The sequence below is a fragment of the Christiangramia sabulilitoris genome (genome assembly GCF_007050985.1).
Lineage (GTDB): Bacteria > Bacteroidota > Bacteroidia > Flavobacteriales > Flavobacteriaceae > Christiangramia > Christiangramia sabulilitoris.
Window position 1 is genome coordinate 1 of the sequence record NZ_VHSF01000001.1, and the last position, 57,671, is coordinate 57,671.

Consider the following 57,671-nt stretch of genomic DNA (forward strand, 5'->3'; position numbering starts at 1 on the left):
ATTATTGTCATTATTGATCAGTTTAGGAGCCGATCCCCCGATGTACCAGTTCTGGGAGGAGAGATAGAATCCAAGCCCGAAGTTAGGAGTCCAGCGGTTGATCTGATCCTGAAAGAAAGGATCGCTTAATACCTGGGGATCTGTAAAGAGTTCATCCTCGAGGTTGTAATAACTCATCCCGGCCTTTAATCCCAGGCGAAGGGTGACATCATCACTCAAATCCAGACGGTAGGAGAAATCCCCATAGGCATAGGTGTAATTCTCATACCCGGCGTTATCGTTGATGATAGACAATCCCAGTCCCACCTTATCATTGGTAAGGGGAGAGTGCAGGGATAGGGTCTGGGTGGTGGGAGCCCCTTCCAGGTCAGCCCACTGGCTGCGGTGCAGCCCCACCGTGGTAAAGCCGTCTCTACTCCCGGCATAGGCCGGATTGATCGAGATCGTATTATACATATACTGCGTAAACTGGGGGAGCTGTTGTGAAAAGCCATCAGTTGCAATAAATAAGATCAATATGATTAGATATACTTTTTTCATGATGTCTCTTTTTTATTTTGTTCCTAAGTAGATATATCCCTGGATCGGTTCAAATTCACTATTTCTGATCTCCAGAATGTAGTAATAGGTACCGGAAGGCAATTGGTTTGAACTGGTAAAGGAACTTTTAGAAAATCCATCCCAGTTATTCTGATAATTTCTGGCCGTATAAACCTCAGCACCCCATCTGTTAAATATCATGAGATCGTATGTGAAACCACAACCTGAGTCAAGGCCTATCGTAAAGAAATCATTTTGATTATCTCCATTAGGTGTTACCGCTTTAGAAATACTATCCCTTAGATCTTCAATACTACAATCCAACACCACGCAATCATCGTTGATCGAAATACTTACCGTGGTAGTTGAACTACAAACTCCGCTGATTTCATATTCGAAGGAATAGGTAGCTCCAACAACCAGCACTGAAGGATCCACAAAGTTACCATCCAGGGCTCCCGAATTATCCGTGTCTATCCAGGTACCGGTATCATCATATTCTCCAGTAAATAATTCAAATAGATTCAACGGTGAATCTTCAATACATAGCGAGTCAAAACCTCCATTCACAAGGGTTATATCCTGTGCTGCCGGTGGATCTATAGTTATTATAGTTGCAGCTGAAACCTGATCGAATTCATCTTTAGCCGTTACTTCATAGGTACCCGGTTCCAGATCTGTAAATACGCCACTCTCCTGGTAATTCTCACCGTCTATACTATAGGTAAGACCTTCCTGGGTTTCAACTGTAATGATTCCGAAGGGATCTTCACAAATAGCTTCTGCCGAAATTGTCGCTGCCGGAGGAGACGGTGGTTCGGGATTATCTTCTGTGATGGTAACCGTAAATTCACACTCCACATTGTTACCACTGGAATCTGTTATAGAATAACGTACCGTTGTGGTTTCTCCAACCGGGAACTCCTCACCAGAAGCAAATCCTTCAGTTATCACAATCGTTGTTCCTTCACAATTATCAGATACCGTGATCTCATCATAAGTCACTACTAAGAATTCAGAATTAAATTCTGCGGTTAAGGTGATGTTCTCAGGACATTCAATTGCCGGTGATTCATTATCTGTAACAGTTACGGTAAAAGTTGTCGTCGTAGTATTTCCAGCCGTATCTGTAGCTGTATATTCTACAGTGGTGGTACCCACAGGAAATTCTGAACCTGGTGCAATACCATCGGTTTGGACCACGCTTTCTATTCCACAATTATCTGTTGCACCTGGTGTATCGAAATTCACGATGGCGCCACAAGCTCCGGGATCATTATTGACATTAATATCAACCATGTCTTCCATAACTGGAGCTTCGTCATCACTTACCGTAACCGTAAAGCTGCATTCAACAGAGTTACCGGCATCATCGGTAGCGGTAAAGGTAACCGTGGTAGTTCCAACCGGGAATTGTTCTCCCGAGGCCGGACCTGACGTTTGCTCTACAGTCACATTTCCGGAATTATCAAATGCTTCGGGAGTTGTAAATGTTACTACCGCTCCACATTCCCCGGCGTCTACATTCTGACTTATGTCTGAAGGACATTCCAGGGTTGGGTCTGAATCATCCTCAACGGTTACGGTAAAGCTACATTCTGTAGTATTACCTGCATCGTCTGTAGCAGTGAAGGTCACCGTAGTTGTACCCAGGCTGAATTGAGAACCTGAAACCGGCCCGGCAGTCTGCTCTATTGTGGCACCGCAATTATCGGTCACGGTTGCTTCCATAAAGGTTACGATGGCGAATGATTCACCGGTAGTTGTACTTACCGTGATATTTCCAGGACAGTTAAGTTCCGGAGTTTCGGTATCATTAACAGTTACGGTAAAACTTTCGGTTGTACTGTTACCATTAATATCTGTCACCGTATAAGTTACCGTTGTAGTTCCCACTTCGAATTCGGTTCCTGAAGCAGGTCCCTCGGTTACAGTTATTGTTGAAATTTCACAATTGTCTGTAGCAGTCACAATATCATAGGTTACTATGGCGCCACATTCACCCGGATCATTACTTACAACGATATCCTGCATTTCCTCTATTTCAGGATCCTGATCGTCTGTAACGGTCACGATTTGAGAACAGGTAGTAAAATTACCATCATCATCTGTCACCGTCCATGTAACCACAGTTTCTCCTACCGGAAATACGTCCGGGGCATCATTCGTAATGTCAAGATTCGAATCACAGTTATCTTCGGCCGACAGCGTACCAAGATTTACCTCAGAGGCGGTACATAGACCGGCATCTGAAGATACAGATATATCTGCGACACATGCTATGATCACCGGCGCTTCAGCATCAAGTACAGTTACCGTATAACTGCAAATGGTAAAGTTGCCTGCTTCGTCTGTTGCCTTGAATACGAGCACGGTATCGCCCACCGGGAACAAATCACCCGAGGATGGGCCACCAATTTGTTCCATTGTGGCATTTCCAGAATTATCTGAGAATACAGGCATTTCAAATTCATATACCGCTCCGCAGATTCCATTATCATTATTGATGGGTTCGATCACTGGACATACTATTTCCGGTCCGCTTTCATCGCTTACAAATACTGTTACGGTACCTGTATCTTCTCCGCCATTCCCATCTGAAACAGTATAGGTGAAAGTATCTTCACCTGTAAAACCGGGGTCTGGGGTATAAGTTATTACTCCGTCAGGTCCTGTCGTTGTGGTCCCGTTAGGTGGGTCTGAAACGAATATAACTTCCAGGGTATCCCCATCTATGTCCTCATCATTATCTAATACCGGAATATCCACCGATGAATTTTCTTCTGTAACTGCGATATCATCTGTCGCTTCAGGAGCATCGTTCACCGGGTTAACAGTTACAGTAACTGTACCTGTGCTTGAGGTACCATCAGTGTCTGTAATAGTATAGGTGAAAGAATCTGGTCCGTTATAATTTGGATCTGGGATGTATTCAAACAGACCATCAGTGATTTCGGAAACTGTACCATGAGCCGGAGGGGAAGCCAGGTCAAAATTATCTGTATCGCCGCCATCGCCACCAATTTCGTCATTTAGTGAAACATTTACCTGGTTGCCCGCGCCGGTTGTTGAATCTTCATCAACAATTAAAGTATCATCATTAGCCGTTGGTGCATCATCTAAAGAATTCACGGTAATCTGAACTGTTGCAGTAGCAACGTCACCGTCAACATCTGTTAGGTTATAAGTAAAAGAGTCTGCTCCATTATAGTCAGCATTTGGAATATACTCAAATATCCCATCGCTAATTTCTGTAACAGATCCATTTGCGGGTTGGTCTTTTATAGAATAATTATCATCATCACCGCCATCACCACCAATATTATCATTGGCAGAAACATCAATTTGATTTTCAACCCCGGTGGTAGAATCTTCTTCTACAGTTAGAGTATCATCATTTGCTTCTGGCAGATCGTCTACAGAATTAACAGTAATAGAAACGGTAGCCGAATCTGTATCACCATCTACATCTGTAATTAAGTAACTAAATGAATCTGTTCCATTAAAATCTGGATTGGGAACATATTCAAACACTCCATCAGATATTTCGGTTAGTGTACCATTTGATGGCAATTCGTCTATGCTGAAGTTATCTCCATCTCCGCCATCACCACCGATATTGTCATTTACAGAAACATCTATTTGATTATCGCTCCCCGCAGTTGAATCTTCATCTACTATAAGTGAATCATCATTGGCTACAGGAAGATCGTTAACAGAATTTACTGTTATAGTTACTGTTGCCGAATCTGTATCTCCATCGATATCTGTGATTGTATAGGTAAATGAGTCTGATCCGTTAAATTCAGGATCAGGAATATATTCAAAAATACCATCACTTAATTCTGTTACGGTACCATTAGTTGGCAAAGTAGACACAGAGAAATCATCCCCGTCGCCACCGTCACCACCAATATTGTCATTTGCTGAAACATCTATCTGGTTTGAAACCCCTGCGGTTGAATCTTCATCAACATTCAGAGTGTCTGCCACCGCTACAGGTACATCATCGACGTCTGCTACGGTAATTGATACAGTTGCCGAATCGGTATCACCATCTACATCTGTGATGGTATAAGTGAATGAATCTTCACCATTAAAATCTGCATCTGGGATATATTGAAATACTCCATCGGTAATCTCTGAAACTGTTCCATTTTCTGGCTGAGTTTTAATGGAGAAATTATCGTCATCACCACCGTCACCACCAATATCGTCATTAGTTGACACGTCAATTTGGTTGGCTACCCCTGCAGTTGAATCTTCATCTACTTCCAGGGTGTCATCATTTGCAGTGGGAGCATCATCAACAGGTGTTACAGTTACTGTAACTATAGCTGTGGCAGTTCCACCATTACCGTCTGATATGGTATAGGTGAAGGTGTCTTCTCCAAAATAGTCTGGATCTGGGATGTATATCACTGTACCATCAGTATCTATAGAGGTTGTTCCGTTATCTGGATCACTAACCTGGATCACCTCCAGAGTATCGCCATCTACATCTGTATCATTAGCCAGGACATTAATGTTAACCGGAGTATCTTCAGGAGTACTTGCCGGATCATTTACAGCTACAGGATCATCATTTACCGGTGTAACCGTTACGGTTACCGTCGCAGAAGACGTCCCGCCGTTACCATCAGAAATAGTATAAGTAAAGGTGTCTTCCCCATAAAAATTAAGGTCTGGAGTATATTTTATAGTGTTATCGTCATTAATCTCGGTAGAACCATTATCGGGATCACTTACTGTGAAAACGGTAAGGTCATCTCCATCGGTATCCTGGTCGTTTGAAACTACATTGATATCTACAGGCGTATCCTCCGGGGTGGTTGCTTCGTCATTTACTGCTACCGGTGGATCATTGACGATGCCAATAAATACCTGGACAGTGGCAGAATCTGTGCCCCCATTTCCATCTGAAATAGTATAGGTAAAACTGTCCTGGCCATTGAAATTGGCATCGGGGATATATTTGATAGTACCATCGGTATTGACAGTTGCGGTTCCGTTCGAAGGATCACTTTCAATAGAAACATCAAGGTCATTACCATCTATATCTGAATCATTAGCCAATACGTCTATATCTACTTCCTGGTCTTCATCTGTGGAAGCGATATCATCCAAAGCTACCGGAGGATCATTTACCGGAACTACGGTAACTGAAACCGTAGCAGTTTCTGAATCACCATCGGCATCTGTAATCGAATAAGTAAATGAATCTGAACCGTTAAAGTTGGGATCTGGAATATATTCGAATACTCCATCGCTTATTTCAGAAACTGTCCCATTAGTTGGTTGAGTAGTTATAGCAAAATCATCACCATCACCACCGTCACCTCCAACGTCATCATTACCTGTAACGTCTACCCGGTTGGAAGGTCCAGCAGTGGAATCCTCCTGTACGGTCAAACTATCGTCTTGAGCAGTTGGGGTATCATTTACAGAATTTACCGTAACTGAAACCGTTGCCGTATCTGTATCTCCGTCTATATCTGTAATGGTATAGGTAAAAGAATCTGACCCATTAAAATCTGTATCTGGGACATATTGGAATACACCATCAGATACCTCGGTTACCGTTCCATTTGAAGCAGAAGTTGTAAGGCTGTAATTATCTGCATCGCCTCCATCACCTCCAATATTATCATTAGCAGATACATCTACCTGATTGGAAACTCCGGCTGCTGAATCTTCATCTACGGTAAGATTATCGTTATTTGCTACCGGAACATCATTAACTGAATTTACGGTAATAAATACCGTTGCGGTAGCTGTATCTCCATCTACATCTGTTATTGTGTAAGTAAATGAATCTGGTCCATTATAATCTGCATTTGGAATATACTGAAATACGCCATCGCTAATTTCGGTAACAGTACCATTGGAAGCAGCAGTACTTAAACTAAAATTATCCGAATCACCTCCATCACCGCCAATGTCATCATTGGAAGCAACATTTACCTGATTTGCTGTTCCGGCAGTAGAATCCTCTTCAACAGTTAGTGCATCATTTTCAGCACTAGGAGTATCGTTTACAGAATTTACGGTAATATTTACAGTCGCAGAATCTGTGTCTCCATCTTTATCTGTAATAGTATATGTAAAAGAATCCTGGCCAAAAAAGTCTGGCGCCGGAATATACTGGAATACGCCATCGGTAATTTCAGTAACTGTCCCGTTGGAAGCCTGGGATGCTAGGGCAAAATTATTCGCATCACCGCCGTCACCACCTATATCATCGTTAGCAGAAACATCTACCTGGTTAGCTGGACCTGCTGAAGAATCTTCTTCGACAGTAAGTACATCATCATTAGCTGTGGGAGTATCGTTCACCGGATTTACAGTAATAAATACCGTTGCAGTATCTGTATCTCCATCTTTATCTGTTATAGTATAAGTAAAGGAATCTGGTCCGTTGTAATCCGGATCTGGAACGTACTGGAATAAACCATCACTTACCTCGGTAACTGTACCATTGGAAGCTGATGTTAGTAAACTAAAGTCCTCTCCATCTCCGCTATCGCCTCCTATATTGTCATTTGAAGCCACATTCACCTGGTTGGCTGGGCCGGCAGGAGAATCTTCATTTACCACCAGATTATCATTATTAGCAACAGGAACGTCATTAACCGAATTAACCGTAACAGTTACCGTGGCAGTATCTGTATCACCATTTACATCTGTAATGGTGTAGGTGAAAGAATCGCTTCCATTAAAGTTTGCATCCGGGATATATTGAAAAACTCCATCGGTAATTTCAGATACTGTCCCATTAGATGGTTGCGAGGTGATAGAAAAATTATCAGCATCACCACCGTCACCACCTATATTGTCATTCAGAGATACATCTACCTGATTATCTGTACCGGCTTTTGAATCTTCCTCAACCGTGAGGGTATCGTCTTCAGCATTTGGAAGGTCATTAACAGAATTTACGGTAACTGTAACCAGGGCAGTATCTGTTCCGCAGTCACTATCTGTAATGGTATATTCAAAGGTATCTGTACCAAAATAATTGGCATTAGGGGTATATTTTACCTGGTTATTTATAACTTCTGTAGTTCCGTTTGCAGGTTGCCCAGCATTGGTTACAGTTAAATTGTCGTTTTCAGGATCTGTATCATTGTTCAGAACATCTATGATTACGGCTGTGTCTTCATCAGTGGTTTTTTGATCATCTACCGCATCTGGTTTATCTCTTAGCTGTAAAAAAACTTCTGTTCTTTCTTCATTTGTACAATCTCCTGAATCTGCTATTGCCACGGCATAATAACTCACTGTACCCGGCTGACTGAGCGTAGGGGAGTTAGTGGTGTTATTTCCGGTAGCAGAAGTATACCAAAGTAAAGAAGTGCCGCTGGCAGGAATAATTGCGTCGTTAGCATCCAGTATCTGTCCTGAAAAACATTGGTTGAAATTACCATTCTGATAGTCAGAGGTCGTTACAGGAGTTCCTGGTACTGGGGAGATGGTGATATCATAGGTAGAGGTAAGACCAATACAACCGTAACTATCAAAGGTATAGGTGACAGTATAAGTTCCGGGCGCACTTGCCGCGATGTCTATTATTCCGTTAGAAGTATTAATAGCTAAACCACCCGGCGAAGCAGAAAAGGTACCATTTTGCACACCTTCAATAGTTGGCTCATAGGTGATTTCATAATCTTCACAAACTGGATTAGGATCATAACTTATCCTGGCAGCGCCGAAGAAAATATCCACAGGTACCGGTCCAATAAAATCAATAAGGGTAGCACTATCTGATGCCGAAGTCTTTGTTTTCACGAGCAGTGATTCTAATTCTATATCATCGCAGAATTGCCCGGCAATACCTCCAAATATCCTGGTCATATTCAGGCCGGCCTCTACGAACAAATATGTATCATAAACCGCCGCATTGTCTGGAGTAAATGGTTTTTTTACTTCTATGGTATTACCGGCTGCAAATGCATCATTAGCTCCAATGATGGAGGTGTAATCTACATAAGCATTATTTTCCCAAATAAAGAATTGTACAGAAGCGGTTGATCCTCCATTTTCATATTTTACAGAGATAAGGAAGTCTCCTTCTGTCCTCGCTTTACCCGTAGTATTGGTGGTGGTAAACTTTTCTGTAGAAGTATTATAGAATACATTTCCCTGGAAGAACTCAAAATCGAGATAGCTGGTTCCGTTATTGCTTATCCGGTCACTACCCACAAATAACCATTGATCGCCATCGGCGTTCCTGGTGATATGATAGAAGGCTGTACTCATATCTCCTTTAGCCGGACTCGCCTGGGTTCTATCAGTCTTCCAGACTAATGGGTCATCGGTATATTTATTACCGCCTTTAAAAACATAGTCATTATTTGATTCAAACGGATCTCTTACAAATACCGAAGTATTACTATCTACCGGATTACCACTGGCATCAAAAATATAATTGTTTCCAGCATCATAACCAGTTCCATTCCAGAACGGCGCCCAGTCAACACCATCTTGTACATCTTTAGCCGTTAAATTGCCATCAATTTCAAATCGACCAGGGGGATCCAGAATTGGAATGTATTTCTGAGCGAATAATGGATTAAATTGAACTAAACAAAAGAATAGCATCACCAGAATTGGCGCCATTCCTTTACGAAATTCTCTTTTCTGAAAGCCTGTATTAGTTAATTGGGCAATCAAATCACGGTGTGTAGTTTTCCAAATCATATCAATGATGTTTTAGCCTTGTCAAATAAAATATACCATCGCCAATAGCGACTGAAGTGATTTGGGATTGCCTTAGGACATAAGATTCATAACCAGATATACTGTAGGAAGTATATTATCTCCGGTTCCAGGTAAATGTTAGATTCGGGGGAATCGTAAAATTGTAGGTAATAAACACCGGTAATTAGAAAAATTACCATTAGAAGTGGGGGTGACTTATAATTGGTGTTCTTTGGGGTAAAATTATTATAAATAACTCATCCGTAAGATTAACTGGCTGATTATTAGATGAATGATGATATATAATCGATAAGTAACGTAAAATTTTAAACGTAACTGCTTGAAATTGAAAGAAATGGACTCTTAAAATATGTTAAGTTTGTAGGAATTAAGAGAAAATTATAGGGGAAAACCCGTAGAATTTATTTACAATCTTACTTTTTCGTACAGGAATCTCCGTCTTAAAATTTAGGTAGTTAAAGGATTACTTTCTACAATTCAGAAATTACCCCATAATTTCAGAAAAATCGGCTTAAGAATTAAGCAGATTTTTTCTCCCTTGAAGTTTAAACTTGTAAATTGCATCAAACTAACCCAATAATATGCAAAAGGACCTGAAATCTTACCGAAAATCGTACGAAAAAGGGGAATTGCTTGAATCTGATATTCCGGGTGATCCCTACGAATTGTTTCAATCATGGTTTCAACTGGCAGATGAAGCTGAGACTGTGGAAGAAGCAAATGCAATGAATATTGCTACTGTTGGAAAGGATATGGCCCCGGTTTCCCGTATAGTACTGTTGAAGGGTTATAGTAAAGATGGTTTTATATTTTACACGAATTATAAGTCCCAAAAAGGAAAAGCGTTAAGCGAGAATCCTAAATGTTGTTTATCGTTTTTCTGGCCCTCTCTGGAAAAACAGGTGATCATACATGGAGAGGCTACCAAATTATCACCAGAAGAATCGGAAGATTATTTTCATTCCCGACCCCGGGGCAGCCAGTTGGGTGCGAAAGCTTCCGATCAAAGTAGCAAGATTCCTTCCAGAGAATTCCTGGAAGGAAAAATAAAATCCCTGGAGGAAAAATATAAAGGGGAAGAAATACCAAAGCCCGGTGACTGGGGAGGTTATAAAGTAAAACCTTTAAAGATTGAATTCTGGCAGGGCAGGAAAAGCAGGTTGCACGATCGCATACTTTTTACCTCGACAAGCCAAAATAACTGGATTATAGAAAGACTAGCACCATAAGATATGAAGAGATTAGTTTTAGTAAGACATGGAAAATCTTCCTGGGATAATGATCTGCCAGATCATAGACGCCCATTGAAAAATCGGGCATATAAAGACGCAGAAGTTGTGCTGAATTCTTTTCAGAATTTCTATGAGCCAGGAGGCCTGTTCTGGAGCAGTCATGCAGTCAGAGCTCATGAAACAGCTAAAATATTCAAGGAACGTCTAAAGGTTCCTGACGATCATTTCGAGGTAAAAGAAGAATTATATACCTTCAACCAGAACGATCTCCTCTCTGTTATTCAATCATGTGGAGATGAAACAGATAAGCTAATAGTGTTTGGCCATAATCCTGCGATGACCATCCTCGTGAACTCCCTGGGGGATAAAAGAATTGATAATTTACCTACAACCGGTCTGTGTGTAATAGATTTTGAGGTAGATTCGTGGGAGGATATTCGAAAAGGCAAAACGATTTTAACTTTAATGCCAAAAAATCTCCGATAGTATTTTATGGCAGAGAAACGTTATATAAACAGAGAATTAAGCTGGCTGTCTTTTAATGCCAGAGTTCTACAGGAAGCCGCAGATGAAACCGTTCCCTTAATTGAAAGACTTAGGTTTCTGGGAATATTTTCAAATAACCTGGATGAATTTTTTAAGGTGAGATATGCTACCGTAAAGCGTATTGACCTTGCCGGTAAAGCAGGAAAAAAAGTTCTTGGGGGAATTAAGGCTAATAAATTACTGGAAGCGATCACGAAAATTGTGATAGATCAGCAATCTGAAAGTTTGAAGATACTTGATGACATTCAAACCAAGCTGAAATCTCATAATATTCATGTTATTAATGAAGACCAGGTGACGCCTAACCAGAAGGAATTTATTAAAAATTTCTTTCTCAGCAAGGTGAGCCCGGCACTGGTTACCATCATTCTTAATGATCTGCCGGAAATGCCCTCGCTTAAGGATAGTGCGGCATATTTAGCGGTAAAAATGGTAATGTCTGATGATACCGAACCTTCCCAGGGAATTTCAAAAATCATAAACCGAAAGGTCAATGAAAAGCGCTATGTTCTTATCGAGATCCCACGTAACATCGAAAGATTTGTAGTTCTGCCGGAAGAGAATGGTAAGCAATATGTTATTCTGCTGGATGACCTTATAAGATTCAATCTCAATACCATATTTAATATTTTCAGCTACGAAAGCCTTTCGGCGCACATGATCAAGATCACCAGGGATGCTGAACTCGATCTGGATAGTGACCTGAGTAAAAGTTTTATTGAAAAAATATCTGATAGTGTAAGAGATAGAATAAAAGGAGATCCCGTAAGATTCGTTTATGATAAGAACATCGACAGTGATACACTTACTTACCTGATGAATAAGATGGGTATCGATTCCACCGATAGTATAATTCCCGGTGGGCGTTACCATAACAGGCGGGATTATATGGGATTCCCCAGCCTTGGTGGTCCGGAACTACAATATGAAGTCAGAGAACCATTACCAATTCCCGGCCTTATCTTACAGACCAGTGTACTAAAGGGGATCGCCGAAAAAGATTATCTGTTATACACGCCTTATCAAAGTTTTGCTTACGTGGTGAAATTCCTAAGGGAGGCGGCGCTGGATCCCAGGGTGAAAACCATTAAGATCACCATTTACAGACTGGCTAAAATATCTCATATCGCCAGCTCATTGATCAATGCTGTTAAAAATGGCAAAAAGGTGACCGTCCAGATTGAACTCAGGGCGCGATTCGATGAAGTAGCGAACATTCGTTATGCTGAACAAATGCAGGAGGAAGGGGTTAACCTGATCTTTGGCGTGCCCGGCCTGAAAGTACACTGCAAAACCTGTGTTATCGAGAGGGAAGAAGACGGGAAATTGAAAAGATATGGATTTATAAGCACCGGGAACTTCAACGAAAGTACTTCAAAGGTATATACAGATTACACGCTTTTCACAGCCGATCCGGCAATTTTGAGGGAAGTAGATATGGTGTTCGATTTCTTTGAAACAAATTATAAAGTTAACAAGTATAAGCATCTTATTGTTTCGCCGCATTATACCAGGAATGTGATTTATAACCTGATTCAGAACGAGATTGATAATGCGAGAAACGGCAAACCTGCAGGAATAAGATTAAAACTGAACAGCCTTTCAGATAACGGTGTTATTGAAAAACTATATACAGCCAGTAAGGCCGGAGTAAAAATAAAGCTAATTGTAAGAGGAATTTGCTGCCTGGTACCGGGGATAAAGGGCCTTAGTGAAAATATTGAAGCTATTAGTATAGTAGATAAATTCCTAGAGCATCCGCGTGTTTTCATATTTGAGAATAATGAAAACCCAAGGATCTATATTTCTTCAGCAGATTTTATGACCAGAAATCTGGATCAAAGAGTTGAGATTTCCTGTCCTATTTATGATGAAGATATTAAGCAGGAACTTATTGAAACTTTCGAGATTAGCTGGAATGATAATGTGAAAGCCAGAAACCATTGTCCCGGAATAGAAAATCCTTATCGGGAAAATGACAAACCTGCCTTGAGGTCACAATTTGCATTATATGATTACTATTTAAGAAAGACAGACATTCAGGAGTAAAATGATCAAACAAAAAACCTACGCCGCTATAGATATTGGTTCTAATGCCATCAGGCTCCTTATATCCACCATTACTGAAAAGGAAGGGATGGAAACAAATTTCAGGAAAACCTCGCTGGTTCGTGTACCTATAAGATTGGGAGCAGATGTGTTTTTAAAGCAAAAAGTTTCTGAAAAAAACAGGTTGAGAGTAATTGATACTATGCAGGCTTTTAGTTTATTAATGAAATCTCATGGCGTTGAGAAATATAAAGCCTATGCAACTTCTGCCATGCGTGAAGCCGGGAATGCTCTTGAAATTGCGCGGACCGTCAAAGAAAAGACTGAGATAGAAATAGAAGTTATAGATGGGTCCCACGAAGCGGCAATTATCGCAGCCACAGATCTGCATGCCCTCATACAGAACGATTGTAATTATCTGTATGTGGATGTGGGAGGTGGAAGTACCGAATATACTATGTACAGCAATGGAAAGACAATTGCCTCCAGAAGTTTTAAAGTGGGAACCGTGAGGATGATGGAGGACCTGGTGGAGCATAAGACCTGGGAGGAGATGCAACAGTGGGTAAAAGAGACCACAAAAGATTATAAGGATATAGACCTTATTGGATCTGGTGGAAATATAAATAACATTTTTAAGACCAGCGGGAAAAAGGAAGGTAAGCCTTTAAGTCTGAAATATCTTAAGGACTATGACGAAAAACTAAATTCCTATACCTACGAGGAAAGGATCACCGAGCTGGACCTTAAAAATGACCGGGCAGATGTGATTATTCCTGCCTCGAAGATCTATGTAAATTCCATGAAGTGGGCTAAGGCAAACTGGATCTATGTCCCTAAAATTGGACTGGCAGACGGTATAATTAAATCATTATACAATGAGTCCAGAAGAAGGAAAAGCTCTTAACCGTGTATGCTTTCTTTGGTGCCTAGATCTTTCATGACCTGGGCTTCGAACTCTAATAGTTCCTGCCATTTCTGGTCCACGATCTTTCTGTCTCCATATTTCCTGGCGAATTTAAGGAACATGGTATAGTGATTTGCTTCACTTACCATGAGATCTCTGTAGAATTTTGCCAGCTCCTGGTCTTCTAATTCTTCTGATAGTAACCTGAATCTTTCACAACTTCTGGCTTCTATAAGGCCTGCGATCAAAAGCCTGTGCACCATCTGGGTTACCCGGCTTCCTCCTTTTGGGAAAAATTCCCGAAGTTTAAGGACATATTCATCCTTACGATCCCAACCCATCTTAAAGCCCATTCTAAGGATGCGATCATGCACCATCTTGAAATGTCCCATTTCCTCTCTGGCCAGAGCCGTCATAGCGGTAACTAATTCTGAATATTCCGGGTAGGTCACGATAAACGAAATCGCCGTAGAAGCAGCCTTTTGTTCACAATATGCATGGTCTACGAGAATATCTTCAATATTCTTTTCCGCAATATCTGCCCACCTGGGATCTGTTGGTAATTTTAGTCCTAACATAATTATACGTCTAGATCAAAAGTTGCTCTTAATTTATCTAATAAAGGATTGCTTTCCTTTAATTTCTCATATTTTTCCTGTGGCGTGAAGGCATACTTTTTGGAAATCACTTCATCTACATGAATATTCAGGCTAATATGTGTGTTTCTCAGCTTAGCCTTGAGAAAGGTCATCAGCCTGTTTTCTTCTCTTTCCAGGTCAATCTTCATCGTTTCATTTGGAAAGGTGAGATGAATTTCAGTATTATTTTGCAGGGTAGGGCTCTGGGATTCAAAAATCGAAGCAAGGATTTTTTCACCCTTTCTTTTTAATTTTTCAGTATAATTCTTCCATTCCTGCACCAGGGTTTCCTCAGTGAACTTATCGTCCATTACCTTTTCTACCGGCATCATAGCTTTTTGCTGTTCAGCCATTTCCCGTTTTTTACCAATGCTCTTCAGGGAAAGTCCAGAGACTTTTTCTCTTGTGATCTCCGGCATTCTTTTTTGACCGGATTCAGTTTTAGGTGCTACCAGCTCAGTTGAATCTTCCCGTGACTTCTGCTGATCCTGCTGAAAAGATGGATTAGGATCAGGCTCTTTTGAAGCTTCTTCCTTCTGTTGCTGAATTTCCTCTTTCTGGTTTAGTTCTTCTGTTTGCTGAGTCTGCTGAGGCTTGACCGTACTTTCGGCCGGACTTTCTTCGGAATAATATTTTTTTTCCTCTTCGTTCGCACAATATTCTGGTGCTGCCTTTTCCTGTGGAAGCCTTACCTCTTCAGCCGGAGAGGAAGTATTATGTTCATTATCCCTAACCAGTTCTTTATTTTCCCTGGAAATACGAACGGCATCCACCTCAAAATTAGAGGCAGGGATTATTTTATGGTTAGTCTTTTTTTTTTCGGCGTCAAAACCTATAGATGCCAATTGCATCAGGCAGAGTTCCACTAAAAGTCTTTGGTTATGACTGGTTTTATATTTAAGGTCACAGGAATTGGCCAGTTCTATAGCTTCCAGTAAAAAAGTATGAGAGGTTATCTGGGATTGCTCAAAATATTTAGCCTTTGTTTGATCACCTACTTCCAGGAGTGTAATGGTTCTCTGATCCTTACAAACCATCAAATTCCTGAAATGCGATGCAAGGCCGGCAATGAAATGGTGTCCATCGAAACCGCTGGATAAGATATCATTATACTTTACCAGTAGGTTTGGGATGTCATTATCCAGTATTAGATCTGTTACCTGCATATAGGTATCATAATCCAGAACATTTAGGTTTTCAGTCACGGCCTGCCTGGTGAGATCATTACCGCTAAAGCTTACCACACGGTCATAAATTGAAAGGGCATCCCTCATCGCCCCGTCTGCTTTTTGAGCAATTATATGCAAAGCATCATCTTCGGCATCTACACCTTCCTGTTTTGCGATATGACCCAGGTAGTTCTTGGCATCTGTTACCGTAATTCTTTTAAAATCGAAGATCTGGCATCTCGAAAGAATCGTAGGTATGATCTTATGTTTTTCAGTAGTTGCGAGTATAAAGATCGCATGTTTAGGTGGTTCTTCAAGTGTCTTTAGAAAGGCATTAAACGCCGACTGGGACAACATGTGCACCTCATCTATGATATAAACTTTGTAATTACCAACTTGCGGAGGGATCCTTACCTGGTCAATAAGATTCCTGATATCATCTACGGAATTATTAGAAGCAGCATCTAATTCAAAAATATTGAAAGCAAAATCCTCATCTGGATCCTGTGTTTCTTTTTGATTGATCATTTTAGCAAGAATACGCGCACAAGTGGTCTTACCTACACCACGGGGTCCAGTAAACAATAAAGCCTGAGCCAGGTGATTATTATTAATGGCATTTGCCAGGGTATTGGTGATGGCCTGCTGGCCCACCACATCTTTAAAGGTTTGCGGCCTGTACTTTCTTGCCGATACTACAAAATGCTCCATCAAAAAATATTGAACTACAAATATAAAAATCACAGCTCTAAAGTCCGTTAGGAACAGGCTTATTTATGAACAAATACGGCAAGAAATCAACATAATTTAACTTACATTTGCCTCAAAGCAGGCCGCCTTATCGCTCCGACATTTTTCGGAGAGGAAAGTCCGGACACCGCAGGGCAGTATAGTGGGTAACGCCCACCGGTCGTGAGATCAGGACAAGTGCAACAGAAAGAATGTACAGGTTAAGCTGTAGTGAAATCAGGTAAACTCTATACGGTGCAATGCCATGTAAACCGGCATTTAAGGATCGCCCGTTCGTTGCCGGAGGGTAGGCAGCTAAAAATTGGTGGTAACGCTAATTTCAGATAAATGATAAGGAACCCGATCAATTATCGGGTTACAGAATCCGGCTTACAGGCCTGCTTTTTTATTCTTCCTTGGTTTTATAAACCCTGACATAATCAATAAGGAATTTTTGAGGTAAGATATCCGGATTTACCGGTCCGGGCCAGTTACCGCCCAGGGCCAGATTCAGGATAAGATAAAATGGTTTCCTGAAAGGATTATTTTCAGTACCGGCCTGTTCCAGGTTGAAACTATGATATATAAAATTATCTACCGAAAATTCTATTTTTTCCCGGTCCCAGTTTACCGCATAGACATGATAATCTTTGGAAACATTTTCTACGGAAATTTTACCACCATCAGATTGAATACCACTGCTGTTATCTGACGGAAAATGAACGGTTGCATGAATTTCTTCAGGAGAAATCCCAACATGTTCCATGATATCAATTTCACCGGCCAGGGGATATTCAACATCATCAAAATTCGCACCCAGCATCCAGATAGCCGGCCAGACTCCATTGCCCGAAGGTAATTTTGCACGAACTTCCACGCGACCGTATTTAAATTCGAATTTATCTTTGGTATGTATGCTTCCTGAAGTATAGGAAGAAGCAGGCGTATTATAGCGGTAATTCTTTATCGCCGGATTATATTTTTTGTTCCGGTAATTTTCTTTTCTGGCTACGATCTCAAGTTTTCCATCTCTAACCTTTACATTTTTCCTGCGAACGGTATAGATTTGCTCTTCCTGATTCCTGATATAACCAATTTCAAAATTCCACTTTTCTGGATCTGGTTTCCCTGAATTTTCAAATTCATCGCTCCATATTAGTACATCATTCTGTGCGGCCATATCCAGATTAGAAAATAAGAGAAATATCAGGGTAATATTAAAGAATGAGAAATTCATTCTATTTCACTTCTTCCAGAATATTTTTAGCCCAGGATAAAGCTTTCTCCTTAGTATCGAATAATTCATAAGGAACAGGAGAGAAGTTTTTTTCAAAATTTGCAGTCTTTAGCCTTTCCGGTTTATCACTGACCACAGCAATTCCTTTTAAGGTATTGGTTTGAATAAGATTAATGTAAACTACAGGGTTTACATTATAATTATATTTTCTGTTTGTAATATATACAAATGGCTTACCGTCAAAATTATCCCGGCAGATTTTTCTCAGCTCGGCTATATGATGCTGGTCGAATATGATATCTTCTTTTACGGTAGAAATAACAACCGATTCGAAGAATTCAAGATATGTAAAACTTAATTCTAATTTTCTGATCGTGGTCATAACTCAATATAACAATTTATTCGAAGAAACTGAAAACAGAACTTCCGTACTTCCGGCTTTCGCGAAAGTTTTCGAGATCAGAAAGATCAGTGTGTTTAGAATGTTCAAGAACCAGTTGTCCCTGTTCCAGTAACATTTCTTTTTCAAACACCAATGAAACAATTTTTGAAAAATCCGCTTTATCCAGATTGTACGGAGGATCACCAAAAATAATATCGGCTTTTATGGGAGCCTTTTCCAGGTATTTGAAGACGTCACTTTTAATAGTGGTAATGGTAAAATTTAATTCTGAAGATGTTTTCTTTATAAACTTCACGCAATCGTAGTTCGCATCTACTGCAGTAATATCTACTGCACCTCTGGCGGCGAATTCATAAGCTATATTTCCGGTTCCCGAGAACAGGTCTAATACCTTAACTGTAGAGATATGATAGTCATTATTCAAAATATTGAACAATGCTTCCTTGGCCATATCTGTAGTTGGTCTAACCGGAAGTTTAGAGGGAGCAGTAATCCTTCTTCCTTTGTGGGTCCCTGAAATAATTCGCATTATAAAGATTTAATAAGAAGGTAATCTGATAATTCTTCTTTTGGTTGGGCTTGCGCTTCAAAGATAAATGGATGAAATGGGCCCAAAAAGGAAATATTCTTAATATAATCCCAGCACATGTTATATTCTTCTGAATCTTTCTTAATATCTCCTAAAAGTATTAACTCAAATTTTCTAGGATCAAGATTGAGTTGTTCAGCTGTAAAAAGAAGATAGTATAGAAAGTCTTCTCTGGTTTCATATTCAAAACTATTGGCGAAAGTCAGCTTCCCGTTTTCAATAATAAGCAGTTCATAACTGTTCTTTTGAACATGAACATACAGCCTGGGACTTTCTTCGTTTTCTACTTTATGATTTAGTAATGAATCAATTAATACACTTAAGCCATGCCGATATTCAAATTCACCGTACTTATCAAAAAAGTAATTGATGATATTGGTATAGGGTATATAAACGTTTACAATGCCCTGGTCTAACTTGTCTGAAGCTATGAAATCTGTTTTGAGTATTCTCGTATTGAATTTTAAATAGCCCGCGGCATTTTCCTCATCGAAAAGTTCTTCGGGAACAAGCGTAAAAAGCGAGTTACTAAATAAAAGAATGACTTCATCTACAGGTTGCCTTAGTTCTTCCTCCTGTTCATAAATAGACTCGATGCGGGATAGCACCTTGATAGGATCAAGTTGCTTTTCGAATTCAAACTTTTTAAGATAACAGATCTTTTTTGAATCCTGGTTTAGGATGCAAAAAGAAAGTCCATCCAGGCTAACCTGAATGGACAGTTTCTTATTAGAATCGTTTTGATTATTCGTTGTCACCGTAAACTTTTGGCCAGTTACCACTGGTATTGACCTCGCTCATAGAACCTACGCTGATATATCTTCCGTTAACGTCATCTACAGACTGGATTTCATTTTCCTGAAGTACCAGTGTTCTGTCCTGATCGTTAAGAATTCTGGCTTTCGCTACTTTAACTTCGAAAACAGGGATTTTATTTTCACCTTTTAGAATAGTACCAGCCTCAAGGTCGAATGTTCCATCTACACCCTCGATTGGTATATTCATCATTGTGCGGTATCTCTCTTCGTTTCCTTTAAATAAAGAATCTTTCACAGGTACAAAACCTAGAGTATCGATTACCACACTTTCTATATATTGATCTACCCCATATGTCTTTTTGTATTCTTCATCAAGGAAGGTAGTATCACGACGCTGGGTAATTGCGAATTCTGCAGTATCCAGGAATTTAACCAGGCTATCCCAGTTTCCCTGAAATTTGCCAGTTACCTCTTTATGCGCTAATTCAGCAGATCTGATATCCTTAAGGTTTTTGATAACCTTAGCGTATCTTTTCTCTTTTATTTTATTGAACTGTATCGGTTCGTAAACCGCGTTGAAAGTAAGATATGCCAGGAAGATAATCACCAACCAAAGAAGTATCTGAATTACAAATCTCATGCTTTAAAAGTTTATGTTTTAATTTGAAGGTTATTGGTTACACGCAAATCTACAACTTTTTTTTATTCGCAAAAGTTTCTGTCATAAAAATCCATTCTTATCTTTGATCTCTTACTCCCGTTATATGGAAAAACCCACTCCGGATTCCTTTTTTAAACTGTTATTAGATGACCTTGGATTTGCAGCAACGCACAAACAGGATGTAGCATTGCAAATGCTTTCGGAATTTGTCGTAAATGGTGGAAAGGACCGGCTCTTTTTATTAAGGGGTTTTGCAGGTACCGGGAAAACTACCATAATCAGTACTCTGGTAAAAAATCTTTGGAAGATCAGAAAGTCAGGAGTTTTGCTGGCACCAACCGGAAGAGCGGCAAAAGTGATCTCCAATTACTCCAAAAAAGAAGCTTTTACCATTCATAAAAAAATATATTTCCCGAAGAAATCAAGTGGAGGAGGGGTTCAGTTCACTTTACAGCCTAATAAACATAAGAACACTTTATTTATCGTAGATGAAGCCTCAATGATCTCTGATGATGGAGGAAATTCCAAATTATTTGAAAATGGTTCCCTCTTGGATGATCTAATTCAGTACGTATACCAGGGACATAACTGCCAGTTGATACTTATTGGAGATACCGCACAGCTTCCACCCGTGAAAATGGAATTGAGCCCTGCCCTGGAAGAAGATAAGCTTAGAATGAATTATGATAAGGAAGTTTCATTTATCGAGCTGGATGAAGTGGTACGACAGAGTGAAGGCAGTGATATCCTGCATAATGCCACTCTTATTAGGGAAAGTTTGCAGGAAGAATTTTATGAAAGTTTTAAATTCGAACTAACACAAAATGCCGATGTGGTTCGTCTGAATGATGGGTACGAGATCATGGATGCTATCCAGGATTCCTATGGCATTAATGGATATGAAGATACCAGTATTATAGTCAGGTCCAATAAAAGAGCGAACCTGTACAATCAGCAGATAAGATCGCGCATACTTTTCCAGGAAGAGGAATTGTCTGCGGGCGATTATTTGATGGTGGTTAAGAATAATTACTTTTGGGTAAAACCTACCAGTGAAGCTGGTTTCATTGCAAATGGTGATATAGTGAAAGTCCTGGAGATCTTCGGGTTCAAAGAACTATATGGTTTCAGGTTTGCCGAAGTACAGGTGCAAATGGTAGATTATCCTAAAATGAGACCATTTGAAACTGTTATTATGCTGGATACTCTTACCAGCAATACACCTTCTCTCACCTATGAAGAATCCAACAGGTTATACGAGGAGGTCAAAAAAGATTATGCCGATGAACGCTCAAAATATAAGCAGTTCATGAATATTAAGAACAATAAGTATTTCAATGCCCTGCAGATAAAATTTTCATATGCCATTACCTGTCATAAATCTCAGGGTGGACAATGGAAAAATGTTTTTATTGAACAACCTTACCTGCCAAATGGTGTAGGTAAGGAATATTTAAGATGGCTTTATACTGCCGTTACCAGAGCCCAGGACAAATTATACCTCATTGGATTTGGAGATGATTTTTTCACCTCCAGCTAATTATTATTTTTATTAAAAAATCATGAAAGGACCACAAAATTATAAGATTGTCGCAATGATACCTGCCCGTTATGAAGCATCGAGGTTTCCGGGAAAGTTAATGCAAGACCTTAATGGAAAGACCGTAATTGCCCGTACCTATAATGCTGCTGTGGAAACCGGTCTCTTTGATGAAGTGTATGTCGTGACCGATAGCAATAAAATTTTTGATGAGATTGTGAACGAGGGAGGTCAGGTAATTAGAAGTAATAGAGAGCATGAATGTGGTAGCGACAGGATCGCGGAGGCCGTGGAGCATATGGATGTGGATATTGTGGTAAATGTTCAGGGCGATGAGCCATTTATAGACAAAAATAGTCTGGCGAAATTACTCGAAGTATTCAATCAGGAAGGGGCAGAAGAAATTGATCTTGCTTCATTGAAAACAGCCTTGAAAGACAGTGATGAGATCACTAATCCCAATAATGTGAAAGTGATCACAGCGAAGGATGATTTTGCATTGTATTTCTCGAGATTTCCTATTCCTTACCCCAGGGATACTTCAGTAAATGTCACTTATTTCAAACATATAGGAATCTATGCATTTAGAAAATCTGCTTTAATGGATTTTTATAAATTACCTATGTTGCCGCTGGAGGCAGCTGAAAAAATAGAGTGTATACGGTATCTCGAATATGGTAAAAAAATAAAGATGGTAGAAACCAGTGTGAAAAGTATAGGAATAGACACTCCCGAAGATCTGGAAAAGGCAAGAAAGCTGCTTAGTTAGAACTAACAGCTTCCTTATAAGTCTTCAGGGCTCTTTCCCGGGCTTCTTTGTGATCTACCATTTTTTCAGGGTATTCATCGGTATCATATTCATCCACCCATTCTTTTATATACTCCTTATTCTTGTCGAATTTATCGATCTGGGTGGTAGGATTAAAGATCCTGAAATAGGGTGCAGCATCCACACCACTTCCGGCAATCCATTGCCAGTTACCTACATTTGAAGACATTTCATAGTCCAGCAATTTTTCGGCGAAGTAGGCTTCTCCCCATCGCCAGTCTATTAGGAGGTGTTTACATAGAAAGGAGCCCACCAGCATCCTGATTCTGTTATGCATAAAACCAGATTCATTTAACTGTCGCATTCCGGCATCAACTAAAGGATATCCGGTCTTTCCTTTTTTCCATAATTCAAACTCATCTTCATTGTTCCTCCACTCAATGCGATCGTATTTTTTCTTGAATGAATCGGTAACTGTTTCAGGAAAATGATCAAGGATTTGCATATAGAATTCTCGCCATACCAATTCATCAAGAAATGTCTTATTCCTTTCTTTATCGGCATCCCGTACCATCTGTCTTACACTAACAGTTCCAAATCTTAGGTGGGGACCTAATCTTGAGGTTCCTTCCTTGGCTGGATAATCTCGTTTATCTTTATAATCCTTTATAAGTCCTGGGGTAACCTTATAAGATGGAACCTTCAGGGAAGACTTTTTAAAGCCCATATCACTTAAACTAAGGTTCGGTAGCCTGCTATTCTGCATCAGGTTATCCATATACCTGGTGGTATAATGAAAATCCAGATCTGTATTTTTAAATTTGTCCCGCCATGTATTTTTATAGGGGGTATAAACTACGTAAGGATCTCCATCCTGCTTAACAACTTCATTTCTTTCAAAAATTACCTGATCCTTAAAATCTAAGAATTCAATATCATTATCTTCTAAAAGTGTAGTTATTTCCTCATCCCGTTCCTTGGCATAGGGTTCATAATCCCGATTCGTAAAAACTTTGGAAATATTATAATTCTTAATCAGGTCCTGGAATACTTCTTTCGGCTTACCGTGAAACATGGCAATAGAACTGCCGTTAGTTTCCTGCAGTTCATTCCGCATTTCCTGTAGAGTTTCAAAAATGAAGGTTACTCTTGCATCATCTTCCGGAAGTTTATCCAAAATTTCCTTATCGAAAATAAAAACCGGTAATACCGGCAAATCATCTCTCAAAGCTGCCCTGAACCCGGCGTTATCGTCCAGTCTCAGATCTCTTCTAAACCAGAATATATTTACTTCTTTACTCATTAATTGTTGTTTATCGTTGACAGGCCACCATCTACTCCTAATACCTGGCCGGTGATCCAGCTGCTGTTCTCACTTAAAAGGAAAGCAGCAAGATTAGCAATATCCCTGGCTTCACCCACTCTTTTCAAAGGATGTCTTTTATCCATTTTTTCTCTTTTATCATCGTTTGATAAAAGTTTTTGTGCCAGCGGAGTATCGGTTAAAGATGGAGCAATTACATTTACCCGGAAATTTGGAGCATATTCTGCTGCAAGCGATTTGGCAAAACCTTCAATAGCTCCTTTGGCTGCAGCTACGTTAGTATGAAAAGGCATACCCACTTTTACGGCTACAGTACTAAAAAACACAAGACTGGCCTGCTGTGAATTTTTTAACTTATCTAAAACACCCTGAACAGATCTTACTAATCCGAAAAAATTCAATTGCATTTCCTTTTCAAAATTTTCGGGTTTGATCATCTTAAAAGGCTTCAGGTCAATACTCCCAGGACAGTAGACAAGACCGTCGATTTGCTCGGGAAGGTTCAGTTCTGAGATATCATCTTTCAAAACATCAAATTCCAGATGAGTAACTTTATCTGTATCAAGATTACCAGCATTTCTTGAGGCTACGATAATCTTATTGTTTTCACTCATCAGCTCAGCAATCTGATAACCTATTCCGGTAGATCCTCCTATTAATAATATATTTTTCATGATTCTTAGTTTAGAATATCCTGTTTCAGGGTATTATTTTGCAACGGGGTATTTTGATACTCCCCAAATAACTCTGTTAATTTTTGTTTACGGTAATCAAAGATCTCCTGTAATTTAGGTTTTACTAATATGGGATGTGCTAATTGTCCCAAAATGCCCATTGGTAATTTGTAATCAATTATATCTTCCATTTCCACTCCCCCAGGGATGGGTTTGATAAAATGTTTGTGATGCCATAAAGAGTAAGGTCCATAACGCTGCTCATCAACGAAATATTCACCTTCTTTCACATGGGTTATTTCGGTAACCCATTTAGTTTTGATACCGGCAATGGGAGTCACCAGGTATTGTATAATCTGGCCTGCGAACATGGGCCGGTCTGCCCCAGAGATTATTTCAAATCCCATATAATCAGGTGTTATAGTTTTTAGGTTTGCAGGATCTGATAAAAAGTTCCAGGCTTCTTCCTGGGTTATGGGCAATTTCTGAACGCTATGCAGGGTGTAGATCTTCATTATTTCAATTTAAAGTAAAAATATAACAGGTTTTGTTTAAAATAAAATTTATATAGTTAAACAAAAATTAAAAACAAGGAAGGAAAGCCTGATCTGATACTATATTTAAAAGACCTAATTCCTATATTTACTCTAAACTAAACTCTTATAACAATGAAAAAACTATTATCTATTGCGGTAATTCTATGTTTTACCATTTCGGTAAGCGCACAAATTGAAACCCCGCAAGCCAGTCCGTTTGGGAAGATCGAACAAAAGGTTGGTCTTACAGATGTAAGTATTGAATATTCCAGGCCGGGTATGCGTGGAAGAACCATTTTCGGGGACCTGGTTCCATACGGAGAAGTATGGAGAACCGGTGCCAACGCCAATACCATGATTACCTTTAGTGATGATGTTATGATTAACGGGAAGGAACTTAAAAAAGGTTCTTATTCTATTTATACCATTCCTCGAAAGGATTCCTGGGAAGTTATGTTCTACTCTTCTACCGATAATTGGGGTGTACCTCAAAACTGGGAGGAAAGCAAGGTGGCCTTGAAAGCAACTGCTGAAACTATGGAGATGCCAATGAAAATGGAAACTTTTACCATCCTTATAGATGATCTTAAAAATGATTCTGCCACTTTAAATTTTATCTGGGAGAATACGATTGCCATGCTGGATATCAAAGTGCCTACAGATCAAAAGGCCAGCGCCAGTATCGAAAAAGTTATGAATGGACCAACTGCAAACGATTATTTTGCTGCAGCTACTTTTTACCATGAAGCGGGAAAAGACATGGACAAAGCTTTGGAATGGGTTAGCAAGGCGTCTGAAATGGCTGGTGACCAGGCATTCTGGATCTTGAGAAGGAAGTCATTGATCGAGGCAGACATGGGTAAAAAAGACCAGGCTATTGCAACTGCGAAAAAATCATTGGCTTCAGCAGAAAAAGCTAATAATGCAGATTATGTAAAAATGAATAAAGAATCTATCAAAGAATGGGAGGGAAGTAAATAATATCTCTCTTTAAAATCGAGACTAAAGGTTTTCTGAAGTTATTTTTTCATTCTGAAATATGTCAGCATGAAATTTGATCTTTAGAAGACCTTTTTCATTCGCGGTACTCTAAACCAATTTCCCGTTTTATTTTATCCAGAAGCTCTGCTACATCGAGAGTGTTATCCAGGGTCCATAAATCGCTTTCGGCTTTTCCTTCCTTCAGCATTTCATTTACGTGTTCCGTCTCAAAGTTGTAGCCATTGGAGTTTACATCAAAAGTAATTGTTTCTTTTTTCCCGTTTGATACTACTGTAACTGAGGTAGGTTCGTGAAATCTGCTGTTTAGGATGATATTTCCTTTTTCTAATTCTATTTCGGCGGTGGTTCCGGTCTTTTCCAGCAGGGTGGAAAATAAATTAGCTATAACTCCATTTTCGTATATAAAATTCATTGTACAGGAAGAGTCAACTCCGGTCTCGCTGAATTCTGCAGTCGCTGAAATTTCTTCTGGTTTACCTAAAATTGCATAGGCCAGGAATACAGGATAAATTCCTATATCAAGCAAACTGCCACCACCCAGGGATTTATTGAATAATCTTTTATTTCTGTCAAATTCTGCTTTAAATCCAAAGTCTGCGTTCAGTGAAAGAACGCTGCCAAGTTCACCTGACTGGATCTTATTCCTAACAAATTTGAAATGTGGAAGAAACCTGGTCCAGAGAGCTTCCATCAAAAAAATATGCTTTTCTCTGGACAGGTCAACCATCTGTATTGCTTCTTCTAAATTCATGGCAAACGGTTTCTCGCATAGAACAGCTTTACCATTTTTTAAACAATCCAGGGTTAATTTATGGTGAAAAACATGTGGTGTGGCAATATAGATTACATCTACTAATTCATCCTGCATTAGCTGTTCGTAAGTACCGTAAGCGGTCTGTACATCAAACTTTTTAGCAAAGTCCAGAGCTTTTTTCCGTTCCCGACTTGCAACGGCATATAATTGGGCATCTGGCACTTTGGCAAGGTCTGTAGCAAACTTGTTCGCGATCTTTCCTAAACCGATAATTCCCCAGTTTATGGTCTTTTTCATACTACCTCGGGTTTAGACTTATCTATTGTGAAGATCTGAATAAGGAAAGCTATAGAAATAACGAGTAGGCATCCAAGTACATTCAACCACAAATAAGGCATTATTTCCAGTTCAAATACAAGAAATACGATTGCCTGGGTAATGATCGCAGCGATAAAAACTGAGTTGCTTTTAATGTACCTAATGAAAAACGCCAGCAGGAAAATTCCCAGGACATTCCCGTAAAATAAGCTTCCTATGATATTTACCAGCTGAATTAAATTGTCAAAAAGATCTGCCAGGCTCGCGAAAGCAATGGCAATTAATCCCCACATGAGGGTAAACCATTTGGAAGCCAGAACATAATGCTCTTCACTTTTTTCCTGTTTGTGGTTTCTTTTGTAAAGGTCTATAACTGTTGTAGAAGCAAGGGCGTTAAGCTCAGAGGCTGTAGATGACATGGCTGCTGAAAGGATAACCGCCAGTAAAAGACCTATAAAACCCCTTGGAAGATTAGTAAGGATAAAGTGTATGAAAACATAGTCCTTATCATTGCTTTCGGCATCTACATCTGAAGCGTCTATAAAAAGCCTGGCTTCGTCCCGAACCTCGTTCTGTTGTCTTTCAAGTTCAAGATATCGTTGTTGATATTCTGATTGTTGTAATTGATCGTGACCAGATTTATTTTCTGCATAGGTCAGGCTAAGGGTTTGTTTCTTTTCCTGGATCTCCTCGTGTTCCATCATTAGGTCACGATACTGTTCAGCATAATTAGAATTTAAAACAGTTTCGGTAGCGGCAGGATTAAAATTTAGCGGTGCAGTGTTGAACTGGTAAAATACAAAAACCATCACCCCAACCAGTAGGATAAAGAATTGCAGAGGTACTTTCAGTAAACCGTTAAAGATCATTCCCATCTGGCTTTCCCTTACCGATCCTCCGGAGAGATATCTTTGAACCTGGCTTTGATCTGTACCAAAATAAGAAAGCGCCAGAAAACTCCCCCCAATTAATCCACTCCAAAGGGTGTACCTGTTCTCGAGATCAAACGAATAGTCAAGAATATTCATTTTCCCGCTGGTGCCGGCAATTTCCAGGGCATTAGTGAAACTTACCGACTCTGGTAAATAACTTAAAATAATAAAAAAGGCTACCACCATTCCCGTAAAAATGACTGCCATTTGCTGTTTGTGAGTAACGCTTACCGCTTTTGTTCCGCCCGAAACAGTATAAATAATTACCAGAACACCAATAATAACCGTGAGGTAGGTAAGATTCCATCCTAAAACCGCAGAAAGCACTATGGCTGGTGCAAATATGGTTATTCCCGCCGCCAGACCGCGTTGCACCAAAAACAGGATGGCGGTTAAGGTTCTGGTCTTCCGGTCAAACCTGGATTCCAGGTATTCGTAAGCAGTATAAACTTTTAATTTGTGGTAAATTGGAATAAAAACCATACAGATGATGACCATTGCTATTGGTAGTCCAAAGTAGAACTGGACAAAACCCATCCCATCATGAAAGGCCTGTCCGGGAGTGGATAAAAACGTAATCGCGCTGGCCTGGGTGGCCATCACAGACAACCCGATGGTCCACCATCTGGCATTTTTCCCTCCGCCAATATAATCATCAACGTTCTTGCTTCCGCGGGATTTATAGACTCCATACCATACAATAAAGGCTATGGTTCCCGTTAGGATAATCCAATCTATTAGTTGCATATCAGGCGAAATAATTCATTACTAAATAAAACGCCAGGATATAAATTGCGTTTGCGATAAGTACAAGGGTATAACTCTTTTTCCAATGATAGGTTTCTGGTTTTTCCATTATTTACCTATTGAGATTAGATTTGCAAAAAGTCTGAATGCTCCGGGAACGGCTTCGGGGAATTGTCTGAAAAAACTTAGCCCGGTGTAAATGTAATGCCCGTCTCCATATTTGGCTACAAGTAAACTTCCATGTTTAGGGGTTTCGCCGGAATCATGCATACTTAATATCGCTGTAAAATTCTCATCCCAGCTACCGGGAAAATACAGCCCCCTTTCCTGAACCCAGCCTTCAAAATCTGCCCTGGATATTTTATTAGGAGAATTGAGAACCGGATGGTCTGGAGCTAAAAACTGGATCTCAGATTTTTCGTTGGTTACTCTGTCTCTGGAAAGATTCAATTTATACGGGGATAGATCGTTCACCACCAGACCGCGATTGGTATTGTATTGCACGATCATCGTTCCTCCTTTTTTTACATAATCGTGTAGGATATCCTGTTTATATTTTAATGCATCTAATACGTTATAAGCCCTGATTCCCAGAACTACCGCATCAAAATCCATTAGGTTCGACATCGAAATATCTGAAATGGCAATTTTAGTAACATTATACCCTATTTGCTCAAGGCTTTCAGGAACTATATCCCCGGCACCTTCAATATAGGCGATATGATTTCCTTTTTTCTTAATATCGAGTTTAACCAATTTCAGGGAAGCAGTTTTGATGAGATTCAAATCGGGGATATGATCATAATTGATCTCGATCAGGTTTTGATTATAGACTTTTCCCTTTACAGTCGCCTCTGGTAGCAACCTGGTTTCATTTTGTGTTTCCGGAGGTGTTATTCTAAATTTCAATTTCTCAGAACCACCAGCCTGACTTATAGAGAAATTTGTTTTAACCGGTTCTATTTTCCAACCCGGTCCTGCTTTCAGGTCAAGTACTCCGGTAATATTTTCAGTTTTTGCGGTGACCTGGATAATTATTTCTTTTGGATCCTGGTTATTAAAAATAAGCACATCTTCCTGAAATTTAATATCAACCGGCGGGACCACTTCAAAATTTTTATAGGTTTCACCATAGACATTATCATTGAACTTATATACTACCGGCTTCTCAAAACTAATCTCTGTACCATTAATGTTTAAGTGAAAAGTAGCCCGCGTGGTTAAAGGCGTTTCGGGAAGTCCTTTTAAATTTTGATCTTTTACCGCATACATTCCCATGCTGCCTTCTTGCTCCAGCCAGTAAGGATTTGTATAATTTGCTGTTTCAGGTATTTTAAAGGTCAAATTACTTTCCCAGCCTGCATTATTCAGCAGGTTAACCTGAGGTTTTAAAACTGAATTATTTGGAGTAAGTTCTACAGAGGTAAGTAAAATGTTTGCATCACTTCGGTTGATCGCCTCCAGGGAAACCCCTAGTTCTTCTGACGGCGTCGCGCTGGGTTTATCTGCAACTGCCTCCAAAAACATTCCGGAAGCTGCATATATGATCTTTTTAATTTGGCTTGTCTTTATCTCTCTCCAGTGTGCATCTTCGAGTTTTTGGATGAGTTCATATGCTTCTAAAAGTTGAGGTAAACTTTTGGAAGGGTTGGTAAATTCAAAGTTATTTTCAACTTCTGCCAGTATGTTTCCAATTTCCTTACCGCCTTTGAGCCTGTTCCAACTGGTGTCTATCCCTTCAAATACGTCAGAATTTTCAGCAGGGAGATCTCCCTCTAATAGTTCAAGGTATTCTATTTGCGTTCCGCGGCTACCGGTGCTTCCAAAGCCCTGGGACCGATGCTGACTTCTGCTTATCGAAGCGATTTCGGTATTAGAAAGACCTTTTAATGGAAAATAGTTTCCGGTATCAAAACTTATAAAGTTAGATTTGTCTGCAGCCTTAAAGGCCTCGCTTCCGCCATAAAACCAGGGAGAAGTATTAAAGAAAAGGCGTTTTGGTTCGAAAGTATTCACATATTCCAGCTGTTCATCGAATGCAGTAATGGAACCAGCGAGATCAAAAGCTTCCACACTTAGAATAGCAGAAGAAGTGTGGTGCCCGTGGGTGCTTCCCGGGGTGCGATGGTCAAAACGGTTAATAATCACATCTGGTCTGAATTTTCGAATTATCCATACCACATCACTTAAAACTTCCTTTTTATTCCATATCTCCAGGGTTTCTGAAGGTGTTTTGGAATAACCAAAATCATTAGCCCGGGTAAAGAATTGTTCTCCTCCGTCAATTTTTCTGGCTGCAAGCAGTTCCTGGGTTCTTATAAGACCTAATTGTTCTCTTAATTCGGGACCAATGAGATTCTGACCGCCATCACCTCTTGTTAGTGATAAATAAGCCGTACGGGCATGTTTTTCATTCGAGAAATAAGAGATCAACCTGGTATTTTCATCATCTGGATGAGCTGCGATATATAATACTGAACCCAGAAAGTTCAGTTTTTTGATCTGATTATAGATTTCGGCAGAGCTCCATTTTTCAGGGGCCTGGGCATGGCTTAAAGAAAAGCAAAGTATAAAAAGAGCAAGAAATAATTTCCGCATTAGATCAAGGGTTTTACCAAATATAAAAACTTTCAATCCTCTATGGAGATAATTTTGATCTTCTTTTAAATTTTAAAGAGCATCCTTGCCTTCGTCATTTCTTCTTTGGGTTTCAATGAGGGAAACGGCTTTCTGTAAAATAAGATTATTAGGGTAAGTAATAAGTTCACCATCCCGGGTGCGCAAATGAAGATGGAAAGCCTTGATATCCTCGATCTCTGCTTCTATAGGAAGATCCTTGTCGTGTATTCTTATAGTATCACCTATCTTATAAGGAAAAGAAAAGAACATGATAATTCCCGAGGTGATATTGCTTAGAATAGACCAGATTGCAAACAATGCAACTCCAATCACAGCAAAAACAGATGAGAAGATTAGTGAAAGGTCTGTAAGCCCTACGCCCCAGGCGAAAGCCAGCAAGAATGCTGCTATCAATAGAATAAGAATGTTTATGTATTTAAACATCAGTCTCGTTCTTGTGATATTGATCTCACTTCTTTTGCCAACTTTATTAGCGGCTTTTTTCAGAACAAATTGAATAACCAGTAATAGAATTAGAACTCCCAGGGAATACAATAATTCATAGCGATATGCGGTGAGGACTTCGTACATTAATTTAAATCCAGTTTTTGGCGTAAAGGTAGATTATTATTCGAATTCTTATTCCAGTAGTCACTTTTTATACGTTTTTTTTTGACCGCTTTGGTAGTAAGAATTGCTTTATTCGTACCCGTTCCAGACGGATAGGATTCTTCCCATTTTTCAATATGATGCGGAAAACCCTTGCTAAAGTATATTTTGATCTCTCTTTGTAAATCTGGATAATTCAAGGTATAGATGTTGAAATTATTTGCGGTAAAGAATTCACCGAAAGCCTTATACGGTTTAGTTTCCTCGTGGCTTAATCTAAGATATTCGAAAGATGGTATCATTTCAAAATCTCCGGTAGGTACGAGGTCAGGATCAATCCTGAGTTGATTCCAGATTTCATTTTCCAGTGCCACTTTTTTCAATTTGAATTCCTGGTCTGCCTCACCCTGAAAATAGGAATGACTTTCAATATTGTATTTTTCCCTGTTATTAAGCTGCATATAAACCTGACCGCACCATTCCTGGATAGATGCGGCAATCTTTAAAGCGTGTTTCTGGCCGTCTAAAGGGTAGAAAGTACTTTGCATGATGCTATAAGGATAGATACCGGTGAGAAAATTTTTAGTGGCATTTAATTTAAGAACTGGTATATTTTTACTGTCCTGCAAATTGGCCTTCACCTGCTCCCCGGGTAGTAGATCTTCGGTTACGAAAATAAGAACTGCCTCACCTTCTCTAATTTCACCGTACCTGGCCTGCTCAAGGTCGTAAGAGGTGATTTCTGCTTCGCCGGCAAACCAGTAATCTTTAAAATCTTCTTTCAGCTCGATAGGGCTATTCGGCTTCTTAGAATCTGAGCAGGATAGACAAACAAGAACTGTAGCTATGTATGAAAAGAAGCGAGACATAATTTTTTACTAAAGTTACAAATTTCAATTCTGTACCAGTTCTCTGATGGTTTTATAAACAAGGTGCGTAGGTAAGCCTACTACATTAAAATAACTGCCTTCGATCTTTTCGATCCCTATTAATCCTATCCATTCCTGTATAGCATAACCACCGGCTTTATCAAATGGCTTAAAATTAGTTACATAATACTCGATTTCCTCGACTGTAAGCTCTTTAAAAAATACCCGGGTATTATGGTTTAATATTTTCTGGGTTTTAGCAGTGGTAAAACAAACCGAAGTGATCACTTCATGATCCTTGCCAGATAAGGCCTTGATCATATTCACAGCTTCCTGGTGGTCTGCAGGTTTCCCAAGGGCCACACCGTCATTATAAACTATGGTATCACTGGTAATAAGAATTTGATTCTCTTTCAGGTCATCAAAAGCTTCGGCTTTTAATACAGAAAGATAATTCGTGATCTCTTCTCTTTTGAGATGTTCTGGGAAAATTTCATGTACAGGTCGTACATCCCTGGTTACAGGTATATTTAAATCCTCAAAAAATCGTTGCCTTCTGGGAGATCCGGATGCAAGAATTATTTCATAATCTTTTAAAATGTCTTTCAGCATGATTTAAAGTAAAATGAATTGTAAGAGACCTATGGAGATAAACCCGAAAAATAAAATAGCTTTTAATACCGCACTTAGCCGGGCATATTCATTTTTTTTCTCTGCGCTTAAAATATTGATCAGGAAAAATAACAGAGGGGCGACCAGGAATAACAGGGTATATATTACCGCACTGATATTTTCAAACAGGTATTGATAAATATAATAAATCAAGAATGCAAGCGGGATCAAACCAGCCACAAAAAGGATCTTATTAACCCTTTTTTTTCCAAATTCTATAGGCAGAGTCCGGTAACCGGCATTATAATCACCATCGATATCCTGCTGGTCTTTTACGATCTCGCGTAGTAAATTTATGAGAAAAGCGAATATGGAATAATCGAGTAAAATTGAAAATATGGTAGACTGGGTTTGTTGATTTTCAGGGGTAATGGCCGGAAGTAAATCATATAGTCCTACGCCAACCGGAATTAACCCTACGATAAGACTCACCAGAATATTTCCTACTAAAATAGTTTGTTGAAACTGGGAGTTATAAAGATACAGGATGGCAGATCCAAAAATAAAAAAGGCCGAAAAACCTGGCCTGCCTATCATATTTGAAAGATAGAATCCCAGACCAACCCCAATAATATTCAGAATAAAGAAAAGACGGTAGGCAGATTTTTCTGAAATATTCTTATTAATATAAGTACGCTCCGGTTTGTTGGCAAGGTCAGCCGGCACATCATATATATCATTTATAACGTAACCGCCTGCGGCCACCATAACTACTGCCAGAACAAGCAACGAAAATCCAAAAAGATTTAGGGTAATTGCAACCCCGAAAGGTTCGAACAGGCCATATTTAATAAGAAACATCGTAAGAGCGATAAAAAGGAGGTTACCAGCTCTTATCAATTTTAGATAGCTAATCATCGATCAGGATTTTTTCTCCATCCATTTGCCCTGAACTTTCATTACCTGCTCTATTACATCCCGCACGCAGCCCTCACCGCCTTTTTTATGCGACACATAAAGAGAAACTTCTTTTACTTCTGGAACAGCATCCTGAGGGCAGCATGGTAATCCCACGAGTTTCATAGGATAATAATCGGGGATGTCATCTCCCATATAAAGAACCTGTTCTGCTTTGATATTATAGATATCAAAAAATTCATCCATTTGCTCCACCTTGTCGTGCACTCCCAGGTAAATATCTGTAATCCCCAGATCACGCAGGCGTGCCCTTACGCCTTCATTTTTACCTCCGCTTATAATGCAAACCGTATAGCCGGCATTGTGCGCCATTTTCATGGCATACCCGTCTTTGGTGTTCATTGTTCTTAAAAGTTCTCCTTTAGTAGAGATCTGAATATCTCCATTGGTTAGAACTCCATCTACGTCAAAAACGAAAGTATTGATCTGGTTGAGGTGTTCTTTATAGCTTTTTTCCATATAGCTTCTGTATAGATTCGGTTAAAATTTTATAGATCTTTTGTTTGTCTTCATCCAGCATCGCCAGGTGCGCGTTTATAGTTTCCTGGTCATTTCTCATTGCCGGACCGGTTTGTGCGGAATAGGGTTCTAAAATTTCAATTTTAGAAACAGTTTCCTTGATTAGAGGTCTTAGAATCCCGAATGGTAATTCATTTTGCTGGCAATATTCCTGAGCCAGGGTAAAGAGGTGATTGCTAAAATTATTCACAAAAACTGCCGATAAATGCAGCGCCCGGCGCTGTTCAGAATTTACTTCAAATACTTTGTTGCTTACTTTGGCGGCAACTTCTTTGAGAAAATTTAGATTTTCAGAAGTATTTGCTTCAAGGCATAATGGTACCTCAGAGAAATCTACCGGCATGTTCTTAGAAAAGGTCTGTATAGGGTAGAAAACACCATAATTCTCAAACTTCATCAAAGCATCCATGGATACGCTTCCGGAGGTATGAGTCACCAGGCCGGTTTTTATATTCAGCTCTTGAGCAAGGGCAGTAATAGCTTCGTCTTTGATCGCAATGAGATACAGGTGAGCCTCTTTTAACTTCGAAGGATCTGAAATACATATTTCAGAATCATGTACAAAATTAAGGTGGTCAATATTGCGATTAAAAACCTGTATGATCTCCAGTCCCTGAGCTTCAGAAAAGCTACGGTATAAGTGAGAAGCAACGTTTCCGGCACCAATAATTACCACTTTAATCATTTGGCTAAAATACCAAAAATTTTAAGCGGGCGAAATTAACATTTGTCAACTTAAGAATGAATAGGGATATGTCCCTAAAACTGATAATAAATCGTTAAATTTGCAGCCGTTAAAATGACACTTTTTCATGCAGAAAAAAATAGCCTCAATCCTTTTTTCTACCCGCATAATGGCCGTTTTATTTATAATCTTCGCAGTTGCGATGGCTATGGGTACTTTCATAGAAAGTTGGTATAGTATAGAAACCGCAAAAATTCTGATTTATAATACCTGGTGGTTCGAGGGAATCATGCTATTCCTTCTTATCAATTTTATAGGGAACATTAAGAGATATCAGCTTTATAAAAAAGAGAAGTGGAGTACATTATTATTGCACCTTTCATTTATCTTAATCCTTATAGGAGCTTTCATTACCAGGTATATTAGTTATGAGGGAATTATGCCTATCAGGGAAGGTGAGACAACTGAGGTATTTATGACACAGGAATCCTATCTTACTTTTTTTATAGATGGTGAAATAGATGGAGAACCCAGGAGAAGGGTGCTTCAGGAAGATGTATTATTCGGGCCGGAAGTAGATAATAATTATACTTTAAATACAGATTTCAACGGGCAGCCGGTAACTTTTGAAATGATCAATTTCATCCATGGTGCTGAAGAAGCTTTGGTTCCTACAGAAGACGGTGAGAATTACCTAAAGATCGTTGAAGCCGGAGATGGTGACCGTCATGACCATTATCTTCAGGAAGGAGAGGTAAGCAACATTCACAACACACTTTTTACCTTGAATAGCCCACAGGATGGAGCTATTAATATTCAGGTAACCGAGGATGGCCAATATCTTATAGATTCACCATTTGAAGGTACTTATATGAGAATGGCAGATCAAAAACAAGGTGAACTTATCCAGGATTCTATCCAGCCATTAATGTTGAGGTCGCTTTATAATGTTGGGAATATGCAATTCGTGATTCCCGAGCCGGTAGTAAAAGGGGAGTATGACGTGGTTCCTACCAGGCCGAAGAACAAGGATGATATGGATGCAGTCACAATAAATGTTTCCTCAGGAGGTGAGTCTGAAACTGTAACCCTGCTTGGAGGACAAGGTGTGGTAGCAGATCCTGTGCAGGTGAACCTGGCCGGACTGGAAATATTTCTGAATTATGGTTCTATAGAAAAAGAGCTTCCCTTCGCTTTAAAATTGAATGATTTCATTGCTGAAAAATATCCCGGTACCGCAGACAGGGCAACGCCCGGGTACGCTTCTTTTAAAAGTAAAGTAGAGATCATTGAAGAAGGAGAGAAACCACAACCTTATGATATTTATATGAACAATGTTCTTGATCACGAAGGCTACAGGTTTTTCCAATCCAGTTTCCACCCTGATGAAAAGGGCACAATCCTTTCTGTGAATCACGATTTCTGGGGAACCTGGACTACCTATATCGGGTATTTTCTACTCTATTTAGGCTTGATCTGGATCCTGTTCGATAAAAACTCAAGATTTGGTCATTTAGATAAAACCCTGACTAAGATCAAGAAACGTAAGCAATCATTAACGACATTGTTAATTCTGGTGGGCGCCACTTTTGGAATGCAGGCCCAGGATACAGAGCATGCGCACAGTGATACCAATAAGTCCCAGATAGATAGTATTATAAAGACCAATGCGGTAAGTGAGGAACACGCCGCAAAGTTTGGACGACTAATTATTCAGGATGCAGGGGGAAGGATGAAGCCGGCAAACACTTATTCTTCAGAGTTGCTGAGAAAACTAAGTAAAAGTGATGAATACGCGGGGTTAAGTTCAGATCAGGTATTGGTGTCGTTAACTGAAAATCCTGTTTTCTGGTACCAGGCGCCGATCATCTATGTTAAAAAGAAGAATGACAGCCTGCATAATATTCTAGGGGTAGAAAAGGGAAGAAAATATTTAGCTCTAACCGATTTCTTTGACGAAAAAGGAAACTATAAGTTGTCACCGGTGCTGGAAAGCGCTTATAAAGCTGCAGTTCCCAACCAGTTTCAGAAGGACTTCATTGAGACCGATAAGAAGGTGAATCTTCTGTACCAGGCGGTACAGGGAAAGGTATTAAAGATCTTCCCCATTCCGGAAGATGACAATAACGAGTGGGTCTCCTATCCCGAAGCAGGAGAGGCAAATTTGAAAGGAATGGATTCTGTATATACCCAGCAAATACTCCCATTATATATGAATGCCTTAAGAACAGCCAGGGAGACCGGAGATTATGAAAAGGCAGACCAATACCTGGAAAGTATTAAAAGCTTTCAGACAAAATTTGGGAGCGAAGTAATGCCATCAGAAGATAAGGTAGATGCAGAGATACTTTATAATAAATATGATGTATTCAGAAACCTTTTCTGGATGTACATGCTGGCAGGATTACTCATGTTGTTTTTTGTGATCGTACAGATCTTTAACGATAATAAAATCATTAAAAGCCTTATCAGTTTAGGAACTGTTTCAATTATCATACTGTTTATTATCCACACTGCCGGTCTTGCGGCAAGATGGTACATTTCAGGTCATGCTCCCTGGAGTGATGCCTATGAATCTATGATCTATGTGGCCTGGGCTACTATGTTCTTTGGTTTGGTCTTCGGAAGCAAATCTAAATTAACCATCGCTTCAACAGCCTTTGTAACTTCCATGATTTTAATGATCGCCCACTGGAACTGGATGGATCCGGCGATTGCCAATCTACAACCGGTCCTTAACTCTTACTGGTTAATGATCCATGTTTCTGTGATCGTGGGAAGCTATGGTCCCTTTACTCTGGGTATGATCTTAGGAGCAGTAGCATTAATTCTAATGATCCTTACCAATGATAAGAACCGTAAGAAAATGGAGATCAATATACACGAGATCACTGTTATTACCGAAATGGCCTTAACAGTTGGTTTGGTAATGCTTACCATTGGTAACTTCCTGGGAGGACAATGGGCAAATGAAAGCTGGGGTAGATACTGGGGCTGGGATCCAAAAGAAACATGGGCCCTAATCAGTATTTTTGTATATGCCTTTGTTATTCATATGAGACTGGTGCCGGGATTACGAAGCCGCTGGTTTTTTAACCTGATGGCGATCATTGCCTTCGCCAGCATTATGATGACCTATTTTGGAGTGAATTTCTATTTAAGTGGTTTACATTCTTATGCTAGTGGAGATAAGGTGATCACACCAAGCTTTGTATATTATTCTATCGCTGTGGTTGCGATTTTGGGAGCTTTATCATATTGGAAATTCCAGAAGTATTTTGCTAAAAAATAGTAAGTTAATAGTAAAACTTATATAATAAAAAACCCCGCATATTTGCGGGGTTTTTATTTAACCATGAATGAAAATTTTTATGAATTCCCAATCATATCTTTAGGATCAACCCACTCGTCAAATTGTTCTTTTGTAACATAACCCAGATTAACCGCTTCTTCCTTTAAAGTGGTTCCGTTCTTATGAGCGGTATTGGCAATTTCGGCAGCTTTATAATAACCAATTTTGGTATTTAAGGCTGTTACCAGCATCAGGGAATTATTCAAATGTTCCTGAATTCTCTTTTCATTGGCTTCGATCCCTCGTGCGCAGTGTTCTTCAAAAGAAGCACAGGCATCGCCTAGCAGTTCTGCACTTTGCAACAAGGCATTCGCCATAACCGGTTTAAAAACATTAAGTTCGAATTGTCCCTGCATTCCTCCAACGCTCATGGTTGTATCGTTTCCTATCACCTGGGCGCAAACCATGGTTAGTGCCTCGCATTGGGTAGGATTCACTTTACCCGGCATGATCGAAGATCCGGGCTCGTTAGCCGGAATATTGATCTCTCCAATTCCGCTTCTTGGTCCAGAGGCCAGCATCCGGATATCATTTGCTATTTTATTAAGGGCGACCGCTAATTGTTTTAAGGCACCATGCGTTTCAACAAAGGCATCATGTGCGGCTAAAGCTTCAAATTTATTACCGGCAGAAACAAATGGCAGATCTGTAAATTTAGCAATGAATTCTGCTACTCTTTTAGAGTACCCTTTAGGAGTGTTCAAACCGGTTCCTACGGCTGTACCGCCCAGGGCAAGTTCGGAAAGATGAGGCAACGAATTTTCTAATGCCCTGATGCCGTAATCTAACTGTGCCACATATCCGCTAAATTCCTGACCCAGGGTGAGGGGAGTAGCATCCATGAAATGAGTACGTCCTATTTTTACCGTAGATTTGAATTCTTCAGATTTTTTCTTCAGGGTATTTCTCAGTTGACGTAAACCTGGAAGAGTAACCTTATGGATCTTTTTATAGGCCGCAATATGCATTCCGGTAGGGAAGGTATCGTTCGACGACTGAGATTTATTAACATCATCATTAGGCTGAAGGGTCTTATCTCCTTCCCCGATCTTTTTACCGGCCAGTTGATGAGCACGGTTCGCAATAACTTCATTTACGTTCATATTGCTTTGAGTACCACTTCCGGTTTGCCAGATAACCAATGGAAATTGATCATCATGTTTGCCCTCAAGGATCTCATCACAGACTTTTGCTATAAGATCGCGCTTATCTACCGGAAGAACTCCCAATTCACAGTTGGTATAGGCCGCGGCTTTTTTGAGATACGCAAAACCATAAATAATATCAAGGGGCATGGAAGAGGCAGGTCCAATTTTAAAATTGTTCCTGGAACGTTCGGTTTGTGCACCCCATAATTTATCTGAAGGAACTTTTACTTCCCCCATAGTATCTTTTTCTATTCTATAATCCATAGTACTAAAATTGGTTGTTTCGCAAAGTTAAGGTTTAGCAAAATTCTATAAACCAAAAAAACCTTTAAAATAAAATATTTAAAAAGTTGGAGTTTTCATTGCCGATTGTTCAAAAAAACGAACCCAATTTCTTGTTAAAATCAATTGCCTGAAAAACTAAAACCTGATAGTCGATTTTTTGTAATTGCCTGCAAAACAATTAATTATACATAAAATGGGGGTTTGTTCTAAGTTGTTTTGTTTGTTAAAATCCTTAACTTTTCGCTTCATCTTTTAAAATCAAAAATATTATGAAAAAGCATTATTATTTCAATTTATTCATCTCGATATTATTGCTTGTTTTCATAGGCTGTAGTTCAGATGATGACGGACAGATTTCTGAACAATTTATTATTGCCAACGTGAATGGAGTGGATTTTCATTCAGATGCCAAACTCACGCCTACAGGCTTTACCCGTATTCTAATGCCAGCCGGAAGGATCAATCTACATGTTAAGGCCTTATCTGCCGATGGAAATGTCCTTGAACTTTTGATAGATAATTTCCAGGGGCCCGGTAAATATTATTTTGGCGACAATTTTTACAATAAAAGCTGGGTGAAATTCGATATGCCATCCACGTCTGAATCCTGGAGTGTAAAAGCCAGTGAAGCATTGAACCGGCATACCAACTTCATTGAGATCACCTCAATAAAGGATAATTATATAGAAGGTAAGATAGCCTGCGATGAACTCATCAATAATCTGGATGGTATTTTAGGCGCTATGTCAGGAGAATTCAGACTTATCATCACCGAGCAATAATGCAGAAGGTTGGTCACATAATATAAAACCAGTCTAGGTTCAAAAATAAAAAGTGAGGTTTTTTCTGTGATAAGCGGCGTAGTCTTATTATCTTTGGCCAGATTCAAATCAAACTTTGACTGTTATGTTCGAATTCGATCAATACCTTGGCTTCTTAGCATTTTTAGCGATATTGACAATGGGTTTCTGGCTTATGATCTTTTTAATGGCATTCCTACCTTACTGGATAGGAGGCTCTGTTGGAGAGTTGATAAAGGAAAAACGTGAAGCTCGAAAAAAAGCTAAAGCGGAAAAAGCATAAAAAAAAGGGACTAATTTTAGTCCCTTTTTTTTGTCTTAAATTCTAGAATTCTCCTCCCTCATCGTCATAATCTCCACCACCATCGCCTCTTTGCTGGCGTTGCTTCTTTTGATTGAATCTATAAATAAATGAGATGTTCACTCTTTGTCCCTGTCTCCACTGGAATTCCGTTTCCTGTTCAAAAAAATCGGTTCTGGTATTCTGTCTTCTAATTCCACCATTGAATATATCGCTAACGTTTACCGCGATCGTAGCCCTATCATTCAGTAATTCTTTACTCAGGGCAGAACTTACAATCAATAAACCGTCTCTTCGTCCCTGAACTTCATCTGAAGCACCTCTGTAAAAGGCATTTGTTTGCCAGTCTATTTTCCAAGGTAAAGTTACTTTAGAACTGAACCTTCCAAACCAGCTTGTATTTTCCTGGCTGTAATCCACGCCGTTAAATTCTCCGTCTAATTTAAACTGAAAGAAATTCACACTTCCATTCAATCTCAACCAGTCTGTAGGGTTATATAAGATCCCTGCTTCTGCACCGGTACGGTCTTCTGTCGCCAGGTTAAAAGGAATACTTCTAATTACTTCTATATCTGTATCATTTGGTCCTGAAATGAATACTTCTTCCTGTACTCTCGAAAAAGCATCTGTTTCTCTTTGATAGTATACCGAGGCTGTAAACGTAAGTTTTTCCCATCTCTTCAAATACCCAAGGTCGAAAGCGTTAGAAAATGCCGGTCTCAGGTTAGGATTACCCTGGAAAATATTATTACGGCTGCTTCTGGAAGGGAATGGATTAATAAACCATCCTCTGGGTCTGTTGATCCTTCGGTTATATCCTAAAGTAATGTTTTCCTCTTCTCCTAATTCATAGATAAGGTTTACCGTAGGGAAAAGCCCTAAATAGTTATTATCAAAATCTGTATCAATCTCAAATGAGAACTCATCCTGCAACTCCTGTTCAGCAAGTTCAGAAGTAATCTCACCTTTTAGGTTAGTGTTCTCAAGTCTTAATCCCAACAGGAAACTAAAATCTCCAAATTTCGATCCATATTGTGAATACAGCGCCTGTACATTTTCAGAATAATCAAAAACATTGGTTTGGTTCCTGTTAATCACCAAAACACCATCAGCATTTTCCTGAAGTAAGAGATAATCTGTGATCTCATTTTCGAAATTACCACGGTATCCAGCCTCAAACTGCGATTCTTCTCCTATTGGCAAAACATAATCTGCCTGTATCAAATATTCTTTTTGATCTTCAGTGGTCGTGGTTTCTTCACGCGGAATATCTACATCATTAATGTCACTGTTATTATAAATTATAGGTTCTCTAATAAAAGAAGCCTGGGTCTCACTGTCGTTTTCAAATTGGAAATCGGCAGTTAACTCATGTCCGGTATTATTGAATTTCTTAATATAATTTACCGAGAATTGAACACTTTCATCCTCTTCTGTCTCTAATTCTATTCTTCTTGTTCCAAGAAGGGAATTATTATTTAAGAAGTAATCGTTCACGTTGGTGGTAAGGTCTTCATCATTACCATTTCTATAAAAAATGGCACCCGTAATAGAAGACATGTCGCTTATATAATACTCCATACCAAAATTGGTATTGAATCCACGATTTATTCTGTCATAATCTCTGTCTTCAATATTTCTGTCATATTCCAGGCCTTCAAGGAATGGATCTACTCTTGAATCAAAATAACGTGTATCAAAAAAGCCGCTTCCAGGTGACTCATTATATCTATATCCGGTAGTGGTAAAAAGGTTGAATTTATCTGTTCTGTAGTTAACATTGGCTGAAATTCCAGCGTTTTCCGGGTAACCACCGTTAAGAGTTAGGGAGCCGTTAAATCCCAGGGTTTCTTTTTTCCTTAGAATAATATTGATAATCCCGGCAGTACCCTCGGCATCATATCTGGCAGAAGGTGAAGTAATAACTTCTACACGCTCAATAGCTTCTGCAGGCAACTGACTAAGAACATCGGTGCTTCCAAAACCGGCCATGGCTGAAGGTTTCCCGTTTATTAAGATCCTTACATTTTGATTACCTCTAAGGCTGATACCGCCATCAAGATCTACAGAAATAGAAGGAACATTATTAAGGGCATCGCTCACAGTTCCTCCCGCGGTTGTAAGATCTTTACCAATATTATAGATCTTTTTGTCCAGCCTTATATCTACCTGGGTAGTCTCAGCCCGAACTACAACTTCGTCAAGACTTTCAGATCCCAAACCTAATTTGATCGTTCCAAGGTTGAGATCTTTTTTTACGTTACGGTTTAGATATTCTTTGGTTTCGTAGGAAATAAATTCGATGATAATATTATAGGTGCCATTTTTAACTTCTACAGAAAATTCACCATTGGCATCAGTAATTCCTCCATTTATGTCTGAAGGATCTTCTACATTCTGTACTGAAATGGTCGCATACTCTAAAGGTACTTCGAGTTCGTTATCGATTACTCTACCGGTTATCGTATTTTTTTTGAAGTTGGAAGGACCCTGGGCATTTACCGGAAAAATGAAAATACCGCAGAGTCCAAAAATGAGGCTAAGCGTAAAGATCTGTTTTAAGTTCATGGTCAATTTTTGTAGTATGACCAATAGGAACAGGGATGGTTTAATCCTTTGCGGTTAATATTTTGTTAAACTACTTAAGGAAAATATTAAACAAAACTTGATTCGGTTGGATATCAGGATTTTCGGGTAAGCTGTTTGTTTAAATAAACATAATTTTCGAACTGATCTTCTCCAAGAAATTTTTGAAGTGTACGGTATTCGTTCTTTTGTATACTCTTTAATTTATTAATTTGCTGGTTGGTGCCCAGGCTGGAATTAATAATCTCATTTTTCTTTATTGTGTATTCTATAATAGAATCTTCCAGTAACCTGGTTTGCTCTTCATTTAGATGTAACTGATCTTTCCAGGTCAAAGCCAATTCACGGGCCACTTCTTTTATTTCTCTTCTATTTTGTTCGTGGATGTGGATCTGCGAATATACAAATCCAGCCACTGCAGCTGCCGCTACACCAATTAATGCTATTTTATGTTGAACTTTCATTCTTTAACTTTTTAGAGCAATTTTTCAATATCTGAAGGTGGTCTTCCAATCACTGCCTTTCTCTCGGTTTCTACTACAGGTCTTTCAATAAGCTTTGGGTTTTTCACCATCACTGTAATTAATTCGCGGTCACTTAAATCTTTATCCTTATAATTTTCTTTCCAGACCTTTTCATTTTTTCGAACGAGCTGAATAGGAGCGATATCCAGTTTTTTCACTAATTGCTCCAGTTCATTTTCACTTAAAGGCTCTTTAAGATATTCTATTACTTCATATTCCCTGCCAGATTTTTCTAAAATTTCCAGCCCTTCTCTGGACTTACTGCATCTGGCGTTGTGGTAAATTTTCAGCATTATTAATCCTATTTAAAAATAAAATAAACAAATATTTTAGACAATTCTGTCTTGTATAAACGTTAAAATATCAATCTTCTGTTTTTTGTCCCATCATCATCAGGAAAGCTTTTAAAAATGCATCGATCTCTCCGTTCATTACGGCATCAACATTTCCGGTCTCTTGTGAAGTTCTAACATCTTTAACGAGTTTATAAGGATGCATCACATAATTTCTTATCTGTGATCCCCATTCTATTTTCATTTTTGAATCCTCGATTTCTCTCCTTTGTTCCTGTCGTTTTTGTAATTCAATTTCAAAAAGCTGACTCTTTAAAAGTTGCAGTGCTTTATTCTTATTCTCGAGTTGAGAACGCGTTTCAGAATTTTCAATAACGATTCCAGTAGGAGCGTGGCGCAACCTTACCGCTGTTTCCACTTTATTTACATTCTGTCCACCTGCACCACTGGAACGCATTGTTTCCCAGCTTAGGTCTGAAGGGTTGATATCTATTTCTATACTGTCATCTACTAACGGATACACGTATACCGAAGCGAATGAGGTATGCCTTTTCGCATTGGAATCGAAAGGGGAAATTCTAACCAGCCTGTGGACTCCATTCTCGCCCTTAAGCCAGCCAAAAGCGAATTCACCTTCAATTTCAAGAGTTACTGTTTTAACGCCGGCGACGTCGCCAGCCTGGTAATTAAGTTCCCGTATCTTGAATTTGCGCTTTTCTGCCCACATTAGATACATTCTCATAAGCATCTCTGCCCAGTCACAACTTTCGGTGCCACCAGCGCCGGCTGTAACCTGGAGAACAGCACTCATACTGTCTCCTTCTTCAGAAAGCATATTCTTGAACTCAAGGTCTTCTATAAGATCTAAAGCTTTGTCATAACGATCCTGAACATCTTCAGCTGTAGCTTCATTCTCCTTGTAGAATTCAAAAATGACTTCAAGGTCTTCTACCAGGGTTTCTGCTTTTTCATAGTCACCTACCCAGCTTTTTTCAGAATTGACCTCTTTCATGATCTGTTCAGCCTTTTTAGGGTCATTCCAGAAATCGGGAGCAAAGGTCTTTTCCTCCATATTGGTTATTTCGATCTTCTTGGCATCAATGTCAAAGATACCTCCTTAACGCAACCAGGCGCTCTTTAAGATCTCTAATGTTCTCTATTGTTATCATTCATGGTTGATTTAGCGTAAAAATAGAATTAAAGGCAGTTTCGGGAAAGGATTTAACGAATATTTTTTAGTTTTAGAACGCTTTAAAAATTCGCTCTATGCATAAGATTACCTGTATTATTCTGGCGTTCAGTATTTCATTGGCCATGAAAGCTCAATTCCTGGAAAAAAAAGAAAATCTTCAGAATTATGAAGGTTATTTTAACTTTCATTACAATGAAAAGGAAGATGAGATTTACCTCGAAGTAGATAGCCTCGAAACCGAATTTCTCTATACGCACTTCTTAACCACCGGTGTAGGTTCAAATGATATAGGTTTAGATCGTGGCCAGCTTGGAGGGACTGCCGTGGTGAAGTTTCAGAAGGCAGGGAATAAATTATTGCTGATTCAGCCAAATCAGGAATACAGGGCGATCACCGATAATAAAGCCGAAAAGGAAAGTGTAGCTGAAGCATTTGCGAAATCGGTCCTTTTTGGATTTGAGATCAAAGAAGAAAAAGAAGGGAAATATATTATCGATTTCACTCCTTTTCTTTTACAGGATGCTCACGGTGTTACTGACAGATTAAAGAAAGGAAATTATGGAACTTATAAACTGGACAAATCAAAGAGTGCCCTTGCTCTTGCCAGGACCAAAGCATTTCCTGAAAATGTGGAATTTGAAGCGTTGCTGACTTTTGAAGGCGAACCAAAGGGCCGTACCATAAGTACTGTTGCTCCAGATCCTAAGAATATCAGCGTTATTCAACATCATTCTTTTGTGAAATTACCTGATGACGAATATGAAAAAAGGATTTTCGATCCACGAAGCGGAGCGATCTTTATCTCCTATATGGATTATGCCTCGCCGGTATATGAGCCCATAAAAAAGCGATATGCAATCAGGCATCGTCTGGAAAAAAAAGATCCGGAAGCAGAATTAAGTGAAGCGGTAGAACCGATCATCTATTATCTCGATCCGGGAACCCCGGAGCCTGTTCGGTCTGCGCTGCTGGAAGGTGCCCGCTGGTGGAACGAGGCTTTTGAAGAGATAGGATATAAGGATGCTTTTCAGGTTAAAATGTTACCTGAGGATGCAGATCCACTGGATGTGAGATATAACGTCATTCAATGGGTACACCGGTCTACAAGAGGCTGGAGTTACGGCGCAAGTGTAGTAGATCCCAGAACCGGAGAAATTATTAAAGGGCATGTGAGTTTAGGGAGTTTAAGGATTCGACAGGACTTCATGATCGCCCAGGCCATGCTAGAACAGCCTTTTGCCAATAGTGATAATGATCATGACCCAATGATGCAACTGGCCCTGGCGAGAATAAGGCAATTATCTGCTCATGAGGTTGGCCACACCATTGGCTTTACCCATAATTTTGCCGCAAGTACGAATAACAGGGCTTCAGTAATGGATTATCCTCACCCAAAATTTGAGCTAAATAATAGCAAGGTGGGCATTGCCAATGCCTACGATACCGGAATAGGTGAGTGGGATAAGGTGACCGTAAAATACAGTTATAGTGATATCCCTGATGATATGTCAGAGGAGGATTACCTGAATAGTATTCTTAATGAATCTTATAGATCTGGATTGAGGTTTATCTCAGATTCTGATGCCCGTGCGGCCGGAGGAGCACATGCTTTTGCGCACTTGTGGGATAATGGAAAAGATGCTTCAGAAGAGCTGGAAAGAGTTCTGGAAATAAGAAAGACCGCGATAGGGAATTTTTCGAAAGATAACATCAGGAAAGGTGAGCCAATTTCTGTGCTAGAAGACGTTTTTGTGCCTTTATACTTTTTCCATCGCTACCAAACTGAAGCGGTATCAAAACTTATTGGCGGGCTGGAATATAACTATGCAGTAAAAGGAGGCGAGGAAGATATTGTTAATTATCTGGATCCAAAATTGCAGAAAAAAGCCCTGAGAACTCTCTTAAAAACCCTTACTGCCAATGAGCTTGCCATTCCGCAGGATAAGTTATCTCTTTTCCCGCCACGGGCATTTGGGTATTCCAGAGATAGGGAGTCTTTCAGTACCAATACCGATGTAGCTTTTGATGCTTTTGGAGCAGCGGTCACAGCCTCAGACATGACCTTAGGGTTTCTTTTACATTCCGCCCGGGCTGAAAGGCTGGTTCAACAAAATGCTATTAATAATGACATGCCTGGCCTTGATTTTGTTCTCGATGAGTTAATTCAAAATACGATAAAAGTCCAGGTAAAGGATTCCTATATGGCAGGAGTCCAGCAAGCTATCAATTTTGTGGTTTTTAAACATTTACTGAATCTGGCGGTACAGAAGAAATCAACCTCGATGGTAAAGGCAATTACTAACCAAAAGGTCGAGGAACTTGCAACCTGGCTTAAAGGAAGAAATGATGCAGTGTCTAAGGAGATGTATAGAAGCTATAAAATATTCCGGGACAAGCCCGAAGATTTTATAATTGAGTTGAATGTGCCGAAAATACCGGATGGTTCTCCAATTGGGTCTGAACATTGATCTATTGCTGCTGTTGGGCTAAAACTTTAACGTTGTATTCAGTTTCGTTTTTCCCGGAAGAAAATACAATTCCTTTAATGGGTGGGCAGTCGTTATAATCCTTACCATGGGCCACTTTGATATGGTTTTCGGCAGCGATAAGATTATTGGTAGGGTCAAAACCTATCCATCCGCTTTCAGGCAGGCAACACTCCACCCAGGCGTGCATTTGGGAATCCCCAAAATATCCATTCCCCTGGTGTAAGTAACCTGAAACATACCTTGACGGAATACCATACTTTTTGGCGATCGCGATAAAAAGATGGGTAAAATCCTGGCAAACGCCTTGTTTGATCTCAAGGATATGACTCAAGTCTGTATCAATATCTGTGACATTGGTCTTAAAAGTAAATTCTTTTTTGATCCATGCATTCAAATTCTGAAGATTATCAAAAAGACTGATGTTCTCATCAAATTTAAAATCTACTTTTCCGGGTAAACTGGTAAGATCTGTAAACCTTAAAAACACATCATTTTCTGCCCGGAAATCTATAGATCTTAATTGATTGTATTCTTCTTTTGAGTAAAGCTGAGAGACCTGTTCAAAGATGTTTTTTATTTTTTTTACCACTTTAAAATTTGCAGTAAACTCAATAATCTCAAAAGATTGACCCGGTCTTATCCGGTAGGTTTTGAAATTATATCCATTTATTGAATGCTCTACCGGTATCTGTAGAGAATTAGAAAAATCATCTGAGATCAATTCCTGGGTCTCATTGGTTTCAGGAATGATAAGAAACTGCCACAAAGCACCACTAGCCTCATTTTCATAAGTGTTTTTAGCTGCGTATGTAATATTATATTCCAGATTCATAAGACTAATTTAAGCCTGGCAAATAAAGATGAAATTCCAATACTAATAATGAAAATATTCATTCTGTAATTTAAGCCCTATACTATTAAGGTCATCCAGAATATTCTGGATAAAAGTCTCCAGGTCACTCTCGATTTCCTCGATTATTTTAAATTGATATTTCGCTCTTACTTTTCCAATAAGAAAGGCAGAAGAATTCTTTTTAGGATGCTTATCCTGTGATAGAACCATGATATGTTTACAAACCTGATTGAGGCTGTTTATCACAGATCGGGGACAATCGGTATTCAAAATTAAAAATTCCAGAGTGGTAAGACTGGTAGGAGTTTGTCTATAAAAGCGTCTCATCATATCATAAGATTCAGCACATTTTAGTAGCGTGGTCCATTCATAACTATTCTTTAAAGTATCACCATAACTACCCTGGGCTATAACTGCATCTTTAAATTTTGCATTGATGATGCGAATGATCTGGGTGGCTCTTTCGATATTCACTCCCAGCATAATGATGGCATATACTTCATCATGTAACAGTGTTCCCCGAATTTTCCCTCTGAGAATTGAAACATTTTCTGCTACCTGTACGGTAAAGTCATACAGACCTCTTTTTTTAAAATTGTCCACAGGGTAATTCAAAACGAAGTGGTAAAATTTATTGATAGATTCATATAGTTCCGTTGAAATAAGATCTCTCGCGCTGTTAGCGTTTTCTCTTGCCAGTTTCACATAATTAATGATCGAATATGTTTTTTCTGAATTTAAAGCGATATCATACAATACTTCTTCCTCTTCCAGGGAATCTTCTGTTCTGATAAAGTCATCGGCCATAAAAAGCATAGATTGCAGAACAAATTGCCGGGATTGGGAGAGTTCATTGGGAGCATCCAGAGAGGCGAAATAATTAACATTTAAATATCGGGCTATATGCTCTGAACGTTCAATATATCTTCCCATCCAAAACAGGTTATTGGCTACTCTTGCTAACATAAACTATTGATTTTTCTTTAGAACCCAGGTATCTTTTGAACCGCCACCTTGAGAAGAATTAACTATTAAATTTCCTTTTTTCAAGGCTACTCGGGTAAGTCCCCCCTTCAAAACAAAATTCTTGTCACTGCCCAGTAAAGTGAAGGTGCGAAGATCCACATGTCTTGGTTCAAAACATTCACTGTCTTCTATATAAGTGGGATGTACAGAAAGGGACATAATAGGTTGAGCTATGTATTTTCTAGGACTTTCCTGAATTGTCTTTTTAACTTCTTCGATCTCCTCCGGGCTAAGTCTGTTTCCTATTGAAATACCATATCCGCCGGCCTCGTCCACTGGCTTTATTACGAGATTTGCAACGTTCTCAAGAACATATTTTAGTTCATCTGGTCTGCTGCAGTGGTAGGTAGGAACATTGTTTAAAATGGGTTCTTCCTCAAGGTAATATTTAATGATCTGCGGCATATACGTATAAATTGCCTTATCATCTGCTACACCTGTTCCTGGTGCATTAACCAGGCAAACATTTCCTTTTTTATAGGAGGCCATAAGACCCGGTACTCCCAAAGAAGAATCGGGTTTGAATTCCAGGGGATCTATGAACTGGTCATCTATCCTTCTGTAGATAACATCAACTTTTACGGGACCATTGATCGTTTTCATATAAACGAAATCATTTTCAACAAACAGGTCGCGGCCTTCAACCAATTCCACGCCCATGGCCTTCGCCAGGTAAGAATGTTCGTAATAAGCAGAATTGTAGATCCCCGGGGTTATCACTACGCAATTTGGGATATCAACCCCTTTTGGTTTGACAGATTGCAGCATCTCCAGTAAATTTTCTGCATAATTGGTGACAGTATATGCCTGGTAATGGTTAAAGACGCCAAATAAGGCCCGTTTCAGGGCAGTTCTATTACATACCACATAACTCACTCCTGATGGGCATCTAATATTATCTTCAAGCACATAATACCTACCGTCTGAATGCTTTATAAGGTCGGTACCAGAAATATGATTATAGATACCACCGGGAGGATCAAATCCATTCATCTGGTCCAGGTAATTAACAGAAGAACTTATAAGATCTAACGGGACTATACCCTCTTTAATAATATTTTTGTCGTGATATAAATCCCAGAGAAAGGCATTAAGAGCAATACTTCTTTGTAAAACTCCTTTCTCAATAACTTCCCATTCTTCTGCATCAATGATCCTCGGAAAAAGGTCGAATGGGAAAATTTTCTCTTTGATCTCATGGTCACCATAAACCTGAAATGTTATTCCCTGGTTGAAGAATGAAGCTTTCGCCTTATCATTCAATCTTCCAAAGTCCTTTGCCGAATGCTCACTATAGAGGTCAAAAAGGGTTTTATAGGTTTCCCTTACGTTATCATTTTCATCAAAGATTTCATCGTATAATCCGGGATCCCGGTTGTAAGATTTAAAAGTGGGATTTTCAGAATTGTGACTCATGGAATGTCTTTTTCATAAATTATGAATAAAATATCTGTTTATCAGGGTTTTGCGATAAAAAATTTAAGTCGCATAAGTTCCAAGGTGAAATATTAGAGATATCTCCTTCGCTGAAATATGTATTCTAACGGAAGGCGAAATGATTTTTAGAAAAAGACTTTATAAATTTTACCTTAGCAATTCAGAAAAAAAATCAATGAAAGAAATAGACCTTAGAAGTGATACGGTAACCAGGCCAACCAAGGAAATGCTGCAAGCCATCATGACCGCACCGGTAGGTGATGATGTTTATAAGGAAGACCCTACAGTTAATAAGCTGGAACAAAAGTTAGCCGATATGTTTGGTATGGATGAAGCTTTGTTTTTTCCTACCGGAAGTATGGCCAACCAGGCGGGTATTAAACTTCATACCCAGCCGGGAGAACAATTGATCTGTGACAAATGGGCGCATGTCTACAATTATGAGGGAGGCGGCGTATCTTTTAATTCCGGGGTTTCCTGTAAACTCGTAGATGGTGATCGCGGAATGATCACCGCTAAACAGGTGGAAGAGAGCATTAATCCTCCCGATTTCTATCATAGTCCTTTAACTTCTCTGGTATGTTTGGAGAATACAACCAATAAAGGAGGAGGAGCCTGCTATGACCTTGAAGAGGTTAAAAAGATCAGGAAAGTATGTGACAGACATGGCCTGGGACTTCATCTGGACGGAGCAAGATTATTTAACGCAATCGTAAAAAATGATGAAGATCCTAAAACCTATGGTAAAATTTTCGATACCATTTCTGTATGTTTATCCAAAGGTTTAGGAACACCCATGGGATCTGTACTTCTGGGAAAAAGAGATCTTATGAAGAATGCCATTAGAGTGCGTAAGGTATTGGGTGGCGGAATGAGGCAGGTAGGATTTATGGCGGCCGCCGGAATTTATGCCCTGGATAATCATCTTGGGCAGTTGAAAAAGGATAATGAAAGAGCTTCAGAAATTGCCAGACAACTTGATGATCTGAGCTATATAGGAAAGGTGGAACCTGTTGAAACCAATATTATCATTTTTTACCTGAAAGATCCCGAAGATGAATCAAAATTCATAGATGAACTTTCTAAAGAAAATATCCGCATTAGTAATATGGGTCAGGGTAAATTACGAATTGTTACCCATTTGGATTATTCTGAAGAAATGCACTTACATTTTCAGAAAGTACTTAGAGGTATCGCTTTATAAATTTTAAAAAGCTTAACTAAAGATTGGCAGCTTTTTAAGAGGGGCAGAGATTGAAATCTTCTATTTTTCAAAAAAAAGAACGATGAAGAATTTGAAACCCAGACAGGAAGTTCCGGAACTAATTGTAAAAACTACCAAAGGTTTGACCTGGAACCTTCGCGACAATGAGCCGGATAACTTTACAATGCTCATTTTTTACCGGGGGATTCATTGCCCGGTCTGTAAAAAGTATCTGGAAGAACTCAACAACAAAATCGATGATTTCAGAGATAAAGGAGTAAATGCAATCTGTATAAGTTCAAATACTGAAGAATTAGCTCAAAAAACCGTTAAAGAATGGGATGTTGATAATCTGAATATTGGTTATGACTTTAGTATAGAAGATGGAAGAAAATGGGATTTATATGTTTCTGAAGCTATTAAAGATGCAGAGCCGGATGTATTTCTGGAACCTGCCTTATTTTTAATTAAGCCAGACAACACTTTATATTCTGCAAGTGTCCAGTCTATGCCTTTTGCCAGGCCAAAATTTGATGATCTGTTAAAGTCTATATCTTTTGTGCTTAAGGAAGATTATCCTGCCAGAGGAGAGGCTTAATCCTTGAACCTAAAAAAATAAGAAAAGCCCGGAATAATTTTCCGGGCTTTTCTTATTGTGTCCAAAACTTCTATTTCATAAAACTATCCATGCCAGGTATATTAGGCATGCCGTCTTTTGCTGCAGCACCTAATTCTGCTTCGTTTATCTGGGTAGCTTTTTCAATTGCCTTATTCATGGTAAGAACCATATAGTCTTCCAGTTGCTCCTTATCTTCCAGTAACTTTTCGTCAATAGAAATATTCTTGACCTTCCTGTTCGCGGTGATGGTTATTTTCAAGAGTCCGTCACTAGACTGTTCATCTACTAATACAGTATCCAGGCGCTTTTTAGTCGCTTCCACCTTTTCCTGGGCTTCCTTCAGTTTATTCATCATGCCCATCATATCTCCAAACATATTTTTTCGATTTAAAAATTAGAAGTTCAAATTTACTAAATTACCGCGTGAAACAAGCCAATATGAAAAGACTATTAGTATTTCTATTAGGATGCATTACCTTTGCAACCGCTCAAAATAACACTGAATTGAAAAAAGACATAAAAGCCCCAATCGCAAAAAAAATAGCTAAGGAACTCGAGAAGCATGGAGACGTGCGAATTGATAATTATTTTTGGATGAATCAGCGTGAAGATCCAGAGGTAATCTCTTACCTGGAGGCTGAAAATGACTATAATGATAAAATGACTTCTCACACGAAAGCATTTCAGGCAGAGTTATTTGAGGAGATGAAGTCTCGCATTAAAGAAGACGACAAATCTGTTCCATATAAACTGAATGGTTATTGGTACATCACCAGATTTGAAAAAGGTTTTGACTATCCCATATATTCAAGAAAAAAAGAATCTCTGGAGGCGCCAGAAGAGATCATGTTCAATGTGAATAAGATGGCTGAGGACTTTGAGTACTACAGCCTTGGAGGTCTAAATGTAAGCCCAGACAATAAGCTGGTAGCCTTTGGAACCGATACGGTGAGCCGAAGAAAATATACTATTAGAATCAAGAATCTTGAAACTGGTGAGATATACAAGGAAGAGATAAAAAATACCACAGGTGGATCTACCTGGGCTAATGACAATAAGACATTATATTATACCAAGAAGGATCCGCAAACGCTAAGATCGTTTAGAATCTACAAACATATCTTAGGCACAGACCCTGGTGAGGATCAACTTGTGTATGAAGAAGAGGATGAGACTTTTAATACTTATGTCTATAAATCCAAATCCAGAGAGTATATCATCATTGGTTCTCATAGTACTCTTACTACCGAATATCGGTTTCTTGATGCTAATAAACCTGATGGTGATTTTCAGGTTTTCCAACCCAGGGTAAGAGGACTTGAATACAGCATCTCGCATTTTGGCGATAATTTTTACGTCGTTACCAATAAGGATAAAGCTACCAATTTCAAGTTGATGAAAACGCCGGTGAATAATACCGGAATGGATAATTGGGTAGATGTGATCCCGCACCGGGAAGATTTTCTTCTGGAAGACATTGATATCTTCAAGGAATACCTCGTGGTTAGTGAGCGAACAAATGGGCTAAACAAGATCAGGGTAATCAAGTGGGATGGTAGCAAAGAATTTTATATTCCTTTCGATAATGAAACTTATACCGCTTATACTTCTATAAACCCAGATTTCGAAACAGACTTGCTGAGGTATACCTATAACAGCCTTACTACTCCTACCTCTGTTGTAGGGTATAATATGAAGACTGGTGATAAAAAGGTCCTGAAAGAGCAGGAGGTGCTTGGTGGAAAATTCGATAAGAATAACTATATCTCAGAAAGGCGTTGGGCTACTGCTAAAGACGGTACGAAAATTCCGGTTTCCCTGGTTTACAGAAAAGGAACTAAACTTGACGGGAGCAGTCCTTTGCTTCAGTACGCCTATGGTTCTTATGGTTCTACGATAGACCCGTATTTCTCTTCGGTTAGATTAAGCCTTTTGGATAGAGGTTTTATATATGCCATCGCTCACATTAGAGGTGGGGAATACCTGGGGCGTGAATGGTATGAGAATGGAAAGCTATTTTCAAAGAAAAATACTTTTACAGACTTTATCGATGTTTCAGAATTTCTCATAAAGGAAAATTATACAAGTTCCAATCATCTATATGCGATGGGTGGCTCCGCCGGTGGCCTGTTAATGGGTGCGATAGTAAATATGGCGCCAAATCTTTATAACGGGGTTATTTCTGCGGTACCTTTTGTAGATGTCGTGACCACCATGCTGGACGATAGCATTCCGCTTACCACCGGTGAATATGATGAGTGGGGTAATCCAAATTCTCCAGAGTATTATGAATATATGAAGTCTTATTCTCCTTATGACAATGTGGTGGCTCAGGACTATCCAAATATGCTGGTGACCACGGGATTACATGATTCACAGGTTCAATACTGGGAGCCTGCCAAATGGGTTGCTAAACTAAGAGAGTATAAAACAGACGATAATATATTACTGCTTCATACAAATATGGACGCAGGACATGGTGGAGCTTCAGGAAGATTTGAGGCTCTTAAGGAGGTTGCTGAAGAGTATGCGTTTTTACTGGATCTGGAAGGGATAAACCAGTAATTGAAAAATTTGCCTTAAATTTGAACGGTCTTAGAAAGTAATTTTTGAGATCTTTTTTGAAATGAACTTCAATTTATGAAAGAAGACTTGAAGGTATATGACAATGTATTGCAACTCGTAGGTAATACGCCGTTAATACATCTAAATAAAATAACCTCGGGTTATAAAGGCCAATATTTTGCAAAAGTGGAAGGCTTTAATCCGGGTCACTCCTCAAAAGACAGGATTGCCCTGCATATCATCGAAGAAGCCGAAAAGAAAGGTATTCTAAAGCCGGGAGATACTATTATCGAAACGACTTCAGGAAATACCGGGTTTAGTATTGCTATGGTTAGCTGCATTAAAGGCTATGAATGTATACTTGCCGTTAGTTCTAAATCTTCAAAAGATAAGATAGATATGCTGAAGACCATGGGCGCCAAGGTATATGTATGCCCGGCGAACGTTCCGGCAGATGATCCAAGGTCTTATTATGAGGTCGCAAAACGATTGCATTCAGAGATCAAAGGCTCTGTTTATATCAACCAGTATTTTAATGAGTTGAATATTGACGCTCATTTTAACTCTACCGGACCGGAAATTTGGAGGCAAACTGAAGGAAAAATCACACATTTGGTAGCCTGTAGTGGTACAGGTGGAACCATATCTGGCACAGCCAGGTTTCTGAAAAAACAAAACCCGGACATTAAAATTCTTGGAATAGATGCTTTTGGCTCCGTTCTAAAGAAATATCATGAGACAAGGGAATTAGATAAAGAAGAAATATATCCTTATCGTATAGAAGGATTAGGTAAAAACCTGATTCCCTCAGCCACAGATTTCGATGTTATAGATAAATTCACTAAAGTGACCGATGAGGAGGCAGCTCACAGTGCAAGGGAACTTGCGCGTACAGAAGGCCTTTTTGTGGGTTATACCAGTGGTGCCGCGATGCAGGGTTTAAGGCAGCTCCAGGAAGAGGGTGAATTCGATGAAAATTCTAATGTGGTTATTATTTTTCCAGACCACGGCTCAAGATATATGAGTAAAATATATAGTGATGACTGGATGAATGAGCAGGGATTTTTCGATACACAGCACGAAAGCACCTCACAATCGATTGAAGTGATCAAGTAATACGATATTAACACTTATTAACAAAAGCATCCTATTTTTTGTAGGATGCTTTTGTTTTTATTAGATTTCGATGTTTATAATTTACTTTGTAGAATTGAGCCAAATTTCAGTATTTTTGCGGCTCGTCTAAAAAATGACCGATGAAGGATTTATTTGATAAAATTTACAGAGACAAAGGACCGCTAGGTAAATGGGCTGAACAGGCTGAAGGATAC

At 39.3% G+C, this 57,671-nt stretch carries 46 protein-coding genes and 1 other RNA gene (1 of these 47 running past the window's edge); 17 read left to right on the forward strand and 30 right to left on the reverse strand.

The genetic code is table 11. From position 1 onward, the window contains the following. A partial coding sequence (locus FGM01_RS00005; protein ID WP_143409071.1) for a PorP/SprF family type IX secretion system membrane protein occupies positions 1-540 on the reverse strand: 540 nt, incomplete at its 3' end. A 12-nt stretch (positions 541-552) separates the two neighbouring features. Beyond that, positions 553-9,240 (reverse strand): Ig-like domain-containing protein, encoded by an 8,688-nt coding sequence (locus tag FGM01_RS00010; RefSeq protein WP_143409072.1) that lies wholly within the window; start codon positions 9,238-9,240, stop codon positions 553-555. 602 nt (positions 9,241-9,842) lie between these two features. On the opposite strand from FGM01_RS00010, the gene pdxH reads away from it, so the two are divergent. Genes pdxH through FGM01_RS00030 form a run of 4 tightly spaced genes read left to right on the forward strand, consistent with a single transcriptional unit; the run spans position 9,843 to position 13,995 of the window. Continuing rightward, positions 9,843-10,490 carry a pyridoxamine 5'-phosphate oxidase gene (gene pdxH / locus FGM01_RS00015; protein ID WP_143409073.1) on the forward strand — a complete coding sequence of 216 codons (648 nt, stop codon included), beginning with the start codon at positions 9,843-9,845 and terminating at the stop codon, positions 10,488-10,490. Between the two features lie 3 nt (positions 10,491-10,493). After that, positions 10,494-10,979 (forward strand): SixA phosphatase family protein, encoded by a 486-nt coding sequence (locus FGM01_RS00020; RefSeq protein WP_143409074.1) that lies wholly within the window; start codon positions 10,494-10,496, stop codon positions 10,977-10,979. A gap of 6 nt (positions 10,980-10,985) precedes the next feature. Then, positions 10,986-13,088 carry a polyphosphate kinase 1 gene (ppk1, locus tag FGM01_RS00025; RefSeq protein WP_143409075.1) on the forward strand — a complete coding sequence of 701 codons (2,103 nt, stop codon included), beginning with the start codon at positions 10,986-10,988 and terminating at the stop codon, positions 13,086-13,088. A 1-nt stretch (position 13,089) separates the two neighbouring features. Further along, positions 13,090-13,995, forward strand: a complete 906-nt coding sequence (locus tag FGM01_RS00030) for a Ppx/GppA phosphatase family protein (RefSeq protein WP_143409076.1) — start codon at positions 13,090-13,092, stop codon at positions 13,993-13,995. Here the strand turns inward: FGM01_RS00030 and FGM01_RS00035 are convergent. Both FGM01_RS00035 and FGM01_RS00040 read right to left on the reverse strand, forming a co-directional pair. After that, positions 13,992-14,573: a MiaE family protein gene (locus FGM01_RS00035; RefSeq protein WP_143409077.1), complete on the reverse strand. Its 582-nt coding sequence runs from the start codon at positions 14,571-14,573 to the stop codon at positions 13,992-13,994. The two genes, FGM01_RS00030 and FGM01_RS00035, sit on opposite strands and share 4 nt — an antisense overlap. A gap of 2 nt (positions 14,574-14,575) precedes the next feature. Then, positions 14,576-16,513: a DNA polymerase III subunit gamma/tau gene (locus tag FGM01_RS00040; RefSeq protein WP_143409078.1), complete on the reverse strand. Its 1,938-nt coding sequence runs from the start codon at positions 16,511-16,513 to the stop codon at positions 14,576-14,578. Between the two features lie 114 nt (positions 16,514-16,627). Here FGM01_RS00040 and rnpB point away from each other — a divergent pair. Further along, positions 16,628-16,940: RNase P RNA component class A (gene rnpB, locus FGM01_RS00045), an RNA gene on the forward strand. Here the strand turns inward: rnpB and FGM01_RS00050 are convergent. From FGM01_RS00050 to FGM01_RS00070, 5 genes are read right to left on the reverse strand one after another with little or no spacing between them, the layout of a single operon-like run. Further along, the gene (locus FGM01_RS00050) at positions 16,938-17,768 is read right to left on the reverse strand and encodes a glycoside hydrolase family 16 protein (RefSeq protein ID WP_143409079.1); all 831 of its coding nucleotides are present in this window, start codon (positions 17,766-17,768) and stop codon (positions 16,938-16,940) included. The genes rnpB and FGM01_RS00050 overlap by 3 nt on opposite strands. Position 17,769: 1 nt before the next feature. After that, positions 17,770-18,150, reverse strand: coding sequence for a hypothetical protein (locus FGM01_RS00055; RefSeq protein ID WP_143409080.1), 381 nt, complete (start codon positions 18,148-18,150; stop codon positions 17,770-17,772). Between the two features lie 16 nt (positions 18,151-18,166). Next, positions 18,167-18,700, reverse strand: a complete 534-nt coding sequence (locus tag FGM01_RS00060; RefSeq protein ID WP_143409081.1) for an RsmD family RNA methyltransferase — start codon at positions 18,698-18,700, stop codon at positions 18,167-18,169. After that, a complete protein-coding gene (locus tag FGM01_RS00065) occupies positions 18,700-19,518 on the reverse strand; it encodes a DUF3822 family protein (protein WP_243735735.1) in 819 nt (272 codons plus the stop codon). Before FGM01_RS00065 ends, FGM01_RS00060 begins: the two co-directional genes overlap by 1 nt. Then, positions 19,505-20,158, reverse strand: a complete 654-nt coding sequence (locus tag FGM01_RS00070) for a hypothetical protein (protein ID WP_143409083.1) — start codon at positions 20,156-20,158, stop codon at positions 19,505-19,507. Before FGM01_RS00070 ends, FGM01_RS00065 begins: the two co-directional genes overlap by 14 nt. Before the next feature lie 124 nt (positions 20,159-20,282). Between FGM01_RS00070 and FGM01_RS00075 the strand changes: the two genes are divergently transcribed. Further along, on the forward strand, positions 20,283-21,719 hold the full coding sequence (locus FGM01_RS00075) for an ATP-dependent DNA helicase (protein WP_143409084.1): 1,437 nt from the start codon (positions 20,283-20,285) through the stop codon (positions 21,717-21,719). 22 nt (positions 21,720-21,741) lie between these two features. Further along, positions 21,742-22,488, forward strand: a complete 747-nt coding sequence (gene kdsB, locus FGM01_RS00080) for a 3-deoxy-manno-octulosonate cytidylyltransferase (RefSeq protein WP_143409085.1) — start codon at positions 21,742-21,744, stop codon at positions 22,486-22,488. Here kdsB and FGM01_RS00085 read toward each other — a convergent pair. Genes FGM01_RS00085 through FGM01_RS00095 form a run of 3 tightly spaced genes read right to left on the reverse strand, consistent with a single transcriptional unit; the run spans position 22,481 to position 25,001 of the window. Next, positions 22,481-23,791 carry a cryptochrome/photolyase family protein gene (locus tag FGM01_RS00085; protein WP_143409086.1) on the reverse strand — a complete coding sequence of 437 codons (1,311 nt, stop codon included), beginning with the start codon at positions 23,789-23,791 and terminating at the stop codon, positions 22,481-22,483. The genes kdsB and FGM01_RS00085 overlap by 8 nt on opposite strands. Then, a complete protein-coding gene (locus FGM01_RS00090) occupies positions 23,791-24,489 on the reverse strand; it encodes an SDR family NAD(P)-dependent oxidoreductase (protein WP_143409087.1) in 699 nt (232 codons plus the stop codon). Before FGM01_RS00090 ends, FGM01_RS00085 begins: the two co-directional genes overlap by 1 nt. A 2-nt stretch (positions 24,490-24,491) precedes the next feature. After that, on the reverse strand, positions 24,492-25,001 hold the full coding sequence (locus FGM01_RS00095) for an SRPBCC family protein (protein ID WP_143409088.1): 510 nt from the start codon (positions 24,999-25,001) through the stop codon (positions 24,492-24,494). Positions 25,002-25,154: 153 nt separating this feature from the next. Between FGM01_RS00095 and FGM01_RS00100 the strand changes: the two genes are divergently transcribed. Beyond that, complete coding sequence (locus FGM01_RS00100; RefSeq protein ID WP_143409089.1) at positions 25,155-26,003, forward strand: DUF2911 domain-containing protein; 849 nt, start codon at positions 25,155-25,157, stop codon at positions 26,001-26,003. A gap of 94 nt (positions 26,004-26,097) precedes the next feature. Here FGM01_RS00100 and FGM01_RS00105 read toward each other — a convergent pair whose 3' ends face one another. The 9 genes from FGM01_RS00105 to FGM01_RS00145 all read right to left on the reverse strand — a co-directional run bounded on the left by FGM01_RS00105 (position 26,098) and on the right by FGM01_RS00145 (position 35,666). Beyond that, positions 26,098-27,075 (reverse strand): Gfo/Idh/MocA family protein, encoded by a 978-nt coding sequence (locus tag FGM01_RS00105; RefSeq protein WP_143409090.1) that lies wholly within the window; start codon positions 27,073-27,075, stop codon positions 26,098-26,100. Next, positions 27,072-28,775 (reverse strand): sodium:solute symporter family protein, encoded by a 1,704-nt coding sequence (locus FGM01_RS00110; RefSeq protein WP_143409091.1) that lies wholly within the window; start codon positions 28,773-28,775, stop codon positions 27,072-27,074. Before FGM01_RS00110 ends, FGM01_RS00105 begins: the two co-directional genes overlap by 4 nt. Positions 28,776-28,883: 108 nt before the next feature. Beyond that, positions 28,884-31,373 carry a PIG-L family deacetylase gene (locus FGM01_RS00115; RefSeq protein ID WP_143409092.1) on the reverse strand — a complete coding sequence of 830 codons (2,490 nt, stop codon included), beginning with the start codon at positions 31,371-31,373 and terminating at the stop codon, positions 28,884-28,886. A 72-nt stretch (positions 31,374-31,445) separates the two neighbouring features. Continuing rightward, positions 31,446-31,985: a mechanosensitive ion channel domain-containing protein gene (locus FGM01_RS00120; RefSeq protein ID WP_143409093.1), complete on the reverse strand. Its 540-nt coding sequence runs from the start codon at positions 31,983-31,985 to the stop codon at positions 31,446-31,448. Further along, positions 31,985-32,872 carry a septum formation inhibitor Maf gene (locus FGM01_RS00125; protein WP_143409094.1) on the reverse strand — a complete coding sequence of 296 codons (888 nt, stop codon included), beginning with the start codon at positions 32,870-32,872 and terminating at the stop codon, positions 31,985-31,987. Before FGM01_RS00125 ends, FGM01_RS00120 begins: the two co-directional genes overlap by 1 nt. A gap of 24 nt (positions 32,873-32,896) precedes the next feature. Then, positions 32,897-33,484: a Maf family nucleotide pyrophosphatase gene (locus tag FGM01_RS00130; RefSeq protein WP_143409095.1), complete on the reverse strand. Its 588-nt coding sequence runs from the start codon at positions 33,482-33,484 to the stop codon at positions 32,897-32,899. A 3-nt stretch (positions 33,485-33,487) separates the two neighbouring features. After that, on the reverse strand, positions 33,488-34,402 hold the full coding sequence (locus FGM01_RS00135) for a geranylgeranylglycerol-phosphate geranylgeranyltransferase (protein ID WP_143409096.1): 915 nt from the start codon (positions 34,400-34,402) through the stop codon (positions 33,488-33,490). Between the two features lie 3 nt (positions 34,403-34,405). After that, a complete protein-coding gene (locus FGM01_RS00140; protein ID WP_143409097.1) occupies positions 34,406-34,921 on the reverse strand; it encodes a KdsC family phosphatase in 516 nt (171 codons plus the stop codon). Continuing rightward, a complete protein-coding gene (locus FGM01_RS00145; RefSeq protein ID WP_143409098.1) occupies positions 34,905-35,666 on the reverse strand; it encodes a Rossmann-like and DUF2520 domain-containing protein in 762 nt (253 codons plus the stop codon). The genes FGM01_RS00140 and FGM01_RS00145 overlap by 17 nt, the downstream gene beginning before the upstream one ends. Positions 35,667-35,793: 127 nt before the next feature. On the opposite strand from FGM01_RS00145, the gene FGM01_RS00150 reads away from it, so the two are divergent. Continuing rightward, the gene (locus FGM01_RS00150) at positions 35,794-38,958 is read left to right on the forward strand and encodes a cytochrome c biogenesis protein CcsA (protein WP_143409099.1); all 3,165 of its coding nucleotides are present in this window, start codon (positions 35,794-35,796) and stop codon (positions 38,956-38,958) included. Between the two features lie 77 nt (positions 38,959-39,035). Here the strand turns inward: FGM01_RS00150 and fumC are convergent, their stop codons facing one another. After that, on the reverse strand, positions 39,036-40,430 hold the full coding sequence (fumC, locus tag FGM01_RS00155) for a class II fumarate hydratase (RefSeq protein WP_143409100.1): 1,395 nt from the start codon (positions 40,428-40,430) through the stop codon (positions 39,036-39,038). A 290-nt stretch (positions 40,431-40,720) separates the two neighbouring features. On the opposite strand from fumC, the gene FGM01_RS00160 reads away from it, so the two are divergent. Both FGM01_RS00160 and FGM01_RS14470 read left to right on the forward strand, forming a co-directional pair. Beyond that, a complete protein-coding gene (locus tag FGM01_RS00160; RefSeq protein ID WP_143409101.1) occupies positions 40,721-41,233 on the forward strand; it encodes a hypothetical protein in 513 nt (170 codons plus the stop codon). A 124-nt stretch (positions 41,234-41,357) separates the two neighbouring features. Beyond that, positions 41,358-41,534 carry a hypothetical protein gene (locus tag FGM01_RS14470; protein ID WP_026934940.1) on the forward strand — a complete coding sequence of 59 codons (177 nt, stop codon included), beginning with the start codon at positions 41,358-41,360 and terminating at the stop codon, positions 41,532-41,534. A gap of 42 nt (positions 41,535-41,576) precedes the next feature. Here the strand turns inward: FGM01_RS14470 and FGM01_RS00165 are convergent, their stop codons facing one another. The 4 genes from FGM01_RS00165 to prfB form a co-directional block, all read right to left on the reverse strand. After that, positions 41,577-44,120: a TonB-dependent receptor gene (locus FGM01_RS00165; protein ID WP_143409102.1), complete on the reverse strand. Its 2,544-nt coding sequence runs from the start codon at positions 44,118-44,120 to the stop codon at positions 41,577-41,579. A 113-nt stretch (positions 44,121-44,233) separates the two neighbouring features. Continuing rightward, complete coding sequence (locus FGM01_RS00170) at positions 44,234-44,602, reverse strand: hypothetical protein (protein ID WP_143409103.1); 369 nt, start codon at positions 44,600-44,602, stop codon at positions 44,234-44,236. Positions 44,603-44,613: 11 nt separating this feature from the next. Next, positions 44,614-44,955, reverse strand: coding sequence for an arsenate reductase (glutaredoxin) (gene arsC / locus FGM01_RS00175; RefSeq protein WP_143409104.1), 342 nt, complete (start codon positions 44,953-44,955; stop codon positions 44,614-44,616). Positions 44,956-45,025: 70 nt separating this feature from the next. After that, a protein-coding gene (gene prfB, locus FGM01_RS00180) for a peptide chain release factor 2 (RefSeq protein ID WP_143409105.1) occupies positions 45,026-46,124 on the reverse strand; the annotation gives its coding sequence in 2 pieces (ribosomal slippage) (positions 45,026-46,060 and positions 46,062-46,124; 1,098 coding nt in all). A gap of 97 nt (positions 46,125-46,221) precedes the next feature. On the opposite strand from prfB, the gene FGM01_RS00185 reads away from it, so the two are divergent. Next, a complete protein-coding gene (locus tag FGM01_RS00185; protein WP_143409106.1) occupies positions 46,222-48,615 on the forward strand; it encodes a zinc-dependent metalloprotease in 2,394 nt (797 codons plus the stop codon). A gap of 1 nt (position 48,616) precedes the next feature. On the opposite strand, the gene FGM01_RS00190 is transcribed toward FGM01_RS00185, so the two are convergent. Genes FGM01_RS00190 through FGM01_RS00200 form a run of 3 tightly spaced genes read right to left on the reverse strand, consistent with a single transcriptional unit; the run spans position 48,617 to position 51,931 of the window. Then, positions 48,617-49,468, reverse strand: coding sequence for a transglutaminase-like domain-containing protein (locus FGM01_RS00190; RefSeq protein ID WP_143409107.1), 852 nt, complete (start codon positions 49,466-49,468; stop codon positions 48,617-48,619). A 42-nt stretch (positions 49,469-49,510) separates the two neighbouring features. Further along, positions 49,511-50,455 (reverse strand): alpha-E domain-containing protein, encoded by a 945-nt coding sequence (locus tag FGM01_RS00195; RefSeq protein ID WP_143409108.1) that lies wholly within the window; start codon positions 50,453-50,455, stop codon positions 49,511-49,513. Between the two features lie 3 nt (positions 50,456-50,458). Beyond that, positions 50,459-51,931, reverse strand: a complete 1,473-nt coding sequence (locus FGM01_RS00200; RefSeq protein ID WP_143409109.1) for a circularly permuted type 2 ATP-grasp protein — start codon at positions 51,929-51,931, stop codon at positions 50,459-50,461. 196 nt (positions 51,932-52,127) lie between these two features. On the opposite strand from FGM01_RS00200, the gene FGM01_RS00205 reads away from it, so the two are divergent. Next, positions 52,128-53,156: a threonine aldolase family protein gene (locus FGM01_RS00205; protein ID WP_143409110.1), complete on the forward strand. Its 1,029-nt coding sequence runs from the start codon at positions 52,128-52,130 to the stop codon at positions 53,154-53,156. Positions 53,157-53,238: 82 nt separating this feature from the next. Next, complete coding sequence (locus FGM01_RS00210) at positions 53,239-53,754, forward strand: redoxin domain-containing protein (protein ID WP_143409111.1); 516 nt, start codon at positions 53,239-53,241, stop codon at positions 53,752-53,754. Positions 53,755-53,824: 70 nt separating this feature from the next. Here the strand turns inward: FGM01_RS00210 and FGM01_RS00215 are convergent, their stop codons facing one another. Further along, complete coding sequence (locus FGM01_RS00215; RefSeq protein WP_143409112.1) at positions 53,825-54,151, reverse strand: YbaB/EbfC family nucleoid-associated protein; 327 nt, start codon at positions 54,149-54,151, stop codon at positions 53,825-53,827. A 62-nt stretch (positions 54,152-54,213) separates the two neighbouring features. Here FGM01_RS00215 and FGM01_RS00220 point away from each other — a divergent pair, with 62 nt between their 5' ends. From FGM01_RS00220 to capB, 3 genes are all read left to right on the forward strand, one after another. Continuing rightward, on the forward strand, positions 54,214-56,340 hold the full coding sequence (locus FGM01_RS00220; RefSeq protein ID WP_143409113.1) for a S9 family peptidase: 2,127 nt from the start codon (positions 54,214-54,216) through the stop codon (positions 56,338-56,340). Positions 56,341-56,415: 75 nt separating this feature from the next. Continuing rightward, positions 56,416-57,456: a cysteate synthase gene (capA, locus tag FGM01_RS00225; RefSeq protein WP_143409114.1), complete on the forward strand. Its 1,041-nt coding sequence runs from the start codon at positions 56,416-56,418 to the stop codon at positions 57,454-57,456. A gap of 140 nt (positions 57,457-57,596) precedes the next feature. Beyond that, on the forward strand, positions 57,597-57,671 hold the 5' portion of the coding sequence (gene capB, locus FGM01_RS00230) for a cysteate-C-fatty acyltransferase (protein ID WP_143409115.1). It continues 1,188 nt past the right edge of the window; the window shows 75 of its 1,263 coding nt (coding positions 1-75); it begins with the start codon at positions 57,597-57,599; its stop codon lies beyond the right edge, outside the window.

Excerpts from the sequence above, each read along its gene's own strand:
- FGM01_RS00165 (WP_143409102.1), bottom strand. The coding sequence starts at position 44,120 with ATGAACTTAAAACAGATCTTTACGCTTAGCCTCATTTTTGGACTCTGC.
- arsC (WP_143409104.1), bottom strand. The coding sequence starts at position 44,955 with ATGCTGAAAATTTACCACAACGCCAGATGCAGTAAGTCCAGAGAAGGG.
- kdsB (WP_143409085.1), top strand. The coding sequence starts at position 21,742 with ATGAAAGGACCACAAAATTATAAGATTGTCGCAATGATACCTGCCCGT.
- FGM01_RS00145 (WP_143409098.1), bottom strand. The coding sequence starts at position 35,666 with ATGATTAAAGTGGTAATTATTGGTGCCGGAAACGTTGCTTCTCACTTA.
- FGM01_RS00205 (WP_143409110.1), top strand. The coding sequence starts at position 52,128 with ATGAAAGAAATAGACCTTAGAAGTGATACGGTAACCAGGCCAACCAAG.
- FGM01_RS00060 (WP_143409081.1), bottom strand. The coding sequence starts at position 18,700 with ATGCGAATTATTTCAGGGACCCACAAAGGAAGAAGGATTACTGCTCCC.
- pdxH (WP_143409073.1), top strand. The coding sequence starts at position 9,843 with ATGCAAAAGGACCTGAAATCTTACCGAAAATCGTACGAAAAAGGGGAA.
- capA (WP_143409114.1), top strand. The coding sequence starts at position 56,416 with ATGAAAGAAGACTTGAAGGTATATGACAATGTATTGCAACTCGTAGGT.
- FGM01_RS00140 (WP_143409097.1), bottom strand. The coding sequence starts at position 34,921 with ATGGAAAAAAGCTATAAAGAACACCTCAACCAGATCAATACTTTCGTT.
- FGM01_RS00020 (WP_143409074.1), top strand. The coding sequence starts at position 10,494 with ATGAAGAGATTAGTTTTAGTAAGACATGGAAAATCTTCCTGGGATAAT.
- FGM01_RS00125 (WP_143409094.1), bottom strand. The coding sequence starts at position 32,872 with ATGTCTCGCTTCTTTTCATACATAGCTACAGTTCTTGTTTGTCTATCC.
- FGM01_RS00085 (WP_143409086.1), bottom strand. The coding sequence starts at position 23,791 with ATGAGTAAAGAAGTAAATATATTCTGGTTTAGAAGAGATCTGAGACTG.
- FGM01_RS00010 (WP_143409072.1), bottom strand. The coding sequence starts at position 9,240 with ATGATTTGGAAAACTACACACCGTGATTTGATTGCCCAATTAACTAAT.
- FGM01_RS00100 (WP_143409089.1), top strand. The coding sequence starts at position 25,155 with ATGAAAAAACTATTATCTATTGCGGTAATTCTATGTTTTACCATTTCG.
- FGM01_RS00075 (WP_143409084.1), top strand. The coding sequence starts at position 20,283 with ATGGAAAAACCCACTCCGGATTCCTTTTTTAAACTGTTATTAGATGAC.
- FGM01_RS00130 (WP_143409095.1), bottom strand. The coding sequence starts at position 33,484 with ATGCTGAAAGACATTTTAAAAGATTATGAAATAATTCTTGCATCCGGA.
- FGM01_RS00050 (WP_143409079.1), bottom strand. The coding sequence starts at position 17,768 with ATGAATTTCTCATTCTTTAATATTACCCTGATATTTCTCTTATTTTCT.
- FGM01_RS00185 (WP_143409106.1), top strand. The coding sequence starts at position 46,222 with ATGCATAAGATTACCTGTATTATTCTGGCGTTCAGTATTTCATTGGCC.
- FGM01_RS00170 (WP_143409103.1), bottom strand. The coding sequence starts at position 44,602 with ATGAAAGTTCAACATAAAATAGCATTAATTGGTGTAGCGGCAGCTGCA.
- FGM01_RS00210 (WP_143409111.1), top strand. The coding sequence starts at position 53,239 with ATGAAGAATTTGAAACCCAGACAGGAAGTTCCGGAACTAATTGTAAAA.
- FGM01_RS00070 (WP_143409083.1), bottom strand. The coding sequence starts at position 20,158 with ATGAGATTTGTAATTCAGATACTTCTTTGGTTGGTGATTATCTTCCTG.
- FGM01_RS00040 (WP_143409078.1), bottom strand. The coding sequence starts at position 16,513 with ATGGAGCATTTTGTAGTATCGGCAAGAAAGTACAGGCCGCAAACCTTT.
- fumC (WP_143409100.1), bottom strand. The coding sequence starts at position 40,430 with ATGGATTATAGAATAGAAAAAGATACTATGGGGGAAGTAAAAGTTCCT.
- FGM01_RS00195 (WP_143409108.1), bottom strand. The coding sequence starts at position 50,455 with ATGTTAGCAAGAGTAGCCAATAACCTGTTTTGGATGGGAAGATATATT.
- FGM01_RS00160 (WP_143409101.1), top strand. The coding sequence starts at position 40,721 with ATGAAAAAGCATTATTATTTCAATTTATTCATCTCGATATTATTGCTT.
- FGM01_RS00215 (WP_143409112.1), bottom strand. The coding sequence starts at position 54,151 with ATGTTTGGAGATATGATGGGCATGATGAATAAACTGAAGGAAGCCCAG.
- FGM01_RS00190 (WP_143409107.1), bottom strand. The coding sequence starts at position 49,468 with ATGAATCTGGAATATAATATTACATACGCAGCTAAAAACACTTATGAA.
- FGM01_RS00055 (WP_143409080.1), bottom strand. The coding sequence starts at position 18,150 with ATGACCACGATCAGAAAATTAGAATTAAGTTTTACATATCTTGAATTC.
- FGM01_RS00120 (WP_143409093.1), bottom strand. The coding sequence starts at position 31,985 with ATGTACGAAGTCCTCACCGCATATCGCTATGAATTATTGTATTCCCTG.
- FGM01_RS00095 (WP_143409088.1), bottom strand. The coding sequence starts at position 25,001 with ATGAAGATCTACACCCTGCATAGCGTTCAGAAATTGCCCATAACCCAG.
- FGM01_RS00220 (WP_143409113.1), top strand. The coding sequence starts at position 54,214 with ATGAAAAGACTATTAGTATTTCTATTAGGATGCATTACCTTTGCAACC.
- FGM01_RS14470 (WP_026934940.1), top strand. The coding sequence starts at position 41,358 with ATGTTCGAATTCGATCAATACCTTGGCTTCTTAGCATTTTTAGCGATA.
- FGM01_RS00035 (WP_143409077.1), bottom strand. The coding sequence starts at position 14,573 with ATGTTAGGACTAAAATTACCAACAGATCCCAGGTGGGCAGATATTGCG.
- FGM01_RS00030 (WP_143409076.1), top strand. The coding sequence starts at position 13,090 with ATGATCAAACAAAAAACCTACGCCGCTATAGATATTGGTTCTAATGCC.
- FGM01_RS00150 (WP_143409099.1), top strand. The coding sequence starts at position 35,794 with ATGCAGAAAAAAATAGCCTCAATCCTTTTTTCTACCCGCATAATGGCC.
- FGM01_RS00135 (WP_143409096.1), bottom strand. The coding sequence starts at position 34,402 with ATGATTAGCTATCTAAAATTGATAAGAGCTGGTAACCTCCTTTTTATC.
- FGM01_RS00105 (WP_143409090.1), bottom strand. The coding sequence starts at position 27,075 with ATGAAAAAGACCATAAACTGGGGAATTATCGGTTTAGGAAAGATCGCG.
- FGM01_RS00110 (WP_143409091.1), bottom strand. The coding sequence starts at position 28,775 with ATGCAACTAATAGATTGGATTATCCTAACGGGAACCATAGCCTTTATT.
- ppk1 (WP_143409075.1), top strand. The coding sequence starts at position 10,986 with ATGGCAGAGAAACGTTATATAAACAGAGAATTAAGCTGGCTGTCTTTT.
- FGM01_RS00200 (WP_143409109.1), bottom strand. The coding sequence starts at position 51,931 with ATGAGTCACAATTCTGAAAATCCCACTTTTAAATCTTACAACCGGGAT.
- FGM01_RS00115 (WP_143409092.1), bottom strand. The coding sequence starts at position 31,373 with ATGCGGAAATTATTTCTTGCTCTTTTTATACTTTGCTTTTCTTTAAGC.